50 protein-coding genes, 1 tRNA gene and 3 pseudogenes (2 of these 54 cut by a window edge) are annotated in these 57,671 nt (G+C 63.3%); 13 read left to right on the forward strand and 41 right to left on the reverse strand.

Going from position 1 to position 57,671, the window contains the following annotated elements; all coding sequences use genetic code 11:
- The 6 genes from BG60_RS03115 to BG60_RS03140 all read right to left on the reverse strand — a co-directional run.
- On the reverse strand, positions 1-481 hold the 5' portion of the coding sequence (locus BG60_RS03115) for an aldehyde dehydrogenase family protein (RefSeq protein WP_008346974.1). Its footprint begins 947 nt before the window's first position; 481 of the gene's 1,428 nt are visible here — the first part of the coding sequence; its start codon is at positions 479-481; its stop codon lies off the left edge, out of view.
- Between the two features lie 20 nt (positions 482-501).
- Positions 502-1,299: an ABC transporter permease gene (locus BG60_RS03120; protein WP_008346975.1), complete on the reverse strand. Its 798-nt coding sequence runs from the start codon at positions 1,297-1,299 to the stop codon at positions 502-504.
- Positions 1,296-2,207 (reverse strand): ABC transporter permease, encoded by a 912-nt coding sequence (locus tag BG60_RS03125; RefSeq protein WP_034470209.1) that lies wholly within the window; start codon positions 2,205-2,207, stop codon positions 1,296-1,298. Before BG60_RS03125 ends, BG60_RS03120 begins: the two co-directional genes overlap by 4 nt.
- Positions 2,204-3,517 (reverse strand): NAD(P)/FAD-dependent oxidoreductase, encoded by a 1,314-nt coding sequence (locus tag BG60_RS03130; protein ID WP_034470211.1) that lies wholly within the window; start codon positions 3,515-3,517, stop codon positions 2,204-2,206. The genes BG60_RS03125 and BG60_RS03130 overlap by 4 nt, the downstream gene beginning before the upstream one ends.
- 2 nt (positions 3,518-3,519) lie before the next feature.
- A complete protein-coding gene (locus tag BG60_RS03135; protein WP_008346978.1) occupies positions 3,520-4,233 on the reverse strand; it encodes an HAD-IA family hydrolase in 714 nt (237 codons plus the stop codon).
- 72 nt (positions 4,234-4,305) lie between these two features.
- A complete protein-coding gene (locus BG60_RS03140; protein ID WP_008346979.1) occupies positions 4,306-5,382 on the reverse strand; it encodes an ABC transporter ATP-binding protein in 1,077 nt (358 codons plus the stop codon).
- Positions 5,383-5,482: 100 nt separating this feature from the next.
- On the opposite strand from BG60_RS03140, the gene BG60_RS03145 reads away from it, so the two are divergent.
- Positions 5,483-6,454 (forward strand): LysR family transcriptional regulator, encoded by a 972-nt coding sequence (locus BG60_RS03145; protein ID WP_008346980.1) that lies wholly within the window; start codon positions 5,483-5,485, stop codon positions 6,452-6,454.
- Here the strand turns inward: BG60_RS03145 and BG60_RS03150 are convergent.
- From BG60_RS03150 to BG60_RS03200, 11 genes are all read right to left on the reverse strand, one after another.
- Positions 6,368-6,784: a helix-turn-helix domain-containing protein gene (locus tag BG60_RS03150; RefSeq protein WP_008346981.1), complete on the reverse strand. Its 417-nt coding sequence runs from the start codon at positions 6,782-6,784 to the stop codon at positions 6,368-6,370. The two genes, BG60_RS03145 and BG60_RS03150, sit on opposite strands and share 87 nt — an antisense overlap.
- Entirely contained in the window at positions 6,781-7,950 is a 1,170-nt protein-coding gene (locus BG60_RS03155) for an NAD(P)/FAD-dependent oxidoreductase (protein WP_008346982.1), read from the reverse strand. Before BG60_RS03155 ends, BG60_RS03150 begins: the two co-directional genes overlap by 4 nt.
- Positions 7,947-9,335, reverse strand: coding sequence for an FAD/NAD(P)-dependent oxidoreductase (locus BG60_RS03160; RefSeq protein WP_008346983.1), 1,389 nt, complete (start codon positions 9,333-9,335; stop codon positions 7,947-7,949). Before BG60_RS03160 ends, BG60_RS03155 begins: the two co-directional genes overlap by 4 nt.
- Positions 9,320-9,634: a (2Fe-2S)-binding protein gene (locus BG60_RS03165; RefSeq protein WP_008346985.1), complete on the reverse strand. Its 315-nt coding sequence runs from the start codon at positions 9,632-9,634 to the stop codon at positions 9,320-9,322. Before BG60_RS03165 ends, BG60_RS03160 begins: the two co-directional genes overlap by 16 nt.
- Positions 9,631-11,478, reverse strand: a complete 1,848-nt coding sequence (locus tag BG60_RS03170; RefSeq protein ID WP_008346987.1) for an ABC transporter ATP-binding protein — start codon at positions 11,476-11,478, stop codon at positions 9,631-9,633. Before BG60_RS03170 ends, BG60_RS03165 begins: the two co-directional genes overlap by 4 nt.
- On the reverse strand, positions 11,475-12,407 hold the full coding sequence (locus tag BG60_RS03175; protein WP_008346989.1) for an ABC transporter permease: 933 nt from the start codon (positions 12,405-12,407) through the stop codon (positions 11,475-11,477). Before BG60_RS03175 ends, BG60_RS03170 begins: the two co-directional genes overlap by 4 nt.
- On the reverse strand, positions 12,404-13,360 hold the full coding sequence (locus tag BG60_RS03180; protein WP_008346990.1) for an ABC transporter permease: 957 nt from the start codon (positions 13,358-13,360) through the stop codon (positions 12,404-12,406). The genes BG60_RS03175 and BG60_RS03180 overlap by 4 nt, the downstream gene beginning before the upstream one ends.
- A gap of 80 nt (positions 13,361-13,440) precedes the next feature.
- A complete protein-coding gene (locus BG60_RS03185; RefSeq protein WP_008346991.1) occupies positions 13,441-15,063 on the reverse strand; it encodes an ABC transporter substrate-binding protein in 1,623 nt (540 codons plus the stop codon).
- 80 nt (positions 15,064-15,143) lie between these two features.
- On the reverse strand, positions 15,144-16,418 hold the full coding sequence (locus BG60_RS03190) for an NAD(P)/FAD-dependent oxidoreductase (RefSeq protein WP_008346993.1): 1,275 nt from the start codon (positions 16,416-16,418) through the stop codon (positions 15,144-15,146).
- Between the two features lie 28 nt (positions 16,419-16,446).
- Positions 16,447-17,115, reverse strand: coding sequence for a haloacid dehalogenase type II (locus BG60_RS03195; RefSeq protein WP_034470212.1), 669 nt, complete (start codon positions 17,113-17,115; stop codon positions 16,447-16,449).
- Between the two features lie 176 nt (positions 17,116-17,291).
- On the reverse strand, positions 17,292-18,770 hold the full coding sequence (locus BG60_RS03200) for an aldehyde dehydrogenase family protein (protein ID WP_034470214.1): 1,479 nt from the start codon (positions 18,768-18,770) through the stop codon (positions 17,292-17,294).
- A gap of 244 nt (positions 18,771-19,014) precedes the next feature.
- Between BG60_RS03200 and BG60_RS03205 the strand changes: the two genes are divergently transcribed.
- Positions 19,015-19,887, forward strand: coding sequence for a GNAT family N-acetyltransferase (locus BG60_RS03205; protein WP_008346999.1), 873 nt, complete (start codon positions 19,015-19,017; stop codon positions 19,885-19,887).
- Between the two features lie 7 nt (positions 19,888-19,894).
- Here the strand turns inward: BG60_RS03205 and BG60_RS03210 are convergent, their stop codons facing one another.
- Both BG60_RS03210 and BG60_RS03215 read right to left on the reverse strand, forming a co-directional pair.
- The gene (locus BG60_RS03210) at positions 19,895-21,472 is read right to left on the reverse strand and encodes an ABC transporter substrate-binding protein (protein WP_008347001.1); all 1,578 of its coding nucleotides are present in this window, start codon (positions 21,470-21,472) and stop codon (positions 19,895-19,897) included.
- Positions 21,473-21,523: 51 nt separating this feature from the next.
- Positions 21,524-23,551, reverse strand: coding sequence for an FAD-dependent oxidoreductase (locus BG60_RS03215; protein WP_034470216.1), 2,028 nt, complete (start codon positions 23,549-23,551; stop codon positions 21,524-21,526).
- A 96-nt stretch (positions 23,552-23,647) separates the two neighbouring features.
- Between BG60_RS03215 and BG60_RS03220 the strand changes: the two genes are divergently transcribed.
- Positions 23,648-24,622 (forward strand): LysR family transcriptional regulator, encoded by a 975-nt coding sequence (locus tag BG60_RS03220; protein WP_008347005.1) that lies wholly within the window; start codon positions 23,648-23,650, stop codon positions 24,620-24,622.
- Here BG60_RS03220 and BG60_RS03225 read toward each other — a convergent pair.
- On the reverse strand, positions 24,611-25,819 hold the full coding sequence (locus BG60_RS03225; protein WP_034470218.1) for a mechanosensitive ion channel family protein: 1,209 nt from the start codon (positions 25,817-25,819) through the stop codon (positions 24,611-24,613). The two genes, BG60_RS03220 and BG60_RS03225, sit on opposite strands and share 12 nt — an antisense overlap.
- Before the next feature lie 152 nt (positions 25,820-25,971).
- Between BG60_RS03225 and BG60_RS03230 the strand changes: the two genes are divergently transcribed.
- Positions 25,972-26,056 (forward strand) — tRNA-Leu (locus BG60_RS03230).
- 50 nt (positions 26,057-26,106) lie between these two features.
- Here the strand turns inward: BG60_RS03230 and BG60_RS36250 are convergent.
- Positions 26,107-27,036, reverse strand: a pseudogene (locus tag BG60_RS36250) (LysR family transcriptional regulator); the annotation flags it as partial.
- 112 nt (positions 27,037-27,148) lie between these two features.
- Here BG60_RS36250 and BG60_RS03240 point away from each other — a divergent pair.
- A complete protein-coding gene (locus BG60_RS03240; protein WP_008347009.1) occupies positions 27,149-28,501 on the forward strand; it encodes an NAD(P)/FAD-dependent oxidoreductase in 1,353 nt (450 codons plus the stop codon).
- A 7-nt stretch (positions 28,502-28,508) separates the two neighbouring features.
- On the opposite strand, the gene BG60_RS03245 is transcribed toward BG60_RS03240, so the two are convergent.
- Entirely contained in the window at positions 28,509-28,757 is a 249-nt protein-coding gene (locus tag BG60_RS03245) for a hypothetical protein (RefSeq protein WP_008347012.1), read from the reverse strand.
- Positions 28,758-29,106: 349 nt separating this feature from the next.
- Here BG60_RS03245 and BG60_RS03250 point away from each other — a divergent pair, with 349 nt between their 5' ends.
- The 3 genes from BG60_RS03250 (at position 29,107) to BG60_RS03260 (ending at position 33,068) form a co-directional block, all read left to right on the forward strand.
- Entirely contained in the window at positions 29,107-30,639 is a 1,533-nt protein-coding gene (locus tag BG60_RS03250; protein ID WP_033536446.1) for a complex I subunit 4 family protein, read from the forward strand.
- Positions 30,640-30,803: 164 nt separating this feature from the next.
- Entirely contained in the window at positions 30,804-32,108 is a 1,305-nt protein-coding gene (locus BG60_RS03255; RefSeq protein WP_008347015.1) for a dicarboxylate/amino acid:cation symporter, read from the forward strand.
- A gap of 12 nt (positions 32,109-32,120) precedes the next feature.
- Positions 32,121-33,068, forward strand: coding sequence for an amino acid ABC transporter substrate-binding protein (locus BG60_RS03260; protein ID WP_008347016.1), 948 nt, complete (start codon positions 32,121-32,123; stop codon positions 33,066-33,068).
- 13 nt (positions 33,069-33,081) lie between these two features.
- Here the strand turns inward: BG60_RS03260 and BG60_RS03265 are convergent, their stop codons facing one another.
- From BG60_RS03265 to BG60_RS03285, 5 genes are all read right to left on the reverse strand, one after another.
- Positions 33,082-34,734 carry an ATP-binding protein gene (locus tag BG60_RS03265; protein WP_008347018.1) on the reverse strand — a complete coding sequence of 551 codons (1,653 nt, stop codon included), beginning with the start codon at positions 34,732-34,734 and terminating at the stop codon, positions 33,082-33,084.
- Positions 34,735-34,861: 127 nt separating this feature from the next.
- Complete coding sequence (locus BG60_RS03270; protein ID WP_051996395.1) at positions 34,862-36,385, reverse strand: sensor domain-containing diguanylate cyclase; 1,524 nt, start codon at positions 36,383-36,385, stop codon at positions 34,862-34,864.
- 120 nt (positions 36,386-36,505) lie between these two features.
- Entirely contained in the window at positions 36,506-37,645 is a 1,140-nt protein-coding gene (locus tag BG60_RS03275; protein ID WP_008347021.1) for an acyl-CoA dehydrogenase family protein, read from the reverse strand.
- A 12-nt stretch (positions 37,646-37,657) separates the two neighbouring features.
- Positions 37,658-38,848: an acyl-CoA dehydrogenase family protein gene (locus BG60_RS03280; protein ID WP_008347023.1), complete on the reverse strand. Its 1,191-nt coding sequence runs from the start codon at positions 38,846-38,848 to the stop codon at positions 37,658-37,660.
- A 35-nt stretch (positions 38,849-38,883) separates the two neighbouring features.
- The gene (locus BG60_RS03285) at positions 38,884-41,013 is read right to left on the reverse strand and encodes a 3-hydroxyacyl-CoA dehydrogenase NAD-binding domain-containing protein (protein ID WP_008347024.1); all 2,130 of its coding nucleotides are present in this window, start codon (positions 41,011-41,013) and stop codon (positions 38,884-38,886) included.
- A 125-nt stretch (positions 41,014-41,138) separates the two neighbouring features.
- Between BG60_RS03285 and BG60_RS03290 the strand changes: the two genes are divergently transcribed.
- Positions 41,139-42,044 carry a LysR family transcriptional regulator gene (locus tag BG60_RS03290; protein ID WP_008347026.1) on the forward strand — a complete coding sequence of 302 codons (906 nt, stop codon included), beginning with the start codon at positions 41,139-41,141 and terminating at the stop codon, positions 42,042-42,044.
- Positions 42,045-42,054: 10 nt separating this feature from the next.
- Here the strand turns inward: BG60_RS03290 and BG60_RS03295 are convergent, their stop codons facing one another.
- Positions 42,055-42,903 (reverse strand): DMT family transporter, encoded by an 849-nt coding sequence (locus tag BG60_RS03295; protein WP_008347028.1) that lies wholly within the window; start codon positions 42,901-42,903, stop codon positions 42,055-42,057.
- Between the two features lie 156 nt (positions 42,904-43,059).
- Between BG60_RS03295 and BG60_RS03300 the strand changes: the two genes are divergently transcribed.
- Entirely contained in the window at positions 43,060-43,929 is an 870-nt protein-coding gene (locus tag BG60_RS03300; protein WP_008347029.1) for a LysR family transcriptional regulator, read from the forward strand.
- Here BG60_RS03300 and BG60_RS03305 read toward each other — a convergent pair.
- Positions 43,921-44,907, reverse strand: coding sequence for an FkbO/Hyg5 family chorismatase (locus BG60_RS03305; RefSeq protein WP_144403714.1), 987 nt, complete (start codon positions 44,905-44,907; stop codon positions 43,921-43,923). The genes BG60_RS03300 and BG60_RS03305 overlap by 9 nt on opposite strands.
- A 3-nt stretch (positions 44,908-44,910) precedes the next feature.
- The gene (locus BG60_RS03310; protein WP_033536447.1) at positions 44,911-45,177 is read right to left on the reverse strand and encodes a hypothetical protein; all 267 of its coding nucleotides are present in this window, start codon (positions 45,175-45,177) and stop codon (positions 44,911-44,913) included.
- A 171-nt stretch (positions 45,178-45,348) separates the two neighbouring features.
- Here BG60_RS03310 and BG60_RS03315 point away from each other — a divergent pair, with 171 nt between their 5' ends.
- Complete coding sequence (locus tag BG60_RS03315) at positions 45,349-47,535, forward strand: hybrid sensor histidine kinase/response regulator (protein ID WP_063936105.1); 2,187 nt, start codon at positions 45,349-45,351, stop codon at positions 47,533-47,535.
- Between the two features lie 16 nt (positions 47,536-47,551).
- Here the strand turns inward: BG60_RS03315 and BG60_RS03320 are convergent, their stop codons facing one another.
- The 4 genes from BG60_RS03320 to BG60_RS03335 all read right to left on the reverse strand — a co-directional run bounded on the left by BG60_RS03320 (position 47,552) and on the right by BG60_RS03335 (position 50,849).
- On the reverse strand, positions 47,552-47,761 hold the full coding sequence (locus BG60_RS03320) for a hypothetical protein (protein WP_008347038.1): 210 nt from the start codon (positions 47,759-47,761) through the stop codon (positions 47,552-47,554).
- 104 nt (positions 47,762-47,865) lie between these two features.
- Positions 47,866-49,104: a multidrug effflux MFS transporter gene (locus BG60_RS03325; protein ID WP_051078977.1), complete on the reverse strand. Its 1,239-nt coding sequence runs from the start codon at positions 49,102-49,104 to the stop codon at positions 47,866-47,868.
- A gap of 141 nt (positions 49,105-49,245) precedes the next feature.
- Positions 49,246-49,995 carry a DUF2278 family protein gene (locus BG60_RS03330; protein WP_034470221.1) on the reverse strand — a complete coding sequence of 250 codons (750 nt, stop codon included), beginning with the start codon at positions 49,993-49,995 and terminating at the stop codon, positions 49,246-49,248.
- A 41-nt stretch (positions 49,996-50,036) separates the two neighbouring features.
- Positions 50,037-50,849 carry a CHAD domain-containing protein gene (locus BG60_RS03335; protein WP_008347044.1) on the reverse strand — a complete coding sequence of 271 codons (813 nt, stop codon included), beginning with the start codon at positions 50,847-50,849 and terminating at the stop codon, positions 50,037-50,039.
- Between the two features lie 187 nt (positions 50,850-51,036).
- Here BG60_RS03335 and BG60_RS03340 point away from each other — a divergent pair, with 187 nt between their 5' ends.
- On the forward strand, positions 51,037-51,399 hold the full coding sequence (locus BG60_RS03340; protein ID WP_034470223.1) for an NUDIX hydrolase: 363 nt from the start codon (positions 51,037-51,039) through the stop codon (positions 51,397-51,399).
- Positions 51,400-51,428: 29 nt separating this feature from the next.
- Here BG60_RS03340 and BG60_RS03345 read toward each other — a convergent pair whose 3' ends face one another.
- The 3 genes and pseudogenes from BG60_RS03345 to BG60_RS03355 form a co-directional block, all read right to left on the reverse strand.
- On the reverse strand, positions 51,429-53,027 hold the full coding sequence (locus BG60_RS03345; protein WP_008347047.1) for an MFS transporter: 1,599 nt from the start codon (positions 53,025-53,027) through the stop codon (positions 51,429-51,431).
- Between the two features lie 33 nt (positions 53,028-53,060).
- Positions 53,061-53,426 carry a BON domain-containing protein gene (locus tag BG60_RS03350; protein WP_008347050.1) on the reverse strand — a complete coding sequence of 122 codons (366 nt, stop codon included), beginning with the start codon at positions 53,424-53,426 and terminating at the stop codon, positions 53,061-53,063.
- Between the two features lie 92 nt (positions 53,427-53,518).
- Positions 53,519-53,737 (reverse strand): annotated as a pseudogene (locus BG60_RS03355) (LysR family transcriptional regulator); the annotation flags it as partial.
- Between the two features lie 151 nt (positions 53,738-53,888).
- Here BG60_RS03355 and BG60_RS38105 point away from each other — a divergent pair.
- A pseudogene (locus tag BG60_RS38105) lies at positions 53,889-54,044 on the forward strand (short-chain dehydrogenase/reductase); the annotation flags it as partial.
- 9 nt (positions 54,045-54,053) lie between these two features.
- Here BG60_RS38105 and BG60_RS03365 read toward each other — a convergent pair.
- The 4 genes from BG60_RS03365 to BG60_RS03380 form a co-directional block, all read right to left on the reverse strand.
- Positions 54,054-54,884, reverse strand: a complete 831-nt coding sequence (locus BG60_RS03365) for a Rossmann-like and DUF2520 domain-containing protein (RefSeq protein WP_008347056.1) — start codon at positions 54,882-54,884, stop codon at positions 54,054-54,056.
- A gap of 23 nt (positions 54,885-54,907) precedes the next feature.
- Positions 54,908-56,356: an aldehyde dehydrogenase family protein gene (locus BG60_RS03370; protein ID WP_008347058.1), complete on the reverse strand. Its 1,449-nt coding sequence runs from the start codon at positions 56,354-56,356 to the stop codon at positions 54,908-54,910.
- Positions 56,357-56,358: 2 nt separating this feature from the next.
- A complete protein-coding gene (locus BG60_RS03375) occupies positions 56,359-57,462 on the reverse strand; it encodes a tartrate dehydrogenase (protein ID WP_008347060.1) in 1,104 nt (367 codons plus the stop codon).
- A gap of 112 nt (positions 57,463-57,574) precedes the next feature.
- Positions 57,575-57,671, reverse strand: partial view of a LysR family transcriptional regulator gene (locus BG60_RS03380; protein WP_008347062.1) — the final stretch only. It continues 824 nt past the right edge of the window; 97 of the gene's 921 nt are visible here — the last part of the coding sequence; its start codon lies beyond the right edge, outside the window; it ends in the stop codon at positions 57,575-57,577.

Here is a 57,671-nt window from a genome sequence, read left to right on the forward strand (position 1 = left end):
GCGCAGGCGCGACCTTGCAGACGATCTGATTGATCGGCCAGTTCCACGGCGTGATGAGCGCGGCCACGCCCACGGGCTCGTGATTGACGAGCGTCGTGCCCTTCTTGCGTTGCCATTGAAAGCGTTCGACCGTGCGCAGCGTCTCTTGGATATGACGCTTGCCGAGCGCGGCCTGCCACGCATGAGCGAGCTTCGCCGGTGCGCCGATCTCGCGCGAGATGACATCGGCCATCTCGTCGTAACGCGCGACATACGCTTCGAGCAAACGCTCGAGCAACGCTACGCGCTCTGCGACGCTCGCCCGTGAAAACGATGAGAACGCACGCCGCGCCGCCGCGACCGCGCGATCGACATCGCGCGCATCGCCGAGCGCGACCTCGCCGATCGCTTCTTCAGTCGATGGATCGATGACCGGCAAACGTGTATCGCCGTACGGTTCGACCCATTCGCCGTCGATATAGAACTGCTGTAGATGTCGCATGGTTTTTCGTTGTGAAAGATTCAGGCTCGCGCCGCAGCCGAAGATCGCCGGCTCACGACGACGATCATCACGAGACACAAGGTCAACGCCGTCAGCATCGTGCTGATGGCGGCGATGGTCGGATCGATTTCATCGCGCAGCGTGACGAACATGCGGCGCGTGAGCGTCTGATTGTTGCCGCCCGAAATGAAGAGCGCAACGACGGTTTCATCGAGCGCCTGAATGAACACGAACACGGCACCCGAGATCACGCTCGCCTTGATCTGCGGCAACGTCACCGCCATGAACGCGCGAAAGCGATTCATGCCGAGACTGCGCGCGACCATCTCCTGCGTGCGATCGAACGTGCGCAAGTCCGCGCCGACGGAAATGAGCACATACGGCAGGCCGAGCATCGTATCCGCGATGATGAGACCGCCAAGCGTGTTCACATAACCCATCTGCGTGAAGACGAAGAACACGCCCACTGCAACGATGATGATCGGCACCATCAGCGGCAGCATCAGCAATGTGCGCAGATAGCGCAACGACCAGTGCGATCCATACTGGATGCCGTATGCCGCCGCGATGCCGACCGGCGTCGCGATCAAGGCCGCGCACGTCGAGGCCGCAAAGGTGGTCTTCGCCGCATCGATCCACGCGGGATTATCGAAGAACGCGTGATACCAGCGCAACGAATACGCAGGCGGCGGAAACGTGAGGAAACGCGCATCCGAGAAAGACAGCGGCACGACGATGACCACGGGAATCATCAGAAACGCGAGAATCAGCATCACCGATGCACCGAGCGTCACGCGGCCGAACGATAAGGTATTCATTTCGCCCCCAGTGTCTTTTCGAGCGGAATCACGCGGCTCACGCAATAGAAGATCGCGCACACGCAAATAAGCAGCACCACGCTCACCGAGCTTGCCGCGCCCCAACTGTTGTAGATCTCGACGTTGCGGCTCACGATCATCGACACCATCATCGACTTGCCGCCGCCCATCAGCTCGGGCGTGATATAGAAGCCGAGGCACAGCACGAAGACGAGCGTGACGCCCGCGAGCACCCCGCTCATCGACAGCGGCAGAAACACGCGCAATAACACATGCAGCGGCGAACCGCCGAGACTCGCACCTGCTTGCGAGAGATTTGGCGGAATCTTCTGCATCGCGGAGTAGAGCGGCAGCACCATGAACGGCAACAGGATATGCACCATCGCGATGATCGTGCCGAACTGGTTATACGAAAGCTGTAACGGGCGCTCGATCAGACCCATGCCGAGCAGCGCCTTGTTGATGAGACCGGTGCGTTGCAAGAGCACGAGCCACGCATACGTTCGCACGAGCACGCTCGTCCAGAACGGAAGAATCACCATGCCGAGCACGAGCGCGCTCCATCGCGGCGATATCGATGCCGCGAAATACGCGACGGGATAGCCGAGCAGCAGCGTAATCGCCGTCACGATGAAACTGAGCTTGAACGTCAGCAGAAAGGTGTCGAGATAGGCACCGGTAAAGACACGCTTGTAATTGACGAGCGAGAACACGCCGTCGTGATAGAACGATTGCCACGACAGCCACGCGAGCGGCACGACGAGCAATACGACGACCACGAACAGCGCGGGCGCCATCAACAGCAGCATCGCGCGGTCTTCGCGTCGCTGATGCCGCACCGATGGATCGATCGTCGCGGGTTGCATCACGGCGGGGTCCTGGAGAATCCGTTTGGCTGTCGTCATCATGCACCTACTGCATCGAGGAACTGATACCACGCAGCGACGAGCCGCACACCCGGCGCGCGCAACGCATGAAACGGTACGGGCCGCAAGCCGTCTTGCGCGAGCAGCGCGAGTTCGGGCTTCTCACCGAGCGCAAGCGCAGCGGCATGCTGACCGATCAGGCTCGCCATCGCGACACCGGCGCCGTTATAGCCGAGACAGAACGTGGTCGCATCGTCGCTGCGGCCCACGTGCGGCAATGCGTTGAAGGTCATCCCGACATAACCCGACCAGCGAAATTCCACCGGCACGTCCTTCAATTGCGGAAAGAGCGCGACCATCGCGCGTTGCAGCGCATCGAAGCCGGTCGGCTCGCCTTCCTTGCCGAACGCGTCGCGGCCGCCGAACAACATGCGGCCATCGACGTTGCGGAACCACTTCATCATGCGGCGCGTTTCGGTGTAGCTGCGGCGGTTCACCATCAACTGCGCATCGAGTTCCGGAGATAAGGGCGCGGTCGCGATCATCGCGCTTCTGAACGGCACGAGCTCGCGATGATATGAAGCGGTTGCCTCGGTCAGATTCGAATAGGCGTTCGTCGCGACGATGACCTGCTTCGCGCGCACCGTGCCGCCGGGCGCCGTCAACAGCACGCGGCCGTCCTGTTCGCGCGACATGTCGATGACAGGCGTCGCTTCGTAGATCGGCACGCCGCGCGCGTTCAGACCGGCCGCGATGCCGCGCACGTATTCGAGCGGCAGGATCGTGCCCGCGTCCGCGCTCAACACGCCGCCGACGAAGCCCTTCGAGCCTGTCTCATGTTCGACTTCAGCACGAGATTGCACGCTCATCGACGTATCGTTGAGCGTCGTGCGAACCCAGTCCGCCTCGGCGCATATCGATGCGAGCGCACGTTCCGTATGCGCGCAACGCAGGCTGCCCGTATGTTCGAAGCGCGCGCGTTCGAGCTTGAACTCGTCGACGAACGCCTCGACGGTGCGCACGCCATCGTGCGCGAGCCGATGCATGCGCTTCGCGACATCGATGCCATGCGTGCTCGCGATCGTCGGAAACGAGAGACGAAACTTCGACGACACCACGCCGCCATTGCGTCCGCTTGCGCCCCAGCCGATCGGATTCGCATCCAGCACCGTGCATTCGACGCCGCGCTTTTGCAGCGCATACGCGGCGCTCAAGCCCGAATAGCCCGCGCCGATGATCGCCACTTCGACATCGATATCGCGTGCGAGCGGTGCGCCGGTGCTCATCGGCGCGGCTATCGCCCGCCACAACGAGTCCGGTTGCGGGCGCAGCGGTGTCGTCGGGGCGCGCATGGTCAGGCGGCGGCGCGGAGTTCGTCGTCGACGGCATCCGCGAGCGCGGCGAGCGTCGCGAACTTCCACGTCGGCGTCGTCACGCTCTCGGGCACGGGTGTCGCGCCGAAGCCCTTCATGCCCTGGCGCCGCTCGATCCAGCATGTCGAATAACCGAGCTTCGTTGCGATGCCGATGTCGTGATACTGGCTCTGCGCCGTATGCAGGATCTCTTCGAACTTATAGCCGAACGCCGCCTGACGTCCACGGTTATAGGCAAAGAATTGCGGATCGGGTTTGGCGACGCCGGTCTCATCGCAGCAGACCGTATCGTCGAACGGATTGCCGAGCGTGTGAGCATAGGCCGACAACGCAACGCGATCCGCGTTGGTCATCGCGACAAGACGAAAGTGCTTGCGCAGACGCTTCAATGCCGCCACCGAGTCTTCGAATGCGGGCCATTCGAGCACATCGCGCTGGAATGCCGCGGCGGATTGCGCATCGTCGGGCAAGCCGAGTTTGCTCGCGAGATGCAGATACACGTTCGCCATTTCATGACTCGATCTGCCCGGATACTTCGCGCGCCCTTCCATGTACGGCTCGAAGATCTGATCGTCGGTCAGGTCCTTTGCCTTCGCTCCGCCCAGCCGGCGCACGGAATCGAGCACGCCTTTTTCGAAGTTGATCAGCGTGCCGACGACATCGAAGGTCAGGACCTTGAAATCGGTGAGATTCATTGCGTCATCCTTTTCGGGTTGCGTATCTACGTTTGCAGTCGAAATCGCCCGTGCACAGGCGGTGAGAAGAAATCAGGCCGACACGACGATCGTGTCTTGCGGATCGAGCGCGACCGTCATCGATGCGCCCGGCTCGGGGATGCGCTTGCGCGCGTCGTGGCTGCCGGGTTGCCGAAGACTGATCGCCGTGCCGTCGGCGAGCGCGGCGAACACGCGCAGGCTCTCGCCTTGATAGAGCACTTCGGTCACGCGGCATGAAAGACGGTTCGCATCCGCATGACGGTTCTCGCCGTCGATGACGAGCTTTTCCGTTTGCACCGCGAGCAATAGCTTCTCGCCGCGCGGCAATGGATGCGCGGTGCGCAGAATCGTATCGCCGAGACGCACGGCATCGTCGCCGGCGCGCGTGACATCGAGCATCGTCGCTTCGCCGATGAAGCTCGCGACGAACGCATCGCAAGGACGGTCGTACAGGCGCTCGGGTGTGTCGATCTGCACGAGCCTGCCGTCCTTCAACACGGCGACGCGATCGCTCATCGTGAGTGCTTCGCGCTGGTCGTGCGTCACGTTGACGATGGTCGCCCCGAGCTGCCGATGCAGCCTGCGCAATTCGATTTGCATGGTCTCGCGCAGTTGCTTGTCGAGCGCGGACAACGGCTCGTCCATCAGAATGAGTTGCGGTTGAAACACCATTGCGCGGGCAAGCGCCACGCGTTGCTTCTGTCCGCCTGAAAGCTGATGGATGCTGCGGCTTTCATAACCTTTGAGTTCGACCATGGCGAGTGCTTCGGCGACGCGCTTCGCCCATGTCGATTTCGGCTCGCGCCGCGCACGCAGCGAGAACGCGACGTTCTCGCCTACCGTCATGTGCGGAAAGAGCGCGTAGTTCTGAAACACGATGCCGATATCGCGCTTGTGCGGTGGCGCAAATGTAATGTCACGCTCGCCGACCCACACGCTGCCCGAGCTCGGCTGCACGAAGCCGCCGAGAATGCCGAGCAGCGTCGTCTTGCCCGAGCCAGAAGGCCCGAGCAGCGAGACGAATTCGCCCGGCGCGATATCGAGCGATACGTCATCGAGCGCCGTCACCGCGCCATAGCGCTTCGTCGCGGACCTGATCGACACTCCCGTTTTAGCGCGTGCGTCCATGTCGTTCGTCTCGTCGGAAATAGAGGGGTTGGGAAAATACTAAGTCGCGATGTTTTTGACGGCAATTCCAAAATTGTTGGATCGGGCATAACATGAAGTCATGCCAAACCTTCGCAAGAAACTGCCGAGCGCCAATGCGCTTTTCGTATTCGAAGCGGCCGCGCGCTGCGGTAATTTCACGCGCGCCGCGCAGGAGCTTTATGTGAGTCAGCCCGCGGTGAGCCGCATGCTCGCGCGCATGGAGGACCATATCGGCGTGCGGCTTTTCGAGCGCGTGCGCGGCGGCATCGAACTCACGGAGAGCGGCGAGATTCTTTATCGCAAGATTTCCGAAGGCTTCAGCGGCATCGAAAGTGCGATCCGCGAAATTGAGGCGCGCGCGACGGGCATCGAGACCGTCACGCTTTCCGTATCGACCGGCTTCACCACGCATTGGCTCATGCCGCGCATGAGCCGTCTGAATCAGGCGTTTCCATCGGTCGATCTGCGGTTTCAATTGATATCGGGGCGCATCGGCGGGCCGCTCGTCGATGTCGATCTCGGCATGCGCTTTGTTCACGACGAAGAGATCGACGAGCACGCGGTGCTCGTGATGCCCGAGATGCTCTTGCCGCTTTGCAATCCGCGTTATCACGAACTCGCAGAGACCGATGCGGCGCGCGCGCATGGCGATACCGTCATCGTGATGGACGATGAAGAACGCGGCTGGCACGAGCGTTTTCATGCGTTCGCTTCAAAGGAGCGCCATGCAGCGGGCATGTTGCGTTTCAACGATTACGCGATCGTCGTGCAGGCGGCGTTGCTCGGACAAGGCATCGCGCTCGGATGGCTCAACGTGACGTCGCACTGGCTCGCGCAAGGCGCGCTCGTGCCTGCCGAAGAAGAACTGGTGGTCACGAGCCGGCGTTGCTGTCTGCTCACGCCGCCGAACAAGTCGATGCGGCCCATCGTCGCCAGCGTGCGCGAATGGATCATCCAGGAAGCGCTAAGCGACATGCGCTCCGTCGAAAGCAAATACCCGCGGCTGGGCTTGCGTGACGCGCTTGCCCAGACCGGCATCGAGCTCGGCTGAGCGCGCTTTTCTGCGCGCGCGCTCGACGAACGCGCTCGGCGTCATGCCGCACAGGCGCTTGAAATGCCGCGCCAGATGACTCTGATCGAAGAAGCCCACTTCCGTCGCGACGACCGATCCTGGCACGCCCGCGAGCAATAACGTCTGCGCGCGCCGCACGCGCAACTCGCACAGGTACTTGTACGGCGAAAGTCCGAATTGCTCGCGAAACACGGTCGCGAAGCGCGACACGCTCAGCGCCGAAAGATCCGCGAGTTGCGCGAGGCTCACGGTCTTGTCGAAATTGGATTCGATGTAGGCGAGCGCGTCGACCAGATTGGCTTGGCTCATGGCGAAGTCTCGGAAGTAAGCGATTGCGCGTGCGTCAACGAAGCGCGCTGAAATCGTCTGATGGAAAACGAAGAAAGATCGATCGGCGTGCTGCCCGCATCGAGCAATTCGGCAAGCGTCTCGCCCACGCCCGGTCCGATCTGAAAGCCCGATCCGCTGAAGCCGAACGCGTAGAACAGGCCATCGGCTTTCGAACTCGGACCGATCACCGGCTCCGAATCCGGCAGATAGCTTTCCACGCCGCTCCACACGCGAATCACATGCAGCGGGCGCATCGCGGGCACCATGCGACGGAACTGCGCCAGTTGCGCGACGGTGTTCTCGGCCAGGACCGAAGCGCGTCGCGTGTCTGCGTCCGCGGGTCCGGGCGGTCCGCCCCCGAGCACGATATTGCCCCGCTCCACTTGCCGGAAATAAACGCTCTCTTCCTTGATCGACGTGTACACGCCCATCGAAGCCTTGAACACGTAAGGCACGGGTTCGGTCACCGCCATTTGCGGGCCGCGCGCGACGAGCGGCACGGGTTCGCCGAATTGCGTCGATAGCGTATTGGCCCACGCGCCCGCGCAAATCAGCACTTGCTCCGCCCGATACACATCGCCCGCCGCGCTTTCCACGCAAAAGCCGCCCGCTTCCTTTTCTACGCGCACCACTTCCGTGTTCTCGACGACGCGCGCGCCGAGCCGCGCGGCGGCACGCCCGAACGCGGGCGCGGCAAGACGCGGATTCGCGTGGCCGTCGAGCGGCGAGATGGATGCGGCGATCACGTCGCGGCCCAGAAAAGGAAAGCGCTCGAACATGGCCGCGCCTTCGAGCACTTCTAGATCGAGGTCGTAAGCGCGCGCATCGGCGGCATAGCGATGAAAGTATTCCGCGTCATGCGCGTGATAGCACACGCGGGTATGCCCCGATGGCAAGAACTCGACATCTTCGCCGAGCAGTTCGCGGGAACGCCGCCACGTTTGCAGCGCGCGATTCGACATTGCGAGTTGCTCCAGCGCGCGGCCTTGGCGACGCACGCCGCCGAAGTTCACGCCGCTCGCCTGTTGTCCGGTCAAGCCGCGTTCGAGCAGGATCACGGAACGCTTGCGACGGCGCAAAAAGAAAGCGGTCGTCGTGCCGACGATGCCCCCGCCGATCACGATCACATCGGCGCGCTCGTTCATTCGCTGGTCTCCAGATCCTTGTGCGGCGCGAGCGCCATGGGCAGAGGTTTCACCGGTGCTTGCCCGCGCAAGCGGCCGACCGCTTCCAGCGGCACGCGTGCTTCGGCTGCAATGACTTCCGCGCCCGCATGTGCGCAGAAGCGGCCTTGGCACCGGCCCATGCCGACGCGCGAAAAAGCCTTCGCGCGATTCGCTTCCTTTGCGCCCATGTCGTTCACGACGCGCCTCAGGTCGCCTGCCGTTATCGCTTCACATCGGCACACGATGGTTTCATCCGGCAAGGCGGCGGCAAAGCGCGCGGGCCACGGAAACGCGGTGCGCAAGCCGGAAGCAAAACGCGTGAAGCGATTTAGTTGCAAGCGCAACTTGTTGGCTTCGTCTTCGCTGCACGTCATGCCGATGTCCTTCAACGCCGCGAGCGCCGCAAGACGTCCCGCGCGCTCGGCGGCATCCGCGCCGCGCACGCGCGCGCCATCGCCGGCAAGATAGATGCCTTTCACGTTGCTGCGGCCATCCACATCGGCGATGGGAAGCCACTGTTGCAACGCCTGATCGAAGCGGAACTCGCAGCCCGCGAGATCGGCTAGCTGTGTTTCAGGGCGCAAGTGATAGCCGAGCGCGACGGCATCGCATCCGACTTGCAGCATCGCGCCATCGGCTTGCCTGACGCGCACGCCTTGCACGCCATGCTCGGGCGTGCCTCGAATCTCGACCGGCGTGATGCCGCGATGAACCGGCACGCGCGCATCTTTCAGCACGCGCATCAACGCGACGCCCTTCCTTAACGCCGATGGAATCGCGAGCAGTTGCGGCAACGCGCGCAGACGTTGCGCGAACGTCGATGTATCGAGCACCGCACTTACTGTCGCGCCCGCCTTCACGTATTGCGCGGCGACGAGATAGAGCAACGGACCGGTGCCCATCATCACGACGCGCGAACCGATCGCGCAGCCCTGCGATTTGAGCGCGACCTGCGCGCCGCCGAGGCTATACGCGCCCGCGTGATGCCAGCCGGGAACGGGCATTAGCCTATCGGTCGCGCCGCTGCAAATGATGAGCGCATCGAACGCGAGCTTGCGATGACGCGTGCCGCTCACCGTGTGCAGTGCATTCGGCTCGATGTTCCAGACGAGCGTATCGGGCACGTAGTCGATCTTCGGGCGCAACGCATCGAACGCATCGTGCAATGCACGCGCGCGCGCTGCTTCCGTACCGTACAAGGTCTCGTACGTGCGCTTGAATCCTTCCGGCTGACGACGATAGATCTGCCCGCCGTCGCGTCTGCCTTCATCGATAACGACGGGACGCAAGCCCGCTTCGACGAGCGCCTGCGCCGCACGCACGCCGGCCGGTCCTGCGCCGATCACGATCACAGTCGCGGCCATACGCCCTCCTGCGCTTCTGCAAGACGCGTGACGATCGACATGCCTTCGGCCGCCTGCGTCGTGCACGCGCGCACGCGCTCGCCGTTAGCGGTCCACACCCAGCAGTCCTGGCATGCGCCCATTACGCAGAAGCCCGCGCGGCGGCCATCGCCGAACTCGGAGTCGCGCAATGCTTCCTGCGATGTGAGCAGCGCGACCATCAGCGTGTCGCCTTCGGCTGCGAGCGCGCGCTTGCCGTCGATGACGATCTCGAACGTCCTGCGTCCTTTCTCGGCGACTCTCACGAAGCGTCCGCTCATGCCGTCACCGTTTCCATCGACTGCATGCGCGCGAGATCGTCGGCGCTGTGATGACACAGGATGTGCGCGCCCGAAGGCAAAGTCTTCTTCGCGGGCGGCGTCACGTTGCACTTGCCGTCGATGCGCGCCGCACAGCGCGAACGGAAGCTGCACAACTCGGGCGCATCGCTTTCCGGACCGAGCGCGGGCAATGCGCCGAGCGCCATCGCACGACGTGAATCGAGCCAGCCGGGACGCAACGCAGGAACCGAATCGACGAGCAAGCCCGTATAAGGGTGATACGGCGGATGCGAAAGCGCATCGCGCTGGCCCGCTTCGACGCACTGGCCCGCATACAGCACGATGACTTCATCGCAGATGGCGCGCACGGTCGAGATGTCGTGGCTGATGAACATGTACGACACATTCAGTTCGCGACGCAGCTCGGCGAGCAGATCGAGAATCGCCGCGCCGACGACCGTATCGAGCGCGGACGTCACTTCATCGCAGAGAATGAGCTCGGGATTCGCCGCGAGCGCGCGTGCAAGATTCACACGCTGCTTCTGCCCTCCCGACAGGCCGCCCGGCTGACGCTTCGCGATCGATGCAGGCAGCTTCACGAGATCGAGCAGCTCCAGCATGCGCTTTTGCGCGGCCGCGCCCCGCAGACCGTGATAGAAGTTCATGGGCCGCGCGAGAATATCGGCAATGGTGCGGCTCGGGTTCAACGCGGTATCGGCGTTCTGAAACACGATCTGCACGCGACGATATTGATCCAGCGTGCGTTCCGATAGTTTCGCTGGCAACGATTCGCCGTCGAGCAGCACGTCGCCGTGCGCGCGATCGACGAGACCCGCGATCACGCGCGCGAGCGTCGTCTTTCCCGAGCCCGATTCGCCGATCACGCCAAGCGTGCTGCCGCGCGCGATCTTCAGGCTCACATCATCGAGCACGCGCACGGCGGGCACGCCGTTCGCATCTATGCGTCCATAGCCCGCGCTCAGATTGCGGATTTCGAGCAGCGGGACTTTGCGCGCATCGTCGGGCGTTGCGCGTTCCACTTCGGGACGGCGCGTTGCCGCGAGCAACTGGCGCGTGTACTCGTCGGCCGGCGCGTCGAGCACTTGCGCGGTCGCGCCGTTCTCGCGCACGCGTCCACCGTTCAACACGACGATGCGATCCGCCATCTGCGCGACGACCGCGAGATCGTGCGACACATACACGGCCGTCGTGCCCAGCTCGCGCACCACGCCCTTGAATGCGGCGAGCACTTCGATCTGCGTGGTCACGTCGAGCGCGGTGGTCGGTTCATCGAACACGACGACGGCGGGATCGGTGATCAGCGCCATTGCCGCCATCAAGCGCTGCAACTGGCCGCCAGACACCTGATGCGGATAACGATCGCCGATGGTCTCGGGATTCGGCAACGCGAGCGAACGAAACAGGCTGATCGCTTTCTCACGCGCGACAGCGGGCGTCATGAGTTTGTGCAGCAGCGCGGGTTCCGTGACCTGATCCATGATCGTGCGCGCCGGATTGAAGCCCGCCGATGCGCTCTGCGCGACATACGCGACGGTGCGCGAACGCAATGCGCGACGGCCCTTCGCGTCGAGCGACAACACATCGGTATCGCCGATCTTCACCGAGCCGCCCGCGATAGAACAACCACCGCGCGCATGACCGAGCAGCGCGAGCGCGATGGTCGTCTTGCCCGATCCCGACTCGCCGATCAGCGCGAGCACTTCGCCCTTCTTCACCGTGAAGTCGACGCCCTTCACGATCTCGACGACGGGATCCGGCGCCGCGCCAGCAACGACGCGCAAGCCTTTCACTTCGATCATGTTCGTGCCTGTGTTCGATGTCATTGGCCGCCTCCATGCGAACGCGCGCCATGACGACGCAAACTGTCGATGAGCAGATTCACGCCTACAGTCAGCGTCGCGATCGCGACTGCCGGCATCAGCACCGCGGGCGCGCCTTCCGCCAGCCCGCCGATGTTCTCGCGCACGAGCGAGCCCCAGTCCGCGTTCGGCGGCTGCACGCCGAGACCGAGAAAGCTCAGGCCCGAAAGCAGCAGCACGATGAACACGAAGCGCAGGCCGAAGTCCGCGAGCATCGGGTGAATCATGTTGGGCAGCACTTCGACGCGTGCGATATAGAAGAGCTTCTCGCCGCGCGCCTTCGCGACCTGCACGTATTCGAGCGTCATGATGTTCACCGCGAGGGAGCGCGAGATGCGGAAGGCACCGGGGATATAGGCGAGTGCGGCGACCATCATCAGCATCGGAATGGACGAGCCGAATGCGGCAATCACGACGAGCGCAAGAATCTTGCTCGGGATCGAAATGAGCGCATCGAACAGGCGGCTCAGCACTTCATCGACCCAGCGTCCCGACACGGCGGCCACGAGACCGAAGAACGTGCCGATGACGCTCGCGGCCACCGTCGCGGCGAGCGCGAGGCCGACCGTGTACTGCGTGCCGTAAAGAATGCGGCTCAGCATGTCGCGGCCGAGATAGTCGGTGCCGAGCAGATGTGCCGCACTATACGAGCCGAACACTTCCGTCGATGTGAACGCGCCGCCTTTATAAGGCGCGACAACCGGCCCGACGAACGCGATCACGAGCCAGAACACGACGATGAACAGACCGATGAGACCCAGCACCGAAAAGCGGTTGACGAGGCGGCTCATGAGGCCGCGCCTGACGACGACGGGCGCTTGCTCCTGCGGGGCATCGGCGGGCGGCTGATCGTATAGCACGGTCGTGGCGTGAGAAGTGACGTTCCGATTCATCGTTGACGCAGCCTCGGGTTGGAGACGATCTGAGCCAGATCGGCGATGAGCACGAGCGCGAGATAAGCCGCGCAGAACACCATCACGCAGCCCTGCACGAGCGGCATGTCGCGATTGGTGACGGCGTCGACCATGAGGCTCGCGAGACCGGGATAGTTGAAGATCGATTCGACGATCACCACGCCGCCGAACAGATACGAGAGCGAGAGCGCAACCGCATTTGCAATCGGCCCGATGGTGTTCGGCAACACATGCCGCAACACGACGCGCATGGGCGAGGCGCCTTTCAGGACCGCCATCTCCACATACGAAGCGTTGAGCTGATCGAGCACCGCCGCGCGCGTCATCCGCGCCATCTGCGCGACGATCACGCAGCAGAGCGTCATCACTGGCATCGCATAGGTCCGCACCAGCGCGCCGAAAGACGATACATCCGACAGATACGACAACGCCGGCAGCCAGCGCAGCTTCACCGCGAAGATCAGCACCGCGATGGTCGCGACCAGAAACTCGGGCACCGCCACCGTCGAAAGCGTGAGCACGTTGAGCACGCGATCGACGAGCGAGCCGCGATACATCGCCGAGAGAATGCCGATGAACAACGCGATCGGCACCGACACCAGCGCGGTCAACCCCGCGAGCACGAGCGAATTCGGCAGACGCGTCGAGATGAGTTCACTGACCGGCAGATTGTTCGACAGCGACGTGCCGAAGTTGCCCGTCACCACATGCAGAAGCCATTGCAGATAACGCGTGACGGCAGGCTGATCGAGGCCGAACTGATGCCGCAGCGCCGCCACCTGTTCGGGCGTCGCCGCCTGACCGAGCGCCTGTTGCGCGGCATCGCCGGGCAAGAGACCGGTGATGCCGAACACCACCATCGACACGATCAGCAGCGTGAGCAGCGCGAGGCCGAGGCGCGCGGCGACGAGTCGTTGCGCATGAGCTTTCATCGGATAAACGCCTCTCTCTCGTTGAAGGTTTGACTGCGCGCGCCATCGGAAGATGGCGCACATCCCGCTTCAAAGCATGCTCATGCCTCGAGCCACACGTTCTCCGCGAACATCCAGCCCATCAGGCCCGCGAGCGGAATGCCGCCCAAGCCCTTCAGCTTCGTCGTATGCGCGTCGAGCGAACTCTGGAACATCGGAATGCCGATGCCGCCGTCCGTATGCACGAGCTCCTGCATGTCGCCGTAAATCTTCTTGCGCTTCGCATCGTCCGGTTCGCCACGCGCGGCGACGAGCATCTGGTCGAACTGCGGGCTCTTCCAGTTCGCTTCGTTCCATGGCGCATCGGATTTGAAGAACTGCGTGAAGATCACGTCCGCACTCGGGCGCGCGTTGATGTTGCCGAAGCCGAGCGGATGCTTCATCCAGTGATTCGACCAGTAACCATCCGCCGGCACGCGCGTCACTTGCAGATTGATGCCCGCTTGCGGCGCGACCTGCTGCATCAGCACGGCCATCTCCACGGAACCTTCCGCCGCCGGCGATGCGTACAGTTGGATCGGCGTGCTGCCGAGCTTCGCCTTCTGGAAGTGGAACTTCGCTTTGTCCGGATCGAAGCCGCGTTGCGGCAGACCCGACATGTAGTACTTGTTGCTCGGATCGATAGGCTGATCGTTGCCGATCGCGCCATAGCCGCGGAAGATCGTCTTGCGCATCTGCTCGCGATCCATCAGGTACATCATGCCGCGGCGGAAATCCGCATTGCCGGTGATGCCGCCATCGTCGCGCATGATGAGATCGGTGTACTGGCCCGTCTTCGTTTCCAGCACCGCGAAGCCCGGCGTGCCCTTGATCCGCTCGGTCGAGCGCGCGCTCACTGCATTGATGAGCTGCACGTCGCCGGACATCAGCGCGTTCACGCGCGCGGGTTCGTCCGCGATGCCGATCAGCTCCACTTCGTCCAGATGCGGCATGCCCGGCTTCCAGTACTTCTCGTTGCGCACGCCGACGGTACGCACGCCCGGCGAGAACTCCTTCAGCTTGAACGGGCCCGTGCCGACCGCCGTCTTGAAGTCCGTCGTGCCGTCCTTGATGATGAGGAAGTGCGAGTCCGCGAGAATCACGGGCAGGTCCGCGTTCGCGCCCGTCAGCGTGATCGTGAGCTCGTTCGGGCCGGTCGCCTTGATTTCCTTGAACTGATCGGCGAGCGTCTTCGCCTTCGAGCCGACTGCCGGATCCTTATGGCGCATCAGCGAATAGATGACGTCCTGCGGCGCGAGCGATTTGCCATCGTGGAACTGCACGCCGCTGCGCAGCTTCACGACCCACACGGTCGCGTCTTTCGTTTCGAGCGATTCGGCGAGCGCCATCTTCGCGCCGAGATGATTGTCGAGTTCGGTCAGGCCGCTGTAGAACATGAAGCCGCGCGCGTAGTCCGTGCCGAGCGCGCCCTTCGCCGGATCGAGCGTATCGGCGGCTGACGACGACTGCGTCGCCACGCGAATGCGTCCGCCCTGCTTCGGCTTGTCCTGCGCGAAAGCCGCGCCGCTCGCGGTGAGCAGACCCGCGCCCGTCATTGACATGAGTCCGCCCGCGGCCATCGCGCGAAGGACATTGCGCCGGGACGCGCCACGGCGCGTCAGTTCTTCCAGGCGTTTGCCGGCATCGGCGTGAACGAGTGCTTCAGGCGATTTGTCGATGCTCATGAACTTCTCCGCGATAGGGACTGTGAATGTTCGACGGCTTGGTTATTGGATGAAGGCCGTCTGTCTTTGCTTTCGATGCTTCAATAGAAAACGTCTTTGATCGAGTAATACGCGCCGACGAGCGGCAGGAACCACGGCTTGCCCGTATGGCCCGGAATCGCGGGCCAGTCGAAATCGCGCCACGGGTTCGCATCGGCGTTGCCGTTCATCACGTCGGCCATGATCTGGCCCATGTGCGTCGACATCTGCGTGCCGTGGCCGCTGTAGCCCATCGAGAAATAGATGCCATCGTGCTGGCCCGCGCGTGGCAGGCGATCCGCGGTGATATCGACGAGACCGCCCCAGCAATAGTCGATGCGCGCACTGGCGAGACTCGGGAAAATAGCTGCGAGATTCGCCTGCAGAATGCGTCCGCTCTTCGCGTCCGATGGACGTTCCGACGCGGTGAAGCGCGCGCGGCCGCCGAGCAGCAAACGTGAATCGGGCGTCACGCGAAAATAGTTGTGCATCAGGCGGCTCGTCGTGTACGAGCGGCGCTGCGGCAACAGTTGCTTCAGTTGTTCCGCTGGCAGCGGCTCCGTCACGATGATGAACGAGCCGACCGGTGCAAGCCTGCGCCGATACCACGCGAACGGTCCATGCTTCGAAGGCCCTGTCGCGATCAGCACTTGCCTTGCGCGCAACGTGCCGCGCTTCGAATCGATTCGATAGGCGCCGCCTTCCTTCGCGATCGCCGTGACTTCAGCGTGCTCATAGAGACGCGCGCCTTGCCTCGCCGCTGCATTCGCGAGGCCGACGGCGAACTTGCCCATATGCATCTGTCCGCCGTGACGTTGCAACAGCCCGCCGTGAAAGGCATCGGACTGCACTTCATTGCGGACCTGCTCGCGATCGAGCACATCGATATCCGGATCGACTTCGCGCCGGATCAACTCGGCGGTCGTCGCGATATGGTCGAGATGATGCGGCTTCGCGGCGAGCTTCAGCTTGCCCGACGCGAGATAGTCGCAATCGATGTTTTCTTCGCGGATCAAACGTTCGACCGTGCTCACCGCCGCCGCATACGCGCGATAACAGCCTTGCGCGCGCTCCGCGCCGAGTTGCGAGCGCAGCGCCGCATAATCCTGCGCGACGCCCGTATTGCATTGACCGCCGTTGCGTCCCGACGCGCCGCCGCCTATGCGCCCGGCATCGAGCACGACGACCGACGCGCCGCGCTTCGCCAACGCGAGCGCCGCCGACAAACCGGTGAACCCGCCGCCGATCACGGCGACATCGGCCTGGCCATCCGCCGGGCCTTCGCACGTCGAGATGATCGAAGGCGCGGTATCGAGCCAGTAGGAGTCGAGTTTCATCGGCATTGCTCGCGTGAAGTGGCTTCGATTACAGACCGAGTTGACCGGCGAGATCGCCGATGGTGTCCACTTCGTAATACTCGTAGTACGGCGTGCCCGGCTCGTGGCCGCGCTTCACGAACGCCTTGTGCTTGATGCCCATGTCGTGCGCGGTCATCAGGTCGTAGCGCAGGCTCGACGACACATGCAGCACGTCTTCCGGATTGCAGTTCAATTGGTCGAACATGTACTCGAAGCCCTGCATGCGCGGCTTGTACGACTGCGCCTGCTGCGCCGTGAACACGCGATGAAACGGCGCGCCGAGCTTGTCGACGTTGCTCTGAATCTGATCGTCCGATGCGTTCGACAGAATCACGAGCTTGTACTTCTTCGCGAGACGCGAGAGACCTTCCGGCACATCCGGATGCGGGCCCCACGTCGGCACGGCGAGGCAGTATTTTTCGGCTTCGGCTTCGTTGAATTCGACGTTCATGCGCTCGCACGCGCGGCGCACCGAATTGACGATCACGTCGCGATACGGCTTCCACGCGCCGAGCACTTCGTCGCGGCGATAGCCCGCGAAGAACTTGACGAATTGTTCGAGGTCGTCGCCCTGCAGGCGGTCTGCGTACATCTCGCGGGTCATGTCGGCCATGCGGAATTTCGTCAGCGTGCCGTAGCAGTCGAACGTGATGTACTTCGGCTCGAAATCGATCATGATGTCAGTCCTGTCGTGTGTTGGTTGAAACAAGAAACAGCGAAGTGTCGATAAAATTTAAACAAGGCAAAAATGACTGATGGCGTTGAATGCGTGCCTCGCGACGATACAAGTCATGCGTTTTGAGGCGTCGCCACAGCAGAAAATGCGGCGCACGTTTGGAACGATCGTGCGCTTCAGACTTCCGTATCGATGAGCACGCTCTTGAAGCGCAGATTCGCTTCGTAAGCCTGCCGTCCGAGATCCTTGCCAATGCCCGAGCGCTTGTAGCCGCCCGTCGGAATCACGAAATCGCTGGTACGTCCATAGCGATTCACCCATACCGTGCCCGCTTCGATGCCGCGTACCATGCGCAACGCGCGACCGATGTCCGCGGTATGCACGCCCGCAGCAAGGCCGTAGTCCGGATGCGCTGCGAGTTCCAACGCTTCTTCTTCGGTGTCGAACGACTGCACGGTGAGCACCGGGCCGAAGATTTCATTGCGCACGGCGTCGCTCTCCTGCGTGACGTCGCACAGCAACGTTGGCGAATAGAACGCGCCGGGCGTCGCGGCATCGGCACGCTTTCCGCCGCAACGCACGGTCGCGCCGTTCGCGATGCTGCGCTGAACGATCGCATCGATGCGCTGCGCCTGCGGCTCCGAAATGATCGGCGGCAAGGTCGTGCCCGCGGCCCAGGTCGCGCCCGCTTTCAGTTCGCCGAATGCTTGCGCGATGCGATCCGTCAGTTCTTCGGCGATGCCGCGCTGCACGAGCAGCCTCGATCCCGCGACGCACACTTGCCCCGCATTCCCCGTGATGGCGCCCGCGATGCGACGTGCGACCTCATCGATGCGCGGTGCGTCGGCGAACACGATCTGCGGGCTCTTGCCGCCCAGTTCCAGCGTGACCGGCTTCGTGCCGCTTTGCGCGCATGCGGCCATGATCGCGGCGCCGGTGTGCGTCGATCCGGTGAACGTCACTTTGCCGATGCGGGGATGACGCACGAGCGCATCGCCGGTGGTGCGGCCATCGCCCTGAACGACGTTGAAGATGCCCGGCGGCACGCCCGCTTCGAGCGCGAGCTCGGCGAGACGCAACGCGCTGAACGGCGTCATCTCCGAAGGCTTCAGCACGACCGCGTTGCCCGCCGCGAGCGCGGGCGCGGTCTTCCATATGCCCATCACGAGCGGAAAGTTCCACGGAGCAATCGCGCCGATCACGCCATACGGCTCCGCGATCGTCATGCCGAGATGTCGATGATCCGTTGCCGCAACATCGCCGCCGATCTTGTCGGCAAGCTCCGCATAGAAGCGGATGCTCTCGGCGGTGAACGGCACGTCCCAGTTGTATGCGTCGCGCACCGGCCGCGTCGAGCCGATCGCTTCGAGCGGCGCGAGATTCGCAGCGTCGGCAGCGACGAGATCGGCGAACTTGCGCAGCACGCGTGCGCGCTCGCGTGGTGCGCGGCGGGCCCAGTCGCTCTTCTTGAACGCGCTGTAGGCGTTCTGCACCGCGTAGTCGATCATCGCGTCATCGGCGACGGGCACCGAGGCATACGCGACGCCATCCGACGGACGCGTTACCTCGATACGCGACGCGCCCGCATCGATCAGTTCGCCGCCGATGAAGTGCCCGCTTCTGATGACGATGCTGGCAGGATCGAACCGGTCCATATGCGTGAGTCCTCCTCGGCATGTTGCGTTGACATGACTCCATCGTAGGGCCAGCGCGCCGGCATATTTCGCCGACAAAATTGCCGATTCAGCACAGCGCGCGCGTTCTTGCCGCGATAACCTGCGGTTTTGCGTTGCACCACGCGGCGGAATCTCGCGCCGTCCGGGACAGGAAGATCGTCCTAGCCATGCGCGCTGCGCGGTGTCAAAGTCACGGTAAATGTCTTCAAACTGAGGAGGCCGCGTGCCTGACTCGAACAATAACGAAGTGGTCGAATACCGGGCTTTCACGCTCGACGACCTTCCTGCAGCGCACGCGTTGTCCGCGTCCGTGAAATGGCGGCATCGCGCGGACGATTGGCGTTTCGCGGCGCGTATCGGCAGCGGCTTCGCGGCGGTCGATCAGAACGGTGCGCTCGTCGGTACGGCGCTCGCGTTTCAGTTCGGCGCGGATGCGGCGACGCTCGGCATGTTCATCGTGTCGCCGGAACATCAGCGGCGCGGCATCGGGCGCGGACTGCTCGACCGCCTGCGTGCGAAGCTCGGTCCGCGCATGCTGCTGATCCACGCATCGAACGAAGGCAAGCCGCTTTGCGTGGAACGCGGCTTCGAAACCATCGACACCATTCATCAACATCAGGGCGCGGCCTTTCAGCCGCCGCTCGTTTCGCTGCCGCCGGGCGAACGGCTCCGTCCGATCGGCGCGAAGGATACGCCGCGTCTTGCCGCGCTGGCATCGCGCGCAAGCGGGCTGGATCGCACGGAACTCATGCCGCAATTGCTCGATGTCGCGAGCGGCATCGCACTCGATCGCGATGGCGAACTGATCGGCTTCGCGCTCTTCCGACGTTTCGGCGATGGTCACGTGATCGGCCCGGTCGTCGCGCCCGAGTCGGCGGACCAGAGCCGCGCCAAAGCGCTGATCAGCTATTGGCTCGCGCTGAACGCGGGCATGTTCGTGCGCATCGATACGCCCTTGCGTTACGGCCTTTCCTCGTGGCTGGAAGGACTCGGCCTGCCGCTCGTCGATACCATCGAGCAGATGGCGCTCAACGGCAAGCCATCCACCGATGCGACGTTCACGCAATTTGCGCTGACGAGCCAGGCCGTGTGGTAATCGATCGTCACGCCTTCGCGAGCCACGCGAACTCCGCGAACCGATAGCCCATCACGCGTCCTGACGGCGTCCCCTTCAAGCCGCGCAAGTTCGAGCTTTGCGCGTCGATGAAGTTGATGAAGGCCGGAATCACGAGACTGTTCTTCTCGTAGACGATGGTCTGCATGTCGCCGTACATCTGCTTGCGCTTCGCTTCGTCGCGTTCGCGGCGCGCCTGTATCAACAGTTGATCGAACTGCTCGTTCTTCCAGCCGGACTCGTTCCAGTTCGCGTTCGAGCGAAAGAACTGCGTGTACAGCAGATCGAGCGTCGGGCGCGGCAGGATCGAGCCGTAGGTCATCGGATACTTCATCCAGTAGGTCGTCCAGTAACCATCGGCGGGCACGCGGCGCACGTTGATGTCGACGCCCGCCTGTTTCGCCGCCTGCTGGATCAGCATCGCGGAATCGAGCGCGGTCTCGACGGATGGCGGCGCGATGATCTCCGCACGCGCGCCCGGCGTGCCGGCCTTCTTGAAGTGGAACTGCGCCTTGTCCGGATCGAACGTGCGCTGAGGCAATCCCTTCATGAAGTATGGATGCCACTCGGGCACCGGATGATCGTTCGCGAGCGTGCCGTGTCCGCGCAACATCACGTTCACGATGCGCTGGCGATCATGCAGATACTTGATGCCTTCGTTGAAGTCCGCGCTCTTCGTCGGCAGCATGTCCTGCCGCAGCGCGAGATCGGAATAGAGTTGCGACGGACTTTCGAGCACGGTCACCTTGCCGGTCTGCTTCACGCGGTCGACATCGCGCGCGGGCAGTGGCGAGATGAGCTGCACATCGCCCGCGAGCAGCGCATTGGTGCGCGCTGCATCATCGCCGATGCCGATGATCTCCACTTCATCCAGATACGGACGCCCCGGCTTCCAGAAGTTCGCATTGCGCGCGCCGATGCAGCGTTGCGCCGGCGTGAACTCCTTGCATGTGAACGGTCCCGTGCCGTTGCCCTTCGAAAAATCGGTCGTGTTCGCGGCGACAATCACGAGATGCGGAATCGCGAGCAGCGCGGGAAGATCGACGTTCGGCTCGGTCAGCGTGATCTCGACTTTCAACGGTCCCGCCGCCTTCACCGAGCTGATGCCATCCGCTATCGATTTCGCTTTCGAGCCGGTCGCCGGGTCCTTGTGGCGCATCAACGAGAACACGACATCGTCGGATGTCAGCGGCTTGCCGTCGTGGAAATGCACGTTGGGCCGCAGTGTGACGGTCCATGTCGTGAAGTCGTCCGATTCGAGCTTCTCCGCGAGCGCGTTCTGCGTCTTGAAGTCGGCGTCGAGTTCGGTGAGGCCGCTATAGAACATGTACGCGCGAGCGTAATCGCCGGTATGCGTTCCCTTCGCGGGATCGAGCGAGTCCATCAACGACTGATTCGCGAGCGCCACGCGGATGCGTCCGCCGCGTTGCGGCGCGGGCTCGTTCGCGGCGAATGCAAGCGACGATGCGCCCGGCAAGATCAGCGTCGCCGCACCCGCCGCGGCAAGCGTTTTGATCGCCTTGCGGCGGCTCGGATCGGCAACTACGAAGTCCTTCGGCAATGTCATGTGAGCCTCGCTCGTTCATTGTCGTTTCAACGGATGAGATGCAACCTGCCTTCACAGCGCCATGCAAAGCCGATAGGCGTCATAGATGGCCGTATGGATATCGCGCGACGCGCTGGCATCGCCGATGCGGTACAAGTGGAACTGTCCTTCCTCGCGTTCCTTCGCTTCGGGTTGCGGCTTGCCTGTCGCGAATGCTTCGAGATCGGTGTAGCCGTCATTGGCCGAATACATGCGCGCCGCTTCGAAGAGATCCTCGACCGCGAGCATGCCGCGCTCGACCACGACATGATCCGCTTCCATCTCGACGAGCTCGTTCGTCAGATGATGACGGAACACGGCGCGGCGCCTGCCGCCATCGGTCGCGCTCACTTCGATCAATTCGATGTTCGTGCGGACCGGCACATCCCAGCGCGCGATATTGCGCATCCAGACCTGATCGTCGCCGCGTCCGCCGGTTTCCTGCGCGGGCACGCTGTCGATGAGCGCGAGCGATACAGCAAGGCCCGCATCGACATAACGCTCGGCGCAGAGATACGCGTTATGCCGGCCCGTGCCGTCGTAGACGAGCACGCTGCCTTCGCGCGGCGGCGTTTCGGTGAGCGCATCGAAGACGGACTTGCAGAGCTCGCCGCCCGGCAACGCATCGAGATTCGGCAGGCCGCCCGTCGCGACGATGACCACATCCGCGCCATGATCGAGCACGTCGCTCAACTCGGCGTAGTGGTTGTAGCGCACATCGACAGCGAGCTTGTCGAGTTGCGCCACGCGCCAGTCGACGATGCCGATAAGATCGCGCCGCCAGCTTCCCGTCGCCGCGAGCAACGTCTGTCCGCCCGCCTCCGAGTTCGCCTCGAGCACGGTGACGTCATGGCCGCGCGTCGCGCAGATGCGCGCGGCTTCGAGGCCCGCAGGTCCCGCGCCGACGATGAGCACGCGCTTCTTCTGCTCGGCCTCCGGTATGTCATGCGTGAGATACGTCTCGCGCGACGTCGCCGGGTTATGAATGCACGTCGCGCGAAAGTTGCGGCAGAACGATGCGCCGACGCACGGCCTCGCTTCATCCTCCTTGCCTGCTTCGACGAGCTTCACGAGATGCGGCTCCGCGATATGCGCGCGCGTCATGCCGACCATGTCGAGCAGACCTTCGCGTATCGCATAACGCGCCGTGGCGAGATCGGCGATCTTCGCTGCGTGGAAGACGGGCAGATCGACCGCGCGCTTGAACGCGGCCGCTTTGGGCAGCCACGGTGCAGACGGCACGAACATGCCCGGCATCGAGTTGACCGCGAGCGACATCTTCGTGTCCATGCGCCCGAACGTGACGTTGAAGAAATCGAACAGACCCGTGCTCTGCAGGATGCGCGACATCTCCAGCCCTTCCTCGAAGCTGCATCCGTCTTCGAGCGCGAAGCGAAAGCCGACGATGAAATCGTCGCCCACCTGCTTGCGTATTTCTTCGTGAACCTCGATTGCGAAGCGCACGCGATTCGCCGTCGAACCGCCGTATTTATCGGTGCGCAGGTTCACGGTCGGGTCCATGAACTGGCCGATGAGATGCCCGCCCGCATGCGTTTCGATGCCGTCCAGACCGCCATCGCGGCAGCGCTTCGCCGCAAGGCCGAAGTCGCGGATCACGCGTTTGATGTCGGCATCGTGGATAGCCTGCGGCATCGCCCGATGCAGCGTTTCGCGCACGGCCGATGGCGCGATCATCGGCAGCCACGGTTCCGTGTATGCATCGCCGCGCCGCCCGAGATGTGTGATCTGGCACATGAGCGCTGCGCCGTGCGTATGGACGCGATCGGAAAAGCGCCGCAGATGCGGCACCACGGCATCGGTCGAGACGTTGATCTGCTGGAACGTATTGGGACTGTCGAGACTGACGTTCGACGAGCCGCCGAACATCGTCAGCGCGATACCCCCTTTCGCCTTTTCCTCGTGATACCGTTGATAAACCTCCTGAGGGAATTCATCACGCGTGAGACGGCTCGCGTGACTCGTGCTCATCACACGGTTTCTGAGTACGAGATGCCTGAGGGCAAAGGGCTGAAGCAACGGGTCCGACGAAGCAGTGGTCATGGCCTGCGAGAAGAAGTAAGCGTCGGACTCAAGGTAAGGAGGTCAATATGCGCCGTCAAATTACAAATGGATGCACGCCCCTTAACATGGTGTTGTATGAGTCTGCGACTTCCGTCCCTTCAGGCACTGCTCGTCTTCGAAACATCCGCGCGGCTCTTGAGTTTCACCAAGGCGGCCGGCGAACTCAACGTGACGCCCGTCGCCGTGAGCCGCATGGTGGCGCGTCTCGAAGACGCGCTCGGCTTCAGGCTCTTCGATCGCACGAAGCTAGGGCTTACCCTGACCGATCGCGGCGCAACATTGCAGCGCGCCGTTGCATCGGGTTTCGGGCAGATCGGCGATACCATCGATGAACTCAAGCGCGATCATGCGCAAGGCGAGATCGTCACGCTGTCGCTCGCGAGCGGCTTCGCCGCGTTGTGGCTCTTGCCGCGTTATGCGGGGTTTCGCCGCGCGTTTCCTTCCATCAATCTGCGCTTGCAAGTGATGGCCGGGCGGCTCTACGGACCGCTCGAAGATGCGGACCTCGGCATCCGGCTGCATGGTCCGGGTTCGGAGAAGGAACCGCTTCTTCTTTGTCCGGAGATCATCGTCCCTGTCTGTAGTCCGAACTATCGCGCCGAATTCGGCCCGCTCGATACGCCGGCGAGCATCGAAGGTCACGCCTATATTCATCTCGACGTGACCACGCTTTCCTGGGCGGATTTTCATCGTGCGACGGGGCTGTCCGACAAGGGCATCGGCGAAGCGGTGCATCACACCGATCCCGGACTCGCCGTGCAATGCGCGATGCTCGGACAAGGCGTCGTGCTCGGCTGGCTGCTCGCGATCGCGGCGCCGTTGAACGAGGGCAAGGTCATTCCCGCGTGGGACCGATACATCGAAACGGGCTGCAATTACGTGCTCGAACATCGCTCGTCGAATCCGTCGGAGAGTACGCGCGCGGTGGCGCAATGGCTCATCGACGAGATGAGGAAGGAACTCGAGGATGCTCGTCGCGTGCTCGCGCCGCTGAAAGCGGTGCCCAAGCACCGCGCCGATCACGCAAGCATGGTTCGATCACCTTCCTGAGGGCGCGGACACCGAACGCTCGCGCTGCCAGCAGCGCAGGCCGAAAAACGGCACGACGCCATAAGCGTGATCGAGCATGTCCGATAGCAACGCCTCGTAGCGCTCCCAGCGAATCTCGTCGATGAACACGCAGATCTCCAGTGCCACGACCGCCGTCGTGGACTGGACGTGGCGAATCACGAGCGGCATGTCGCGACGCACGGCCGGGTGCGCGCGCAAATATCCGCTGAGATAGTGCCGATACAAACCGAGGTTCGTGCGGCGCTCGCCTTCGACGGTCACGAGCGGCTGTTCTATCGCTGCGTGCAATTGCGCGAGCAACGCGTCGTCGGGATAGCGGATCGTGTCCACGTCGAAGTGAATCGCATGCCGCAAGCGTCGCGCGCCCGACGCGACCATGCCGCGCCAGTTCTTCACGCTGTTCGTCAGCAGCAGTTGGCTCGGCAACATGACGACGGTGTTGTCGAAGTTGCGCACCTTGATCGTGTTCAAGGCAATATCGATGACGATGCCATCGGCTACATATCCGGGCACTTCGATCCAGTCGCCCACGCGCAGCATGTCGTACGCGGCGAGCTGGATGCTGGCGACGAAGCCGAGCAGCGAGTCGCGAAAAATGATGATGAGCAGCGCCGTGATCGCGGAGAGACCGGTGAGCAGATAAACGGGCGAACGCTCGAGCAGCAGCGAAACGACCGCGATGAGCGCGACGAGATACACGACGATCGTGGCGATCTGCAGAAAGCTCTTGATGGGCCGCTCGCTCGCCGAAGGAAAGTGGCTATAGCGCTCGTCGATGCTGTCGCGCAATGCAAGCGCCGCGCGCACCATCGTGTAGACCATGTAGCAGGCCGCGAGTATGGCGAGCGGCTTACCGAGCGCCGGGATCACCGGAAACGTGAGCCCCGTGAGCAACGGCGCCGCGGCATAGACGATAGCGGCAGGCACGAGCGGCGCAAGCCGATGAAACACGCGATGTCGCTCCGCCGCGATCAGCCACTTGCGCCCTTCCTTGCGTGCGAGCCGGTTGACGATCACGAGCATGATCCAGCGCGTCAGGTAGTAGCAGATGACGCTCGCGAGGAAAATCGCCAGCAGCATGGCGATCACGAGAAGCGTCGCGATGAGCCAGCTATCGGTGGCGACGTTGACTTGCCAGTCGGGTCCCACTTCGAAACGCAAGCTGTTGCCGAACATGGACGCTCCCGTATGGGCGAACCGATGTGATTATTCAGGCGAATCGGACGAGACCGTTGCTTTGCCGAATATTGTAGTAGCGTCGCGACGATGCACGCGATGATCGAAGCCCTTCGCATTTCCCGATTTTCCCGCTACAATTCGGTCCCCTTGCCCAGGTGGCGGAATTGGTAGACGCACTATCTTGAGGGGGTAGCGCCGCGAGGCGTTCGGGTTCGAGTCCCGACCTGGGCACCAGTTGCATCCGCAACGACTTCTGTTTTCTTCTCTCTGCGCGTCGAACGCAGCTTGTGCGTTTCCGGCGGCGCAGTCAGGCCCGCGACGGCCGCTCCCGACTGAATCAAGAATTCCCTGAACGCATTGGCGACCTGAGGCAGGCGTCGCTCCGACATATGCACGACATGCCAAGCGCGCTCGATCGGCGTCGAAGGCACGGGAAGCGTCGCGAGCAAGCCCGCCTGCATTTCGAGCGCGCACGCGTGCAGCGAAAGAAACGCCACGCCGAGTCCCGCTTCGACGAGCTGCTTGATCGCTTCATTGCTCGATAACTCGGACGCGGCATGCAGCTTCAGACCCGCTTCCTTGAACAGCCCTTCGATCGCGACGCGCGTGCCCGAGCCGCGCTCTCTGACGAGCAGATTCGCCGATTCGAGATCGGTCAGACGCAGGCGCTTCGCGCGCATCAGCGGATGCGAAGGCGCGGCGACGAACGCCATCGGATGCTTCGCGAATGCGGCGGCGCTCGTGCGCAGTTCGCGCGGCTGCCGTCCCATGATCGCGAGATCGATTTCATTCGTCGCGAGCATGCGGACGATGTCATCGCGATTGCCGATGCGAAACTGCAGCTTCACGCCGGGCCGCTCCTTCGTGAAGCGCACGAGCAGCGGCGGCACGAGATATTCCGCCGTCGTGATCGCACCGATGCGCAACGTGCCGCCCAGTTCGCCGCGCAACGCCGCCACTTCTTCGCCCGCTTCGTTCCAAAGGCTCAGGATTTCGTTCGCGTAACGCGCCATTACTTCGCCCGCAGCCGTGAGCTGCACTTCGCGGCCGACGCGGCGCAAAAGCGGCGTGCCCGCGGCTTCGCCGAGCAACGAGATTTGCAACGAGACCGCCGGCTGCGTGAGATGCAGTTCATCGGCGGCGCCCGAGATGCTGCCCACGCGCGCGACGGTCTGCAGCGTGCGCAACTGACGGAAGGTCGTGGTCTTTAACATTAGTGAAAACTTATGAGTCGGCGATAAATACTAAATAGCGCATATGTTTTCGGGACCTTATATTTTTCCCAACGAGGTCGTCAAGCATCCACACAGCACTTCCGGGAGAGCCATGATGTTGAATCCTTACGCGCAACGGCAGGTCGATTCGCCTCATCGCATCGTGATCGTCGGCGGCGGCGCCGCGGGGCTGGAACTCGCGACGCGTCTCGGCAATAGCGTCGGCAAGCGGCGGCGCGCCGAGGTGATCCTCATCGACCGCTTTCCGACGCACTTCTGGAAGCCGCTTCTGCATGAAGTCGCGTCGGGACAGATCGATGCATCGAGTCATCAGATCGATTACGCCGCGCACGCGAAGTGGAATCACTTTCGCTTCGAGCAGGGCGCGCTCGCGAACATCGATCGTGGACGCCGCGAGATCGTCATCGACGAGACGACCGATATCGACGGACGTCCGCTCCTGCCGAAGCGAACGCTCGCCTTCGATTCGCTCGTGCTCGCGCTCGGCAGCGTGACGAACTTCTTCTCGATTCCCGGCGCGGCGCAGCATGCGCTGACGCTCGAAACGGTGGAGCAGGCGGAAACGTTCCGGCGGCGTCTTTTGTCGAGCCTTCTGCGTTCGAGTCATGCGCGGCAGGCGACGCCCGGCGCGGCGCGCACGCCGGTTTCGGTGACGGTGATCGGCGGCGGCGCGACGGGCGTCGAACTGGCCGCCGCGCTGCGCGGATCGGCGGAAATGCTGCGCGAGTATCACCTCGCGTCGATCGACCCGGCCAGCGACATCCGCATTCGTCTGCTGGAAGGCGCGCCGCGCGTGCTGCCCGCGCTGCCCGAACGCATTTCGACGCGCGCTCAGGACGTGCTCGCCAAGCTCGGCGTGGAAGTGCGGCTGGGTTGCCGCGTGCGTTCGGTGGACGAGCACGCCGTATCGACCGCGGATGGCGAAACGCTCACAAGCGACATCACGATCTGGGCCGCGGGCGTGGAAGGCGCGCCGGTGTTGCGCACGCTGGAAGGATTGCCGCTGAACCGGCTGGGACAGGTGATCGTCGATGCAACCTTGCAGGTCGAACCCGGCTCAGGCATCTACGCGATGGGCGACTGCGCCGCGTGCGCCGCAGCGAAAGGCGACGCGCTTGTGCCGCCGCGCGCGCAGGCCGCGTTTCAGCAGGCCGTCTATCTCGCCGATGCCCTCGCGCGCCGCCTCGACGAACGCGCCGTGCCGCTCTTCGCGTACCGCGATCAGGGCACGCTCGTCTCCTTCGGACGCGCAGGCGCGGCGGGCGCGCTGATGAGCGAGTTGCTGCGCCGGCCGCTGTTCATCGACGGATGGTTCGCGGCGTCGTGCTACCGGCATCTGTATCGCCGGCACATCATGGGGCTGACGGGCGTCAAGCGGGCGCTGATGTACGCCGCGAGCCAATGGCTGCGCGAGCGCGTGCGGCCTACCGTGAAGCTGAACTGACGCCGTTTCAGCGCATTGCGACGGCCGTGCCGGACTCGGCGCGGCCCGACACGAGGCATTGCGACCGGAACGCGTCGCGCTGGCTGCTCGCGGCGGCGTGGCTGAAGCCCTTGCTCAGGGCGTCGAATTCGATCTGCGCCGCGCTCTGCACGCACGACGACGCGGCCAGGTCGCGTCCCTGCGCGTGGAGCATGGCGCGATCGGCGACGAGATACGCGACGAGCGCAAAGACGACGGCCTTGAATGTTTTCTTCATGCTTGTCTCCTTCCTTGCGTTCTAGGCTAAGGGCCACGCGGCTTCCGGCAAATCAGGGCAAGCCCGAAGCGAACGAACGATTCATTCACGTCGACGTGCCGCCGAGCCGGAATCGGTAAAAAAGTCAAGGCCGTTCGGCGCAATGAATTTGATACGCCGCAATGCACAAAAAACTATTCTTTTGAGTTATCCTCGTTAACCCTTAGGAATACGCCTAAGTCATTCGGGCTGCGCGCCGGATTCAAGCCTCCGCGCACTCGTCCTGCCTTACATTCCACTGTCAGCGCCTTTCCAGCGAGCACGTTTCTTCGCGTGCTGGCCGTGCTTTGCGCCCGATTTCGACCGAGCTATGCATCTGCCGTCAGTTCTCAGTTTTCTTATCTGGATTCCAGTGGTGTCGGGCATCTTCGTGCTGACGTTCAGCGCATCCGCGACGCTCTCGCGCGCCGTCGCCCTGTTCGGCGCGATTCTCAGCCTGTTGCCCGTCGTGCCGCTGCTCTCCCGCTTCGACGCGTCGTCCAGTGCGATGCAGTTCGTCGAGCGCGTCGAGTGGCTGCCGCAGTTCGGCATTTCGTACCATCTGGGCGTCGACGGCATTTCGCTGTGGTTCACGGTGCTGACGGCCGTCACCACGCTCATCATCTTCGTCGCGTCGTGGCGCTCGGTCACGAAGCAGGTCGCGCAATACTACGGCGCGTTCCTCGTGCTGTCGGGCTGCATGCAGGGCGTGTTCGCGTCGCTGGATGGCATGCTGTTCTTCGTGTTCTTCGAGGCTTCGCTGATTCCGCTGTATCTGCTGATCGGCACGTGGGGCGGCGAGCGGCGCGTGTACGCGGCGATTCGCTTCTTCTTTTTCTCGCTGCTCGGCTCGCTTGCAATGCTGGCCGCGCTCGTTTATCTGTGGACGCAGGCGCATACCTTCGATATCGACGCATGGCGCAACCTGAAGCTCGGCTTCACGCCGCAGATCGTCGTCTTCGTCTGCTTCCTCGCGGCCTTTTCGGTCAAGGTGCCGATGTGGCCCGTCCATACGTGGCTGCCCGACGTGAACTCGGAAGGCCCGACGGGCGCGGCGGTGCTGCTCGGCATGCTGAAGATCGGCGGCTACGGCATGTTGCGCTACGTGTTGCCGATCGTGCCCGACGCATCGCACTTCTTCGCCCCGGCGATGATCGCGCTGTCGCTCGTCGCGGTGATCTACGGCAGCCTCGTCGCGCTCGCGCAGACGGACATGCGCAAGCTGCTTGCCTACTCGGCAGTCGCGCACATGGGTCTCGTGACGCTCGGCCTCTTTACCTTCGACCGCCTCGGCACCGAAGGCGCGGTCGTGCAGATGCTGTCGTACGGCATCGTGTCCGGCGCGATGCTGCTGTGCACCGGCGTGCTCGTCGAGCGCACGAAAAATGGCTCGATCGATGCCTACGGCGGCGTCGCCAACACGATGCCCCGCTTCGCGGTCTGCGCGATGCTGTTCGCGATGGCCAATGTCGGCCTGCCGGGCACCTCGGGTTTCGTCGGCGAGTTTCTAGTGTTGATGGGCGCGATCCGCCTGAACTTCTGGATCGGCGCGGCTGCGGCCACGTCGCTGATCCTGAGCGCGGCCTATACGCTGTGGATGGTCAAGCGTGTGATTTTCGGCGCGGTGAAGAACGAGCGCGTCGCCGGTCTGCGCGATCTCGGCAAGCGCGAACTCGTGCTGTTCGGCGCGATGGCCGTGCTGGTGCTGGGTATCGGCGTGCATCCGAAGACCTTCACGGACGCGATGGGCCCGTCCGTCGAAAGACTGCTCGCGGCGGCGCAAAGCTCGACGCTGCCCGACGACGGCAGCGCGCCGTCCTACAACGCGCGCCGCGAAGCGGTTTCGGAGCGCACGCCGGGCTGAGTTCCGGCAAAGATGGAACTACGCCGCTAACATTTCGAGTGTTCGCGGACACACGCCGCGGCGCCGCTCTATACTGAGCGGCGCCGCGTTCGTTTTTGCATCGCCTGATCCATCCGAAATTCGCCATTGCATTCGTTCGATATGCAGTCAATGGAGGCCTGGACATGAAGAAGAACTCCGCAGCCATCTGGATTCTCGGCGCGATGGTCATCGGCATAGTGGTTGGCTACATGATCTTCACGAGCTTTCCCGACAAGAAAACCGCCACGGAGATCGCCGGCTACATCTCCCTCGTGTCCGACGTGTTCCTGCGCCTCATCAAGATGCTGATCGGGCCGCTCGTGTTCTCCACACTGGTCGTCGGCATCGCGCACATGGGCGACGCCGCCTCGGTCGGACGCGTGTTCGCCAAGGCGCTCGGCTGGTTCCTCACCGCGTCGCTCATTTCGCTGCTGCTCGGCCTCGTGATGTCGAACTTGCTCAAGCCCGGCGATAACCTCGGCTTGCCGCTTCCCGACATCGGCGCATCGGCGAATCTCGCGACATCGAAGTTCACGCTGAAAGACTTCGTCAGTCACATGGTGCCGCGCTCGTTTGCCGAAGCGATGACCAACAACGAGATCCTGCAGATCGTCGTGTTCTCGATGTTCTTCGGCGTCGCGCTCGCCGCGCTCGGCGAACGCGGCAAGATCCTGCTCGCCGCGATCGATCAGCTGTCGCACGTCATGCTCAAGATCACCGGCTACGTGATGAAGCTCGCGCCGCTAGCCGTGCTCGCCGCGATGGCCGCGACCGTCGCGGTCAACGGGCTGACGATCCTTCTGAAGTTCGCGGTCTTCATGGCCGACTTTTATATCAGCCTCTTTCTGCTGTGGGGCCTGCTCGTGCTCGCGGGCTTCCTGTTTCTGCGGCGGCGCGTGTTCAAGCTGCTGTCGCTCATCAAGGAAGCGTTCATGCTTTCGTTCGCGACCGCGAGCTCGGAGGCCGCGTATCCGAAGATCCTCGACGCGCTCGATCGTTTCGGCGTGAAGCGCAAGATCTCCAGCTTCGTGATGCCGATGGGCTACTCCTTCAACCTCGACGGCTCGATGATGTATTGCACGTTCGCGACGCTCTTCATCGCGCAGGCGTACGGCATTCATCTGCCGATCAGCACGCAGATCACGATGCTGCTGATCCTCATGCTGACATCCAAAGGCATGGCCGGCGTGCCGCGCGCGTCGCTGGTCGTGATCGCGGCCACGCTCAATCACTTCAACATTCCCGAGGCGGGACTGCTGCTGATCCTCGGCGTCGATACCTTCCTCGACATGGGGCGCTCGGCGACCAACGCCGTCGGCAATTCGATCGCGAGCGCGGTCGTCGCGAAGTGGGAAGGCGAGCTGCTGACGGAATCGGAGGCGGCGAAGAATGCGGCGCGCATCGAGGCCGAACAGGACGCGTCGCTCGCGCATCCCGCGCAGGTCTGACGGAGGCGAGCCATGAAGACGCAGCGCTTCTGGTCGGCGCTGGCTGCGGCCAGCCTGATCGCGATCGCTCCGAACGCGCGCGCGGCCGACGACGTGCAGACACCGCCGCCCGACAACGACGCCTACGCGCCCGCGACGCTGACCGGCACGCTCGCCAAGGCGCGCGACACGGGCACGATCGCGATCGGCTATCGCGATGCCTCAGTGCCGTTCTCGTATCTGAACGCGCGCAAGGAGCCGATCGGCTATTCGATCGAACTCTGCAAGTCGATCGTCGCCGCGATCGGCAATGCGGTGCATAAGAACCTGAACATCCGGTGGGTGCCCGTGACGCCGGAGAATCGCATCGAAGCGGTCGTCGATGGCCGTGTCGATCTCGAATGCGGCTCGACCACGAGCAACGTCGAGCGGCAGAAACGCGTGGCCTTTTCGCCGATCTTCTTCGTGGCCGGCACCAAGGTGATGGTCAGGAAAGGGTCGCCGATCCGCTCGTTTCGCGATCTCGCGGGCAAGAAGGTCGCGGTGACGGCAGGCACGACGAACGAGAAGGCGCTGCGCGATCTCGACCGGAAGTTCGCGCTCGGCCTGCAGTTGCAGATCGTGCCGGATCACGCGGAAGGCTTCGCGCGCGTCGCGAACGGCGAGGCCGATGCCTTCGCCACCGACGACGTGCTGCTCTACGGCCTCATCGCGGAGAACGCGGCGAAGGGCGGCGCGTATCAGGTGATCGGCGATTATCTGTCGTATGACCCGTACGGCATCATGTATCGCAGGGACGATCCCCAGCTTGCGCAAGTCGTGAAGGATACGTTCCAGAACCTCGCCGCCGATGGCGAAATCGAGCGTCAATACAAGCGCTGGTTCCTGCAACGTCTGCCGTCGGGAAAAAGCCTCGACATGCCGATGAGCGCGCAACTCGAGAGCATCATCGAGTCGATGGCGGGCGGCGAGGCGCAGTAGCGCGCGGGCGTCCTTACTCGTCGACGAGCTGGCGCACGCGCGCGGCCAGCGTTTCGATCGCGAACGGCTTGGTCAGCACTTGCATGCCGGGCTCCAGGCGTCCATTGCCGATCACCGAATTCTCCGCATAGCCGGTGATGAAGAGCACTTTCAGATCGGGACGCGCCTCGCGCGCCGCATCGGCCATCTGGCGTCCGTTCATGCCGCCGGGCAAGCCGACATCGCTGATGAGCAGATCGATCCGCACATTCGACTGCAACAGCTTGAGGCCCGCGATGCTGTCGGCGGCTTCGATCACCGCGTAGCCGGCCTCTTCCAGCACATCGACGATAAGCATGCGAACGCTCGGTTCATCGTCGACGACGAGCACGGTTTCGCCCGACTCCGCGCCCGAGATCGGCGATGCGGATTGATCGGCGGCATCGTCATCGACACCGCCATAGAAGCGCGGCAGATAGATGCAGACCGTCGTGCCCTGCCCGACTTCGGAATAGATCCGAACCTGGCCGCCCGATTGCTTCGCGAAGCCGTAGATCATCGATAGACCGAGGCCCGTGCCCATGCCGATCGGCTTGGTCGTGAAGAACGGATCGAACGCATTCGCGATGACATCGGGCGTCATGCCGGTGCCGGTATCCGTCACGCACAGCGACAGGAACTGGCCTTCGGGCATGTCGTGGCTTTGGGCCGCGCGGTGGTCGATCCACTTGTTGGCCGTTTCGATGGTGATGCGCCCGCCATCGGGCATCGCGTCTCGTGCATTGATGCACAGGTTGAGCAGCGCGTTTTCCAGTTGTCCCGAATCGACGAGCGCGGGCCACAGGCCCGTCGCGCCGACAGACTCCACCTTGATGCCCGGGCCGACCGTGCGCTGGATCAGTTCGGTCATGCCGTTGACGAGCGCGTTGACGTCCGTGGGACGCGGATCGAGCGTTTGCCGCCGCGAAAACGCCAGCAGCCGATGCGTCAGCGCCGCCGCGCGCCGCACCGCGCCTTGCGCCGCGACGACGTATTTGTCGACCTCCGCGATCCGTCCTTGGCTCAGCCGAATGCCGAGCAACTGCAGCGAGCCCGACACGCCCGCCAGCAGATTGTTGAAGTCGTGCGCGAGGCCGCCCGTCAACTGACCGACCGCTTCCATCTTCTGCGCCTGACGGAGTTGTTCTTCCGCGCGCATCAATTCCGCCGTGCGCTCGGCGACGCGCTGCTCCAGCGTTTCGTTGAACGCGCGCAGCGACGCGATCGCGCGATCGCGTTCCTCCTCCGCTTTCTTGCGCGCGGAGATGTCGCGAAAGAGGATCGACACTTGCCGCAGGCTGGGCGGTTCGACGCGCGACGCCGACACCTCGATATGCCGCCCCGCCGACAGAAAGTAGCGCTCGAAACGCGCGGTCGCGCCGGTGCGCAGAACGTCGCCGTAGATTTCGACCCAGCCGTCGGCATCGGTCGGATCGATCTCGCGCAAGGTCTTGCCGACGATGTCGCGAATGCCCGAGTGCCGCTCGTATCCCGGATTGGCCTCGACGTGCAGATAATCGCTGAGCGGTCCGTGCGGGCCATCGATGAATTCGATGATGCAAAAGCCGTCATCGATCGCGTTGAAGAGCGTGTGGTAGCGCGCCAGCGTGGCGAGGCGGCGGGCTTCGGGATCGGGCGTTTGGGTCATCGGAAGGGTTCGGGTCGGTCGCGTCGTGGGCGGGCGGCCCGCGCGGCGTCGAGAGCTTACGGCAAAACAAGCATTTTGCGTGCACGCACATGCCCGGCCGTTGCGCGACGAACTTTCGTCCACCGTCTCAGACGAAACTTGCCTGCATGATGCGGTTGCGCCCGCGCGCTTTCGCATCGTAGAGCGCCTCGTCGGCCGCGCGAATGAGCGCGCTTACGTCGTCGTCGCGTTCCGGCCGCCAGCTCGCGAGACCGATGCTCGCCGTGACGCGGCCGAACTCGCTGCCCGCGTGCTCGATCGACAGATCGCTGATGGCCGCGCGAATCTTCTCGGCGATTTTCGCGGCGCCGTCGGCGGGCGTGTCGGGCAATACGACGACGAACTCCTCGCCGCCGTAGCGCGCGGCGGTATCGACGGGCCGCCGTATGTTGTCGCCGATGCAGCGTGCGACGGCCGCGAGCGCGTCGTCGCCGGCCTGATGGCCGTAGGCATCGTTGAAGGCCTTGAAGCGGTCGATATCGACGAACAGCAGCGAAAAGAGACTGCGCGTGCGGCGCGCCCTGCGCCATTCCTGATCGAGAATCTCGCCCAGCGTGCGGCGATTGTGCAGCCCGGTGAGTCCATCGGTGCGCGCGAGCAACTGTAGCTCCGACTCCGCGCGCATGCGCCGCCTGAATTGCGCGGCGAGCACGAACGACAACGCGATGAATCCGATAGCGAGCACGCCCATCGACGAGCCGATGATGATCGCGCGCCGCCGCCATGCCGCGTAGATGTCCTCTTCTCCTTCGGCCACCATGATGATGAGCGGCAGATTCGGGAAGTTGCGGAAGTAGTAGAGGCGGCGCCTCCCGTCGATCGACGATGTTTCGCTGAAGCTGCCCTGCTCCGCCGCCCGAAATTTCTTGAAGGTATCGGCCTGGCTGATGTCGCGGCCGATCACGCGCGGATCGAACGGCTGACGCATGATCATCAGGCCGTCGTGATTGATGAGCGACACCGCGCCGTGCGGCCCGAGCGAAAGCCCCGCGAAAAGATTGCGGAAGTATTCGAGGTTGATGGCGAGCATCGCGACGCCCGCGAAGGACCCGTCGGGACGCGAGAGTCTGCGGCTCAACGCGATGCTGGGCGCGCCGCCGCGCAATCGCGACGCATACGGGCCGCTGATGTAAAGCCCGGCGTCTGGCCGGTCGCGTTGGACCGTGAAATAGCCGCGATCCGCGAAATCGCCCGGCCGGGGCACGAGGCTGCCCGAATCGATGATGATCTTGCCGTTCTCGTCGAGCACGAGGATCGACCCGAGATCGCGCGCTGTGGCCGCCCGGTCGAACAGCACGTCGTTGCGCAGGCGGGGCGGAAGGCTCATTACGTCGTCGCGTTCGACGCCTTCGACGACCGCTTGCAGCGACAGTTCGTAGAGTTCGAAATTGCGCTCGATGTCGCGCTCGGCGAGCAACGCGAGATTGCGGGACGTGTCGCGCGCGCGATCGAGCGCATCGACCCGGCCCTGATACAGGACCAGCGCGCAAAGCGCCACCATGAGAAGCGCGATGAGCGTGCCGCACAGCACGATGACGTTCGGCGTCGAGCTTCGCGCGCGTGCCGGGGCGGGTGCGTTGAGACTCGGGTTGTAGATATTTTCGGTTGCCACTATCTGGAGGTCCGGGAACCTGGCTCGCGAGTTTATCTGTTGCTCTGCATGGTCCTTGGGTTGCGAGCTAGGGCGTCATTGTCTCCTATTTGTATGATCCCGGCTTGAAGTAGTGAAGCTTCAGCGAAGCGCCCCCCGCCCCAGCGCGATATACCGCGCGAGATGATGATCCTCATCGCCCAATTGATGATCGATCATCACGAGCCGCTTCGCGTAATGAGCAAGCGGCAGCTCCCACGTCATGCCGATGCCGCCATGCATCTGAATGGACTCTTCCGCGACGAGCGTGCCGATGCGCCCGACCGAATGCTTCGCCGCCGACAACGCTCGCTCGCGCGCAACACCCGATGCGCCGACCGCCGCCGCCGCATTGATCGCAGCGGAACGCGCCTGCTCGATCTCGAGCAGCACATCGGCCATGCGATGCTGCAACGCCTGAAACGCGCCGATCGGCACGCCGAACTGCCTACGCGTGCGCAAATATTCGAGCGTGTGCTCCTTCGCGACATCCATCGCGCCGACCGCTTCCGACACGAGCGCGACGAGACCATATCCGATCGCATGCGCGAGCGTCGCGTAGGCATCGCCTTCATTGCCGACGAGCGCATTGGCATCGAGCGTCACGTTTTCGAGCGATACTTCCGCCACGCGTCCGCCATCGATCTTGCGATAGCCGCGCATCTTCACGCCCTGCACATCGCGCGGCACGATAAAGAGCGAAATGCCCGCTTCGTCGTACTCGTTGCCCGACGTGCGCGCCGACACGAGCAGCACGTCCGCATGTTCGCCCTGCTGCACGACGCCCTTCGCGCCGTTGAGCATCCATCCATCGCCATGCCGGGTCGCGCGCGTGTTCACGCGTGCAAGCTCGTAGTGCGAGCCGGGTTCGTCATGCGCGAATGCTGCGATCGCCGTCCCGTCGATCATGCTCGCAACGATCTCGCGCTGCCGCTCATCGCCCGCGAAGGCAAGTGCGCGCCCGACGATCAACGTATCGAGAAACGGTTCGACGACGAGCCCGCGACCGAGCGCTTCGAACACGACGGACACATCGAACCCGTCGCCGCCGAAGCCGCCGATCGATTCATCGAAGAACGCGCCGACGATGCCAAGCTCGCAAAACCGTCGCCACATATCGCGGCTGAAGCCCTCTTGCGAACGCGCGATCCTGTCGCGCACATCGAAGCCATATTGCTCGGCGATGAAGCGGTTCAGCGAATCCGCGAGCATCCGCCGGTCTTCCGTGTGCTGGAAATTCATCGTGCGCGTCCTTTAAAGACCGAGGATCATCTTCGAGATGATGTTCTTCTGTATTTCGTTGGAGCCGCCGAAGATCGACAGCTTGCGATTGTTGAAGTACTCCGACGCCGAATCGAATGTTTCGTCATCCTTGTCATCTTCGAATGCTTCGTCTATCAACGGCTGCGCGTACGGACCCATCGCGCGACGCATCAGCGAAGAGATTTCCTGGCGAATCTCCGTGCCGCGAATCTTCAGCATCGAGCTTTCCGCGCCTGGCGCGCCGCCGCCCGCGACCGCCGCGATCACGCGCAGATTCGTCGTCTTCATGTTCTCCAGATCGATCTCGACACGCGCGAGACGCGCGGCGAACAAAGGATCGTCGATGAGCGCGCGGCCGTTGCATTGCACCTTGCCCGCAACAGCCTTCAGCCGGCTCAGCGCGGCCACTGAAAAGCCCACGCCCGCGATGTTCGTGCGCTCGTAGGTCAGCAGATACTTCGCATACGTCCAGCCCTTGTTCTCCTCTCCGACGAGATGCGCAACGGGCACGCGCACGTCCGTGAAGAACACTTCGTTGACTTCGTGCTCGCCGTCGAGCGTGATGATCGGACGCACGTCGACGCCCGGCGTATTCATGTCGATGAGCAGAAAGCTGATGCCTTCCTGCTTGCGCGCATCCTGCGACGTCCGTACGAGACAGAAGATCATGTTCGCGAAGTGCGCGAGCGTGGTCCACGTCTTTTGTCCGTTGACGATGTAATACTCGCTGCCGTTCTCCATCGTGCGAACGGCTGTCGTACGCACCGATGCGAGATCGGAACCCGCGCCCGGCTCCGAATAGCCCTGACACCACCAGTCCGAGCCATCGAGAATACGCGGCAGCCAATGACGCTTCTGCGCCTCGCTCCCGTATTTGATGAGCACCGGCCCGAGCATGTTCACACCGAAAGGCACGATGCGCGGCGCGCCCGCAATCGCACATTCGTTCTCGAAGATGAACTTCTGCACCGCGGTCCAGCCCGGGCCGCCATACTCCTTCGGCCAGTGATTCGCGAGCCAGCCCTTCGCGTTGAGCGTGGCGTGCCATTGCGCCATGTCGTCGCGCGTCAGGCGCTCGCCCGTGCGCGCCTTCTGCGCAACATGCTCTGGCAGCGATGTGCGCAGAAACGCTAGGACTTCGGCGCGAAAGGCTTCTTCGTCTGCGTTGAATGTCAGGTCCATGACTGCGATTCCATGAGTGATTGAAAGGCCACGCGTCAGGCCGTCTGATTCAGGCTCGCGAAATTCCTCCCGCGCGCCACGAGATCGACGATCAACGGCGACGCGCGCCAGAAGAGCGGATCTTCCTGCGCGAATGCGCGGATATCTGCGAGCACGTTGTCGAGACCCACGGTATCGGCATAATGCATCGGGCCACCGCGATAGCGCGGGAAACCGAAGCCGTGCATCAACGTGGCATCGACATCGAGCGGACGTTGCGCAATGCCTTCGTGCACGATATTCGCGCCCTCGTTGATCATCGCGGCCAGGTAGCGGCGCACGATCTGCTCATCGGTGAATGGTCGCGGCTTGACGCCCGCACGCTCGCGCTCGGCATCGATGATCGACTCGACTTCCGCATCCGGCGTGCCCGTGCGCGCACCGTCTTCGTAACGATAGAAACCGCGTCCCGTTTTCTGGCCGAACCAGCCGCGCTCGCACAGTTCATCGCCGATACGCACGTAACGCGCGTTCGGATCGCGCGTCGCGGCGCGGCGCTTTCTCGCGGCCCAGCCGATATCGCCGCCAGCCAGATCGATGACCTGATACGGTCCCATCGGAAAGCCGAAGTCGCGCACGGCCCGATCGATCTGATACGGCGACGCGCCGTCTTCCATCAGATGATCCGCCGCCGCGCGATACACCGCGAGCATGCGATTGCCGATGAATCCATCGCACACGCCCGCACGCACCGCCACCTTCTTCAGCTTCTTCGCGAGTTCGAAACCGGTCGCAACGACATCGGCGCTCACGCGCGCGGGCACGACCACTTCGAGCAGCTTCATGATGTTCGCGGGCGAAAAGAAGTGCAGCCCGAGCACGTCCTGCGGACGCGAGATGCTCGCCGCGATCTCGTCGATGTCGAGATACGACGTGTTCGTCGCGAGCACCGCGCCCGGCTTGCACACGCGATCGAGTTGCGCGAACACGGCCTTCTTCGCGGCCATGTCCTCGAACACGGCTTCGATGACGAGATCGGCATCGGCGAGCGCGTCGTATTTCGTGTCGCCGTGAAAGCGTTGCAGCGCGCGTGTTTTCGATTCGTGCGTCAGGCGGCCCTTCGCGATCAGCGCGTCGTACACCTTCTCGACATGCGCGCTTCCGCGTTCGAGCGAGGCTTCGTCGCGCTCGATCATCGTCACCGCGAGACCCGCGTCGAGCAGCGCGACGGCGATGCCCGCACCCATCGTGCCGCCGCCGATCACACCGATGCGATCGAGCGCGCGCGGCTGTGCGTCGCGCGTTTCGGGCGACTTCTGCGTTTCGCGTTCGACGAAGAACGCATGCACGAGACCCGCGCGTTGCGGGCTCTCGCGGCATTCGAGGAATTGCTCGCGTTCGAAGCGCAAGCCTTCGTCGAAGGGCAGATTCAACGCCGCTTCCACGCAATCGACGATCTTCAGCGGCGACAGCAATCCGCGCGACTTCTTCTGCGTCTCGGCGCGCGCGGCGGCGATCGCTGCCACGCTCGCTTCCTTGTCCGCGAGTCCGCGCGCGTTCTTCGTGCGGCGCGGCGCGGCCTTCGTCGCGATGAGTTCGTGCGCGAAAGCAAGGCCTTCGGCGAACACGTCGTCGCTCTGGCCGACGCGGTCGACGAGACCCAGACGCAGCGCTTCCTCCGCGCCGATGTGATGGCCACTCAACATCATCGACAACGCGGCCTGTGCGCCGATCAGACGCGCCGAGCGCTGCGTGCCGCCCGCGCCCGGCAAGAGTCCCAGTTGCACTTCGGGCAGGCCGAGCTTCGCGCCGGCGACCGCGATCCGGTAATGCGACGCCAGCGCGACTTCGAGTCCGCCGCCAAGCGCCGCGCCGTGTATCGCCGCGACGACGGGCTTCTCGCAACGCTCGATGCGGTTGCACACCTCCGGCAACGACGGCGGCACGGCGGGCTTGCCGAACTCGCGAATGTCCGCGCCCGCGATGAAGTTCCGGCCCGCGCCGACGATCAGCACCGCGCGCACGGAGGCATCTGCATCGGCGGCTTCGATTGCATCGATGAGACCGCGCCGCACGGCAGCGTTGAGTGCGTTGACGGGCGCATGGTCGATCGTCACGACAAGGACGCTGCCGCGTAATTCGTGTTGAACCGCGGATGCGGTTTCGGGCGCGCTCGAAAGCGTCATGGATGAAGTCTCCTGAGTCGATGTTCCTGTTTTACGTGGAAGCATTCTCGCGGGGACAGGCATCCTTGACAATCACAGGCTCGATTGACAGACTGTCAAATCTCTTTTGACAATCGAGCCATGCCGTGGACGTCAACGAGCTGACGCTGCTGGTCGAAATTCTCGATGCGGGTAATCTGAGCGAGGCGGCGCGCCGCCTCAAGATGACGCGCGCGAATGTCAGCTATCACCTGAATCAGCTCGAAAAGTCCGTCGGCCTGCAGCTCGTGCGGCGAACCACGCGACGCGTCGAGCCGACCGAGCTCGGCCTCAAGCTCTATGAGCACGGCCGTTCGATCCGCAACGCGCTTTTCGCGGCGCAGGAATCGGTATCGACGCTCGGGCAAGGATTGCAGGGGCGCGTGAGGTTATCGGTGCCGAGCGGTTATGGACAGCTCGTGATGTCGGAATGGCTGATCGCGTTCAAGCGCGAGTACCCGGATATCGTGCTCGACGTGATGTTCGAAAACCGCGTCGAAGACCTGCTGCGCGACGAAGTCGATATCGCCGTGCGCGTGATGCCCGAGCCGCCGCCGAGTCTCGTTGCGCGCGACATGGGGCCGGTGCGGTACGTCGCGTGTGCATCGTCCGCGTATGCCGAAACGCACGGCATGCCCACGCGGCTCGAGCAACTGGGCGTCGTGCCGGTGATCACCGCGACGGTCGTCGGCAAGCAGACGCGCGTCGCCGCCTATCTCGACGATGAACGTCACGAAGTGCTCCTCGAACCGAGCCTCATCTCCGAGAACTTCCTGTTTTTGCGCGATGCGATCCTCGCGGGTCTCGGCGTCGGCATCGTGCCGGATTACGTCGTGTCGGAAGACATGCGGCGCGGCGCGATCGTCACCGCGCTCGACGAATGGCGGCTCAGCATCTTCGGCACGCACATGTACATGCTCTACATGCCGAACCGGCATCACACGCGCGCGACGCTGGCGTTCATCGAGTTCATGCTCGACCGCGCGCGAAAGGCGGGGCGCGGGCGTCATTGAAGGATCTGCGTCACGCCTTGCGGACGCGCTCCGCAAAGCCTATCGCCACCGACATCAACGCAATGCCCGTCATCTGCGCGCCGCTCAAACGCTGATCGAAAACCAGCCAGTCGATGACGATGGCCACCGCCGGGTAGACGAACTGAAGCACGGCGACGCGCGCGGTGTCGAGCCGCGCCATGCCGATATACATCAGTGTGTACGCAAAGCCCGTGTGAATCAGCCCGAGGCCCGCGAGCCACGCCCACGACATGCCCCATGCGGGCCACCCGTGCTGCATCGGCCAGATCCATAACAACAGGGTGCCGATGGCGCACTGCCACCACGCGAGCACGCCCGCAGGCAGATCGCGCAGCCGTCGCGCGGTGATCGTCACGCCCGCCATGCACAGCGAACCGGCCAGACATGCGGCCACGCCCGTCCAGTACGCGGGCTGCAAAGAGCCGTCCGACGCGTGTCCGGCGATGCCCGTCGCGAGCACGAGTCCGCACATCGCGACTGCCACGGCCATGACGCGCTGCCCGCCGATCGCCTCTTTGAGCCACAACGATGCGAATAGCAGCACCCACATCGGCTGCACATGAAACAGAACGATGGCGACGCCCGCCGATATGCGCTCGACCGCGCTGAAGAAGAGCGCCCAGCTCGACACCATCAGCAGGCTCGCCGCGAGCACCCAAAGAACGTTGCTGCGCGTGAGGCGCAGAAAGCGGGTCTGTCCGCGCGAGATGAGCCACGCGCTCATGCCCAGAAGCCCGAAAGCGCAGCGAAACCATGTCGCGGTCAGCGGATCGGCATTCGCTTCGTGCAGGAAAACACCGATCGTGCCGAGCAGCGCGCAGCCGACGATAAAGGGCAACGCGCCTGCCGCAGATCGTGCTTCACTGCGCGCGGTTGTACGGGAAGAGGATGACGCGTTCGTGTTCATGCCCCAAGTGTGTGCCGCGATCGATAGAACGAAAAGCGCATAATTCGAAGATCATCCATTCGATTTTCGAAATCGCCGATCAGACCCATGAAACAACACGATTTGCAGATGGACTGGCTCAAGTGCTTCGTCGCCGTCGTCGATGCGGGTTCGCTGTCGAGCGCGGCGGGCGAAGTGCATCGTTCGCAATCGGCGGTGAGCATGCAATTGAAGAAGCTCGAAAGCGCGCTCGGATTGCGGCTCATCGAACGCGGCTCGCGCGCGCTCGAACTGACTCACGACGGGCAAACGCTGCTCGGCTATGCACGGCGCATTCTCGATCTGCATGCCGAGGCGCAGGTCGCGCTTCAGGGCGAGCAACTCACCGGCCGCGTGCGCCTCGGCGTGCCCGACGACTACGCGGCCAAATATCTGACACCCGTGCTGAAGCGCTTTGCGCCGCGGCACAGCGGCGTCGAGATCGAGTTGATCTGCGAGCAATCGACATCGCTGATTCCGCGCATCGCGAATAGCGAGCTCGATATCGCGCTCGTATCGCGCGATCACGGCCGGCGCGGCACGCTGCTGTTCCATGAGCCGATGGTCTGGGTCGGCGCGGCGCAATTCGAATTATGGAGACGCGATCCGTTGCCGATCGCCGTCTATGAAAGCGCGAGCCTCGCGCGGCGCAGCGCGATTCATTCGCTCGCGCAGCAAGGCCGCCGCTACAAGGTGGTCTACAACAGTTCGAGTCTGGCCGGGCAGATTGCCGCCGTCGAAAGCGGTCTCGCGGTCGCGGTGCTGACGCAATGCAGCGCGCCGGACCATCTCCGCATTCTGGGCAACGATGAAGGCCTGGGTCCGCTCGAACCGATGGAAGTCGCTGTCTATCGCAGTCGCGATTCGCGCGGCTCCAAAGCGGTGGACGGCCTGTATAGCCTCCTCGTGAAGACGCTCAGGCAATCGGCGTCAGTCTGATCGACGACGATATGAAGCAATGCCCTCGATCTCGACGAGCAAATCGGCGCGGCAGATATCGGCCTTGACATAGCGGATGTTCGCATCCGCATGAAACGCGGTCTGCGCGAGTTTCATCACGCGCGGCAAGTCCGCCGCATGACGGTAATACACCTTGATCTGATCGAGGTCGCGCAGCGTATAGCCGCCGCTCACGTTCTGCGCTTCGAGATTCTCGATGCCGATCAGATGCGCGATATTGCCGATCGCGACATGCCATTGCTTGTCGAGATCGCCTTCGTGCACGGTCTCGTGTCCGAGAATGCTCGCGGTGCCCGAGACGTACAACGTATCGTCCAACAAGGTGCCGCGCGCGAAGCTCGGCGACTTAGGACCGTATCGCTGCGGATATTCATACGCGGGCGTCTGTCGCGAGTTCTCGATATGCCGCGGCGAATTTGCGCGGCACGCCAGAAAATAGAAGCCGACGCCATCGCCCGACGTGCCGATGCCGGTCGCCGCCGGCATACCCGATGCGCCCGTGTAATCCTGCTCGAACGCGATGGCGCGTCCACGGCAGAAATCGCGATACACCTCGAGCCCTTCCCGATTCGCCCCGTTGATGTGCGGGATGAAATTCCACATGCGGAAAATCTTCGGGAAGTCCCGCTCGCCGACGAGCGCGAACGCATCGCCATAGGCTTGTCGCGTGGCTTCGGTATAGCGGCCGGACGACGCGATGAAGCCCGCGCAAAAGAGAAACTCGTCGTCGTGCGCGAAGACGAGATCATTGAAGCGTCCGCTGTGGATCGGCCCGTTGCCTGTCCAGATTTCGGCGAAGCCGTCGTGAGAGTCGTCGCACATCGCGAGGCGCAGCGTCGGCACACCGCTTTCGATGCACGGCCCGCCGCTCGCCGCACCGAAGACGATGCGCGCGAGCACATCGTCTTCGCATGTCGCGTCATGCGCGATGAAGCGCGATCGGGGCGTCGCCATCATCGATCATTCATCGGCCTGATCGCCGAAGAGGTCCGCGGTCGAGACGCGATCCTGCTGCAACGGCGGCAACGCACCGCTCCTCACTTGTTCGAGCACGTCCGGCGGCAGCCAGGTTTCTTCCATTGCGCCGATGCCGTTCTCGATCATCTGCTGGAGGAAGAACGATTGCTTGCGCCCCGTCACTTCCGCCAGAAGTCGCAGCCGTTGTTCGAATTGTGGATCGACCCGCACTGCGACCACCTTTAGCTTGTTTTCGGCGGTCCTTCTCACTGCATGCTCCTGTTACGTTCGTTGCGCGCCGCGAGCGGGCGCGCGCATGCGGTGCTTATACCACAGCCTGATTGCGCGACGACCGATGCGCACTCATGCATGGCGATGACAGACCTGCGTGCTACCATCGAAACGAGCGTTTCGGCGCTCGCGCACGCCTTGCAACGCGCCATGAACGAATCTGAAGAACACTCCGCTTCAGGCACCGCAGAGACCCTGCCCTCTCTGCCACCGCTCGACTTTCGCGCGGCGCGCAGACGGCTCTTCGCTGCACTCGTTGCGTCGATCGTCATTCCCTTCGCATTTTTCTGCCTGTACGGTTACTACACTTACGGACGCACATTCGCCGAAACCGGCGAGTCGCTCGAACGGCTCGTGCGTATCGTCGACGAAAAGGCCAACACCGTTTTCAGCATCAACCGCGAACTGATCTCGCGCATCGACGAGATGCTCGGCAGCGGCGACGCGGATTTCATCGCGCGCAGCCAGTCGGAGCTGCACGACAAGCTCGCGCGTCTCGCGGCGGCTCATGAACAGATCGCGGCGCTCTCCGTGCTCGACAGTCGCGGCAGGCTCGTGCTCAGCAGCCGCTTTTTTCCCGCGCCCGATGTCTCCGTCAGCGATCGTGCGGATTTCATCGCGACGCGCGATACGCATTCGAGCTTTCATGTTTCCATGCCCGAGCGCGGGCGCGTGAAGAACACGGACATCGTCAACACGCTGAGCGCACGCTATGCGAAAGACGGCCGCTTTCTCGGCGAAATCGCGATTGCCGTGCGGCGCGATTATCTGTTCGATTTCTATCGCGAACTCATTGTGAGCGATCCCGCGCTCACGCTCGCGCTACATCGCGACGACGGCGCCGTGCTCGCGCGTTTTCCGCCGGCGTCCGCACCCAATGCGCCCGATCGCCATTCGGTGCTGGCGAGCGCATTCGCGCAAGGCAAGCCCACGGGTCTGATGCGTTACATATCGCCGCTCGACAACGATGAAAAGCTCGCGGCGTGGCGGCGTGTCGGCGACTATCCCGTCTACGCGGCGGCGGGCTTTTCGATTCATGACGTGCGCCTCGCATGGTGGCGGCGCGATGTATCGATCGCGTCGATCGCACTGATTCCGTGCATCGCGCTGTGGGTGCTGATCGGCTTCTCGCTGCGACGCCTCAAAGCGGAAGAAGCGGCATGGCACAACTGGCGCGGCGAACTTGCGCTGCGCCGCTCGGCCGTCGCGGCCACGCGGCGGCTTCAACGCATGGGCGCGCTCGGCAATCTCGTCGCGAGCGTCGCGCACGACTTCAATAACCTGCTGATGGTCGTCACGTCGAACATGGAACTGGCGCGGCGCAAGGGCTTCAACGGCCTCGAAAAGGGAGTCGCGGCGGTGGAGCGCGCATCGAAGAATGCGCAATCGCTCGCACGCCGCCTGCTGAGCGTCGCGCGACGTCAGCCGCTTCAGATGCAGGTCATCCGCCTCGATCGCTGGATGATGGACTCCGAGCCGCTCGTGCGCGCGTCGGTGGGCGACAAGGTCACGTTCGGCTCGCGCGTGCCGCCATCGACGTGGACCGTGCGCGTCGATGCGACGGAGCTGACCTCGGCGCTCATCAACATCGCCGTGAATGCGAAGGACGCGATGCCTCACGGCGGCGACTTTCGCATCGAGTGCAACAACGTGCGTTATACGTCGACGCATGAAGGTCTCGGCGCCGGCGAATACGTCGTGATCTCGTGCAAGGACAGCGGCGTCGGCATGCGCACCGACGTCGCAAAACAAGCGTTCGAACCGCTTTTCACCACCAAGGGCGCGGGCGCCGGGACTGGGCTCGGACTCGCGCAAGTGCTCGCGATGTCCGAGCAGGCGGGCGGCACGGCGCGCGTGAATTCTGCATGGGGCTTCGGCACGACAGTCGACATCTATCTGCCGCACTGGACCGGCGAAGTCGATGCGCCTGCGGATGCGCCGCCTGTGGAGACGGTCGATCGCGAAGCGCCATCGTCCACCGTGCTGATCGTCGAAGACAACGAGGAAGTCGCGGCGGGCCTGTGCGCCGTGATCGACGTGCTCGGCTGGCAAGCGCGCCACGCATCGTCAGGCGACGCCGCGAGACAGATGCTCGAAGCCGGCGATGAATTCGATCTCGTGCTTTCCGACATCCAGATGCCCGGTAGTTACGACGGCATCAAGCTCGCGGAATGGATCAAGTCGACGCGCCCGAATCAGCCGGTCACGCTGATGACGGGTTACGCCGATCAGCTCGACGAGGCGCGCCGCACCGGCTTTACCATACTCGCGAAGCCTTTCAATATCGACGAGTTGCAACGGCTGCTGAACGGCCTGTCGATGCGCGCCGCGCGGTGAGTCTCGTTCGTGCGCTTCAGTGCAGCGGCGATTCTCCGGGCAACTGAAACGCATCCACGGTATAGCCCATGTTGAAATATCCCGCGCGCGCGTAGACGGAAATGTGCTCGAGCTGCTCGGCGCGCGTGGTTTCGCTCGCGGCGTGAGCGTCGTTGGCCGAACGCTCACGCGCACGCTGCGAAGGGCCCGAAAGCGCCTGCCAGTAGTGAGTCAGGAAGTGCGGCATGGCTCGCCTCCTCGATGCATGAACAGCTCGAATCTAAGCCTTCAAAAAGACTTGGACAAACAAGCTTTTCTGCAATGCATTGCAGGCCGCACCGCTTTGGCGCATCAGGCTGCGTCGACGCCTTCCCGCACGGTGCCCGTGGCCTGCGACTGCTCCAGATGGCGCAGCAGCAACGTCACCATCGCGACGACGGTGAACGCGAGAATCACGAAGAACGCCGCGAGGGGCGTGAGAATCTGCACCGACACGAAGCCCGCGAGACCCATCATCACCGACGACACGAGCAAGAGCGAGCAGCCGAGAATCGCCGCGGTAAGGCCCGCGATATGCGGAAAGAGCGAATTGCCCTTTGCCATCAGCGTCGGGTACATCGCGCCGGCGCAGAAGCCCATCACGAGCACCGGCGCGGACAACGTCCATACGGTGAGGCCGACCGTCAGCGAGAGCAGCAGCATGACGACCGATGCGCCCGCCATCACGCGCGCGCCGATGCGCAGCCGTTGCTCCGCGCTCGGCAGACGCGCGCCATGCACGCGGTTCGACAGCCCGCCGAGGAAATACATCATGCCGATGGCGAGCGCGAGATAGCCGAAGTACGTCGGCGGCTTGTGCAGCGTGTTCTGCACCATGAAGGGGCCGACGATGTTGAATACGAGCAGGATGCTATAGCACAGCCCTTGCGCGAGAAAACAGCTCTGGAAAACGCGGCTCGACAACACCTTGCCCGCATTCGTGAACAGCGTGCGCGGCGCGAGACGCACCGGCTTCTGCAAGGTCTCGCGATAGCGCCATATGAGCGTCCACATCACGATCGAATAGATGAGCAGAAAGACGAGGCACGACTTCCAGCCGAACCATTCCTGCAAGTGCGCGCCGATCACGGGCGCCACGATCGGCGCGAGCCCCCACGCGATCGACATGTAGGTGAACGCGTGCAGCAGCGCCAGGCCCTTGAACGAATCGGTGATGATCGCCTTCGCAAGCAGGTTGGTCGCCGCGATGCCGAAGCCTTGCAGGCACCGCGCGAGCAGGAAGGTTTCGAGGTTCGTCGCCGCGAGCGACAGTAAGCAGCCGAGCGTGAAGACGACGAGCCCGAACGCCAGCACTTTTTTGCGCCCGTACGCATCGGCGATGGGGCCGAAGACCAGTTGACCGATCGCATACGCCGCCATGTAGCCGGAGACGCTCGACTGGATCGCCTGGGGCGACGTGGCGAAGTAACGCGCCATCGCGGGCAACGCGGGCACGTAGATATCGATGGCGAGCTGCCCCGCCGACGCGAACAGGCAAACCAGAAACAGCAGGAATTGCGGGGAATTCTTCGAAGGATGAGCGTGGTTCATGACAACGACGAATGAGCGAAGGCCGGCGGCCTCTGCGGGCCAATCCGGATGGGGATTCATCGTATTGTGCCTGTCATCGCGCGAATCGGCTCAAAGCCCTCGTCGCGCGTACGTCAACCTGCGCGTTTCCCGCGCGATCGATCACGTCTTGCCATGCAGAATGGGATGCGACTGGCCCGGTATCGGGCGGCCACGGCTGTCCGTCGGCACGAGCTGCGTCTGGAACGCGACGAACAGCGCCTGAAACTTGCCGTCCACTTCGATCATGACCGCGCCGTCCTGAAACACGCCGTTCTCGTTCGAGTGGTCCTTGACATGCGTGCCCTTGCCCGGCTTCGGGTTGCCCTGATTCATATGCGTCTCGTGCAGCCCGTCCTTCCCCGGCTCGAACAGGAAGCCAAAGCCATAGACGGTCACGTCTTTCGTCGGCTTCCATCCGAGGCGATCGTCGCTATAGCTCGGCGTTTCATAGACGTAATCGACGCCGTTCGCCGACATGTCCAGTTGCAGCATCTCGTTGAGAAGCGCATTGATATCGTTCTTCTCGTCCTTGGTGTCGAGCGGGATCGGGCGCATCGCGTCGAGATCGACGAGTCGCGAATCGTGTACATAGTCGAGCTTCGGGAAGTTCGCTGTCGACACACCCGCCGACAGCTTGTCGAGATCGGCCGTCATCGGATGATCGAAGTATCGATTCCAGACATACAGCACGAGATAACCCGCTGGCCCCGTCAGCGAGCTATCGGATTTCACGTTGGTGACGATGTCGAATGGCTTGCCGTTCGCGTCCTCGCTGACGATCACGTAATGCGGATCGCCCTTATAGCCCTGAAGAAAGGGGACGCCTAGCTTGACCGTGCCCTTGAAGACAACGTATTCGTTGCGCGCCATGATGACAACATCCTTTCGGCCAATATGCGATCACGACGATATCAACGAATCGCTTTTCTCGCAGCTTTGAAGCGATGTTTCTGCTCCGCCTTCAGCGCACGTAACGCGTGCTTTTCGCTGGCATCGTCGGCGAATTCGCCTCGTGAATTCGAAAGCAAATCGCGGCTCGCAACGACATCGTTCAACGCGCCGAAGCGCTTTTGAAGCCGCTTGAGGCTCTTCACCTCGGCGCGCAGTTTCGCCGGGATATCCGGCTCGAAAAACTCGATCAGATAACGCACCTTCTTTCCCGCCTTGCGCACTTCGTGATACGCAGCATAGTCTGACTGTTTCGCGCGCAACGCCCGCTTGATGCGCTTCTTCAGCTGACTGCGCGCCGCGCCGATGCGCTTCTTCGCGAACCGTTCGACCGGCACGCGTTGCGGTCCCGTGTTGAGCTGATGATTCGCTTCCTTCAATCCGCTCAGCAGCACATGCTTCATGTCCGCGTTGGCGAGATTTTCGATGCTCGTCGCGAGCACGTTAGCCCGATGCGCCTTCACCGTTTCGTCGAATCCTTCGACATCGAGTTCATGCAGCAATTCGATCAGAATGTCCCAGTCCCGCGCGCTGCCCGCCGATGTCGCGAGATACCTGAACAGGGCGCGCTGACGCGTATCGAATTCTTCGTCCAGCAAAGGCCGGTATGCCCAGAACAAAGTGCGCAGCCTGCGCAACGCAACACGCAGCTTGTGAAGCACTTCCGGGTCCGTGTTTCCGTCGAGCGTGGCAGCGTGCTGCATCGCCTCGTCGATCAGCGGCGACGCGAGATCGCCGAATCTGGCTTCGGCCGTGATGCGCGTTCGATCGTCCATGATCGCTCCCTGTTACCGAATGACCCGGTTACGCAACATGCATACCCGCTGCGCGGGGCGAGCGGAACATGTCTTGCTTCATGCCCAATACGGAAAATGCCGCTGTCATCGGATGCTCCACAATGAAAAAACGGTTGGGTACACTGGGTCCGTTGACAGGACATAGCTTATAGATTACGGAGTCGGTTTGAGGAAGCGAGCCACCGTCATTTGTCGGAAGGGCAACCGGATACTTCTGGTGGCGCGACGTCGCACCAAGTGGGCGCTGCCCGGCGGCATGCTCAAGCGAGGCGAGCATCTTTCGGACGCCGCGCTTCGCGAACTCAAGGAAGAAACGCGTCTCGCGGGCAAGTCGGCGAAATTCCTGTTTCAGCATCGTGGAAGGCAGAAGCATCATCACGTCTTCTTCTGCGATGTGCCGAAGAACGCAAAGCCGCGCGCGAGCAATGAAATCTCTCGCTGCCGCTGGGTTCATATGTCGGAAATTTCACGACTCGCGACCACCGAGCCGACGAGACACATTGTGAAGGCGCTCGGCGGCAAACGCTGACACCGTTTCGCATGGTCGTTCGGCAAACGTCACGCGCTTTGTCCTTTCGCATCGCCATAATCGACGCGCACCGCAGGCACGAACCACGCGAGACAGAGGCCGACGAACGCCGCCATCGCGGCGACCACGAGCCCGACGTGAATCGACGCGACGAGCGCCATGCGCGCCGAGTGCATCATCGTCATCGCATCGGCCGCTTGGCCCGCCGCGACGAGGCGTTCGATCAGCGCAGACTGTTCCGCACGGTCGATCAGCAGGTCCGGGCTCGCGAACGATTTGAGCCACTGCGTCGCCTGATACGAATCGAGCGGACGATGCACGTTTTGCGCATAGAGATGCCCGAGCAGCGCGCCGGTGATCGCGGTGCCCAGCATGCCGCCGAAAATGCGCAGCGATTGCAGCAACGCCGTGACCGCGCCGATCTGCTCGCGCGCGACGATCTGTTGCGAGCAGATGGTGAGATTCGTCGCGACGAGCCCGAGGCCGAGTCCGCTCGCGCCCATGCACGCCATCCAGACGGCATGCGGTTCGTGACCATCGAGCGAGACGAGCGCGAGACAGCCGGCCACGGAAAGCGCGAAGCCCGCATACATCAGCACGTTCGCACGCGGGATGCGCGTGACGATGCGGTTGTTGATCATGCTGCCGACGGTCGTGCCGAGCAGCAGCGGCGTGATGAGCATGCCCGAATCGTGCGGCGACATGCCATAGCCGCCCTGAAACAGCAGCGGAATGTAGAAGGCCATCGAGAAGAGCGCGAAGCCGCCGAGCACGGAGATCGCGAAAAGCGCGGCGAGCTTGCGGTCCATCAGCACGTCGACGGGCACGACGGGATAGCCCATGCGCTTTTCCCAGAAGTACAGTGTCGCGCCGAACAGGAGCGTGACGAGCGCAAGCACGATCGTCGTGCGCGAGACGCCTTCTTTCGGCAGCAGTTCGATCAGCAGTTGCAATGCGCCGAGCGTCACCGCGACGACGCACGCGCCGAGCCAGTCGAGCTGAATCCGTCCACGCGTCTTCGCATGATGCAGGTTCGGCACGAACATCAGCACGAACATTAGCGAGACGATGCCGATTGGCACGTTGACGAAAAACACGAGCCGCCAGCCGCGCATCTGCGTGAGCATGCCGCCGAGCGTCGGGCCGATCACGTTGGCGACGCCGAACGTCGACGTGACGAGCACGAGCCAGCGCAGACGCAGCTTCGGATCGGGAAAGAGATCGGCGACGGCGGCGAACACCGTGCCGAGCAGAATGCCGCCGCCGATGCCCTGCACGCCGCGCGCAATCACCAGGAACAGCATGCTGTCGGCGAATCCGCACAGCACCGACGCCAGCGTGAACAGCACGATCGCCGCGAGCAGAAACGGCTTTCGTCCGTAAAGGTCGCCGAGCCGCCCGAAGATCGGAATCGTGATGACGGACGCGAGCATGTACGACGTCGCGACCCACGCGTACAGATCGAAGCCCTTGAGTTCGGCGACGATGCGCGGCATCGCGGTCCCGACGATGGTCTGATCGAGCGCGACGAGCATCGTGACGAACGCGATGCCGAGCATCGCGAGCAGCGATTCGCGAAACGGCAGGCGTTGCCGTTCGCGATCGCCGACATCCAGGAACGAGTTCATGACATGCGCGAGCGCGCGCTCAGAGGCAGTGTGTTACTGCCCGCCTTCCTGAATCGTCAGAACATTCTTCACCGACTTCACGCCGTCCACGCCTTTCGCGATCGACGCCGCCTGGTCGATCTGCTCGCCATCGGCTGCGTGACCGGCGAGCGTGATCGCGCCGTTCTTGGCGATCACATTCATGCCGTTCGTGTCGATGCCGCCTTTTTGCAATGCCTGAGACACCTTCTTGCTGAGCGCGCGGTTGGCTTTGCGCGCCGTCGATTTGGAGCTTCCCGTGCTCGCCGAAGGCGTCGCGGACTGGGTCGATCCCGCATCGCTGGTCTGCGACCATACGTTGACGGAAAAGGCTATCGCTGATGCAACGGCGGCAAATCTGAGCGCATTGATCATCTTCATTGCGTGGCTCCGGTAGCTTGCGTGAAATGGAGGATGCAAAGGCAAGATGGATTCTAATCGGCGCTTCGCGATATCGCAGGGAATCGGGCCGTTCATTTCGCTAGCGCGCGCAATTGCGTCGGCGTAAGGCAGAAATCGGCGTTTCCCGCGAGCTTTGCGATCGTGAAGTCGATGAACGTTCGCACGCGAAGCGGCCGCTCCGTTCGATGCCGATAGTAGATGTAGATCGATTCGCGCTGCGTCATTTGACGCGTGAGCAAGGGTACGAGACGTCCTTCGCGGATATGCGCGACGGCGAAAAAACTACCGAGCGCTTTCGGCGCGCTGATGCGCAAGGGCCCGGCGATCTCTTCCTTCGCGTTCTTCGCATCCGCGATGGCAGACGTGAGCATCGCAAGCGCCGGTTCGACGCTCTGCAACAGGCGCTGTGGCTTGCGGCGATATCCCCTGATCAATGACCGCACGCCGCTCATCACGCTCGCCGTTGCGCAAACGCCGCCGCTGCGCCTCGCGCTCGGCACCGACACGCTGAAGGCCATCGCGGAGAAGAACGCGCATGTCGAAGCCGAAACGGACGCGTGGCGTGAGTCATCGAGTTCGACGGATTTCGCTGTTTGATCGCGTCAATTACCCTCGCACCTTGCCCGTCAGCGCGAGGCGCGTGGCGAGCGTCGAGAGCGCGTCGTAGGCATCGCGCGATACCGTGTCCCACGCGCCGATCGCCTGCGATTGCACTTCCACGACCGCGCGATCGCCGCGCGCCGCCGGACCGGTCAACGCATCCTTCGGCCCGAGCGAAACGACGTTGGTGGCGGCATTGCGCGTGAGCGTGTGCATCATGTCTTCGATGAGCGCTTGCGGAATGCCGGCCGCCTGCCACATCTCGACGGACATCGCCGCGAGTATCGGCAGAAAGTTCGATGCGACGACCGCCGCCGCGTGATAAAGCGCCTTGCTGCCCGGCTCGATATCGAAGCAGCGCGCGCCGATGGCCGCGAGAATCTCGCTCCATGCATCGCGGGCGGCGCGATCGCCTTCGAGTCCGCATGGCGTGCCTTCGAACTGGAACACGGCCGTGCCGGGCTTCGCGAAGCTCAGCATCGGATGCGCGCTCGCGACGCTCCAGCCGAGCGCGCGCAAGGGCGCGAGCGTGTCGGCGTCGAGCGCGCCGCTGCAATGCACGGCAATCGTCGGCGCATCATGCTTGCGATGCGCCGCAAGCGCTTGCGCCACGTCCGCGATGCGTGCATCGGGCACCGAGAGCAGCCAGATATCCGCGGGATGCATCGCGGCGATGTCGTCGAGCGCGCGGCCCGCGCCGATGAAATCGACCGCTTCATGCGCATGCGCGAGATCGCTGTCGCATACATCGCCGATATCGAGCACGCGGTTCGCGACGATCAGATTGCCGAGCGTCGCGCCGACCCGCCCCGCGCCGATGATGTTGAGAGTCGCCATGATGATGTGAACCCGCGCGAGACTCAGCCGTGCCTGATCGCGATGGTCTTCAGGCTCGTGAAGCCGTACAGCGCTTCGAAGCCCTTCTCGCGTCCATGCCCGCTCGCCTTCACGCCGCCGAACGGCAACTCGACGCCGCCGCCCGCGCCATAGTTGTTGATGAACACCTGGCCCGCCTGCAGCTTGCGCGCGAGTCGCAGGCCGCGCGAACCGTCGCGCGTCCACACGCCCGCGACGAGACCGTAGTTCGTGCCATTGGCGAGCTTCACGGCTTCGGCTTCGTCGTCGAAGGGCATTACCGCGAGCACCGGGCCGAAGACTTCCTCCTGCGCGAGCCGGCTTTGCGGCGGCACGTCGCGAAACAGCACCGCTTCCTGGAAGAAGCCATTGCGCGACGCTTCCACGACGATCTTGCCGCGCGCCGCGACGCGAATGCCTTCACCTTCCGCCTGCTCGACGATGCTGCGCACACGCGCATGTTGCTTCGCGTTGACGAGCGGACCCATGTCGAGGTCCATCGCGGGCGGCCCGGAACGCAGCGCTTCGAAACGCTGCGCGAGACGTTCGATCACGGTTTCGTAGATGCCGCGCTGAACCAGCAGACGGCTGCCCGCCGAACACGTTTGTCCGGCGTTCTGCACGATCGCGTTCTGGATCACGGGCAAGGCTTCGTCGAGATCGGCATCGTCGAAAACGAGTTGCGGTGACTTGCCGCCGAGTTCGAGCACGCTCGGGCAATGACGTTCCGCCGCCGTGCGTCCGACGAGCGCGCCCGTCGCGGTCGAGCCGGTGAACGAGACATGACCGATGCCTTCGTTCGCCGACAGCGCCGCGCCCGCCTCGCTGCCGAGTCCGGTGACGACGTTGATCGCGCCAGCCGGAAAGCCGACGTCGGCGGCGATTTCTGCGAGCCGCAGGATCGACAGACTCGCGTCCTCCGCGGGCTTCACGACGCACGCATTGCCCGCCGCGAGCGACGCGCCGACGCTGCGGCCGTAGATCTGCATCGGGTAATTCCACGGAATGATGTGGCCCGTCACGCCGATCGGCTCGCGTACCGTCAGCACGGTAAAGCCGGTCGTATAGGGCAGCGTTTCGCCGTGCAGCTTGTCGACGCAACCCGCGTAATACTGCAGATAGCGCGCGAGCACGGCCGCATCGGTGCGCGCGGTCTTGAGCGCCTTGCCGGTGTCGCGCGCTTCGAGTTGCGCGAGTTCGTCGGCGTGTTCGAGAACGGCGTTCGCATAGGCGAACAGCAGGTTCGAGCGCTCGACAGGCGAGAGCTTCGCCCACGGACCGTCGAGCGCATCGCCCATTGCGCTGCGCGCTGCGTGGACAGCCGTGGCGATATCGGCGGCGTTGCCGCGTGCAATCGCCGCGAACGGCTCGCCGGTGCTCGGATCGATGACATCGAGCGATTCGCCGTTGTCGCCCGCTTTCCACGCGTTGCCGATGAAGTGACGGTATTCCATGCTTACTCCGTGATCAGTGCATGTTCGGTGACGGCTTCGGCGATCGCCTTGCCGACTTCGATGGTGTTCGCCGTGCCGCCCATGTCGGGCGTGCGCGGGCCGTTTTCGAGCACGCTTTCGATGGCCGACAGGATGGTCTTCGCCGCCGCTTCGTAGCGCGCGTCGCCGCGTCCGAGATGCTGGAGCATCAGCGCGGCCGACCAGATCTGCCCGATCGGATTGGCGATGCCCTTGCCCGCGATATCGGGTGCCGATCCATGTACCGGCTCGAAGAGCGATGGAAAGCGCCGCTCGGGATTCAGGTTCGCCGAAGGCGCGATGCCGATGGTGCCCGTGCATGCGGGACCGAGATCGGAAAGAATGTCGCCGAAGAGATTCGACGCGACCACGACATCGAAACGGTCAGGATGCTGCACGAAATGGGCGCACAGAATGTCGATGTGAAACTTGTTCGTCGCGATGTCCGGATAGCGCTTCGCCGCTTCGGCAAGGCGCTCGTCCCAGTACGGCATCGTGATGGAGATGCCGTTCGATTTGGTCGCGGCGGTGAGCTGCTTCTTCGGACGGCTCTGCGCGAGCTTGAACGCGAAGTCGAGAATGCGATCGACGCCCGTGCGCGTGAAGACCGCCTGCTGCGTCGCGAACTCGCGCTCGGTGCCTTCGAACATGCGTCCGCCGACCGACGAATACTCGCCTTCGGTGTTCTCGCGCACGACCAGAAAGTCGATGTCGCCGGGCTTGCGATTGGCGAGCGGCGAAGGCACGCCGGGCATCAGCCGCACGGGACGCAGGTTCACGTATTGATCGAACTCGCGGCGAATCCTGATGATCGATTCCCACACCGCCGTATGGTCCGGCACGATGTCGGGCGTGCCGACCGCGCCGAAGAAGATCGCGTCGTGCTTGCCGATCTGCTTGTCCCAGTCGGCGGGCATCATCGTGCCGTGCTGCACGTAATGCTCGGTGCACCATGATGCGAACTCGTCGAAATCGAGCGCGATGTCGTAGCGCGCGGCGGCGGCCTTCAGCACGCGCAGCCCTTCGACCATGACTTCCTTGCCGATGCCATCGCCCGGAATGACGGCGATGTGATGTGTCGTTGCCATTGCGCTCTGTCTCCTCGTTTTCGACGTTTGATCTGAGGGGAAATCTAGCGGAGGCGTTGTTGCTGCGGAAGTGCGAATCCGGAAACGGGAGTCTTCGAATATCCGCAAGGGCTCAGCTTGCGGCGCGTTCCCCGCCGGGCGCGACGAGCGATGCGGGCGCGAGTCCGCTCAGATAATCGAAGAGCCTGCGCGCGGGCAAAGGCGCCGCG

Origin of the sequence: Caballeronia zhejiangensis, assembly GCF_000698575.1 — a bacterium.
GTDB classification, from domain to species: Bacteria; Pseudomonadota; Gammaproteobacteria; order Burkholderiales; family Burkholderiaceae; genus Caballeronia; species Caballeronia zhejiangensis.

What these genes read in the sequence shown, in the direction of transcription:
- BG60_RS03120 (WP_008346975.1), bottom strand. Translation starts at nt 1,299, where the DNA reads ATGAATACCTTATCGTTCGGCCGCGTGACGCTCGGTGCATCGGTGATG.
- BG60_RS03125 (WP_034470209.1), bottom strand. Translation starts at nt 2,207, where the DNA reads ATGATGACGACAGCCAAACGGATTCTCCAGGACCCCGCCGTGATGCAA.
- BG60_RS03130 (WP_034470211.1), bottom strand. Translation starts at nt 3,517, where the DNA reads ATGCGCGCCCCGACGACACCGCTGCGCCCGCAACCGGACTCGTTGTGG.
- BG60_RS03135 (WP_008346978.1), bottom strand. Translation starts at nt 4,233, where the DNA reads ATGAATCTCACCGATTTCAAGGTCCTGACCTTCGATGTCGTCGGCACG.
- BG60_RS03140 (WP_008346979.1), bottom strand. Translation starts at nt 5,382, where the DNA reads ATGGACGCACGCGCTAAAACGGGAGTGTCGATCAGGTCCGCGACGAAG.
- BG60_RS03145 (WP_008346980.1), top strand. Translation starts at nt 5,483, where the DNA reads ATGCCAAACCTTCGCAAGAAACTGCCGAGCGCCAATGCGCTTTTCGTA.
- BG60_RS03150 (WP_008346981.1), bottom strand. Translation starts at nt 6,784, where the DNA reads ATGAGCCAAGCCAATCTGGTCGACGCGCTCGCCTACATCGAATCCAAT.
- BG60_RS03155 (WP_008346982.1), bottom strand. Translation starts at nt 7,950, where the DNA reads ATGAACGAGCGCGCCGATGTGATCGTGATCGGCGGGGGCATCGTCGGC.
- BG60_RS03160 (WP_008346983.1), bottom strand. Translation starts at nt 9,335, where the DNA reads ATGGCCGCGACTGTGATCGTGATCGGCGCAGGACCGGCCGGCGTGCGT.
- BG60_RS03165 (WP_008346985.1), bottom strand. Translation starts at nt 9,634, where the DNA reads ATGAGCGGACGCTTCGTGAGAGTCGCCGAGAAAGGACGCAGGACGTTC.
- BG60_RS03170 (WP_008346987.1), bottom strand. Translation starts at nt 11,478, where the DNA reads ATGACATCGAACACAGGCACGAACATGATCGAAGTGAAAGGCTTGCGC.
- BG60_RS03175 (WP_008346989.1), bottom strand. Translation starts at nt 12,407, where the DNA reads ATGAATCGGAACGTCACTTCTCACGCCACGACCGTGCTATACGATCAG.
- BG60_RS03180 (WP_008346990.1), bottom strand. Translation starts at nt 13,360, where the DNA reads ATGAAAGCTCATGCGCAACGACTCGTCGCCGCGCGCCTCGGCCTCGCG.
- BG60_RS03185 (WP_008346991.1), bottom strand. Translation starts at nt 15,063, where the DNA reads ATGAGCATCGACAAATCGCCTGAAGCACTCGTTCACGCCGATGCCGGC.
- BG60_RS03190 (WP_008346993.1), bottom strand. Translation starts at nt 16,418, where the DNA reads ATGAAACTCGACTCCTACTGGCTCGATACCGCGCCTTCGATCATCTCG.
- BG60_RS03195 (WP_034470212.1), bottom strand. Translation starts at nt 17,115, where the DNA reads ATGATCGATTTCGAGCCGAAGTACATCACGTTCGACTGCTACGGCACG.
- BG60_RS03200 (WP_034470214.1), bottom strand. Translation starts at nt 18,770, where the DNA reads ATGGACCGGTTCGATCCTGCCAGCATCGTCATCAGAAGCGGGCACTTC.
- BG60_RS03210 (WP_008347001.1), bottom strand. Translation starts at nt 21,472, where the DNA reads ATGACATTGCCGAAGGACTTCGTAGTTGCCGATCCGAGCCGCCGCAAG.
- BG60_RS03215 (WP_034470216.1), bottom strand. Translation starts at nt 23,551, where the DNA reads ATGACCACTGCTTCGTCGGACCCGTTGCTTCAGCCCTTTGCCCTCAGG.
- BG60_RS03220 (WP_008347005.1), top strand. Translation starts at nt 23,648, where the DNA reads ATGAGTCTGCGACTTCCGTCCCTTCAGGCACTGCTCGTCTTCGAAACA.
- BG60_RS03225 (WP_034470218.1), bottom strand. Translation starts at nt 25,819, where the DNA reads ATGTTCGGCAACAGCTTGCGTTTCGAAGTGGGACCCGACTGGCAAGTC.
- BG60_RS03240 (WP_008347009.1), top strand. Translation starts at nt 27,149, where the DNA reads ATGATGTTGAATCCTTACGCGCAACGGCAGGTCGATTCGCCTCATCGC.
- BG60_RS03245 (WP_008347012.1), bottom strand. Translation starts at nt 28,757, where the DNA reads ATGAAGAAAACATTCAAGGCCGTCGTCTTTGCGCTCGTCGCGTATCTC.
- BG60_RS03250 (WP_033536446.1), top strand. Translation starts at nt 29,107, where the DNA reads ATGCATCTGCCGTCAGTTCTCAGTTTTCTTATCTGGATTCCAGTGGTG.
- BG60_RS03255 (WP_008347015.1), top strand. Translation starts at nt 30,804, where the DNA reads ATGAAGAAGAACTCCGCAGCCATCTGGATTCTCGGCGCGATGGTCATC.
- BG60_RS03260 (WP_008347016.1), top strand. Translation starts at nt 32,121, where the DNA reads ATGAAGACGCAGCGCTTCTGGTCGGCGCTGGCTGCGGCCAGCCTGATC.
- BG60_RS03265 (WP_008347018.1), bottom strand. Translation starts at nt 34,734, where the DNA reads ATGACCCAAACGCCCGATCCCGAAGCCCGCCGCCTCGCCACGCTGGCG.
- BG60_RS03275 (WP_008347021.1), bottom strand. Translation starts at nt 37,645, where the DNA reads ATGAATTTCCAGCACACGGAAGACCGGCGGATGCTCGCGGATTCGCTG.
- BG60_RS03280 (WP_008347023.1), bottom strand. Translation starts at nt 38,848, where the DNA reads ATGGACCTGACATTCAACGCAGACGAAGAAGCCTTTCGCGCCGAAGTC.
- BG60_RS03285 (WP_008347024.1), bottom strand. Translation starts at nt 41,013, where the DNA reads ATGACGCTTTCGAGCGCGCCCGAAACCGCATCCGCGGTTCAACACGAA.
- BG60_RS03300 (WP_008347029.1), top strand. Translation starts at nt 43,060, where the DNA reads ATGAAACAACACGATTTGCAGATGGACTGGCTCAAGTGCTTCGTCGCC.
- BG60_RS03305 (WP_144403714.1), bottom strand. Translation starts at nt 44,907, where the DNA reads ATGATGGCGACGCCCCGATCGCGCTTCATCGCGCATGACGCGACATGC.
- BG60_RS03315 (WP_063936105.1), top strand. Translation starts at nt 45,349, where the DNA reads ATGAACGAATCTGAAGAACACTCCGCTTCAGGCACCGCAGAGACCCTG.
- BG60_RS03320 (WP_008347038.1), bottom strand. Translation starts at nt 47,761, where the DNA reads ATGCCGCACTTCCTGACTCACTACTGGCAGGCGCTTTCGGGCCCTTCG.
- BG60_RS03325 (WP_051078977.1), bottom strand. Translation starts at nt 49,104, where the DNA reads ATGAACCACGCTCATCCTTCGAAGAATTCCCCGCAATTCCTGCTGTTT.
- BG60_RS03330 (WP_034470221.1), bottom strand. Translation starts at nt 49,995, where the DNA reads ATGGCGCGCAACGAATACGTTGTCTTCAAGGGCACGGTCAAGCTAGGC.
- BG60_RS03335 (WP_008347044.1), bottom strand. Translation starts at nt 50,849, where the DNA reads ATGGACGATCGAACGCGCATCACGGCCGAAGCCAGATTCGGCGATCTC.
- BG60_RS03345 (WP_008347047.1), bottom strand. Translation starts at nt 53,027, where the DNA reads ATGAACTCGTTCCTGGATGTCGGCGATCGCGAACGGCAACGCCTGCCG.
- BG60_RS03350 (WP_008347050.1), bottom strand. Translation starts at nt 53,426, where the DNA reads ATGAAGATGATCAATGCGCTCAGATTTGCCGCCGTTGCATCAGCGATA.
- BG60_RS03365 (WP_008347056.1), bottom strand. Translation starts at nt 54,884, where the DNA reads ATGGCGACTCTCAACATCATCGGCGCGGGGCGGGTCGGCGCGACGCTC.
- BG60_RS03370 (WP_008347058.1), bottom strand. Translation starts at nt 56,356, where the DNA reads ATGGAATACCGTCACTTCATCGGCAACGCGTGGAAAGCGGGCGACAAC.
- BG60_RS03375 (WP_008347060.1), bottom strand. Translation starts at nt 57,462, where the DNA reads ATGGCAACGACACATCACATCGCCGTCATTCCGGGCGATGGCATCGGC.